Source organism: Shewanella surugensis (assembly GCF_023284005.1).
GTDB classification, from domain to species: domain Bacteria; phylum Pseudomonadota; class Gammaproteobacteria; order Enterobacterales; family Shewanellaceae; genus Shewanella; species Shewanella surugensis.
On the sequence record NZ_JAKIKS010000025.1, the window covers coordinates 1 to 55,151 of the forward strand.

Annotated in this window: 51 protein-coding genes and 1 pseudogene; 25 read left to right on the forward strand and 27 right to left on the reverse strand. The window is 40.4% G+C overall.

Annotated features, from left to right (window positions below; genetic code table 11):
* Positions 1–552 precede the first annotated feature (552 nt).
* Complete coding sequence (aroG, locus tag L2764_RS08365) at positions 553–1,605, forward strand: 3-deoxy-7-phosphoheptulonate synthase AroG (protein ID WP_248939768.1); 1,053 nt, start codon at positions 553–555, stop codon at positions 1,603–1,605.
* Between the two features lie 66 nt (positions 1,606–1,671).
* Here the strand turns inward: aroG and L2764_RS08370 are convergent, their stop codons facing one another.
* Positions 1,672–1,845: a hypothetical protein gene (locus L2764_RS08370; protein ID WP_248939769.1), complete on the reverse strand. Its 174-nt coding sequence runs from the start codon at positions 1,843–1,845 to the stop codon at positions 1,672–1,674.
* 441 nt (positions 1,846–2,286) lie between these two features.
* Between L2764_RS08370 and L2764_RS08375 the strand changes: the two genes are divergently transcribed.
* The 4 genes from L2764_RS08375 (at position 2,287) to L2764_RS08390 (ending at position 5,201) form a co-directional block, all read left to right on the forward strand.
* Positions 2,287–2,550: a hypothetical protein gene (locus tag L2764_RS08375; protein ID WP_248939770.1), complete on the forward strand. Its 264-nt coding sequence runs from the start codon at positions 2,287–2,289 to the stop codon at positions 2,548–2,550.
* A 116-nt stretch (positions 2,551–2,666) separates the two neighbouring features.
* A complete protein-coding gene (locus L2764_RS08380) occupies positions 2,667–2,939 on the forward strand; it encodes a hypothetical protein (protein ID WP_248939771.1) in 273 nt (90 codons plus the stop codon).
* Positions 2,940–3,413: 474 nt separating this feature from the next.
* A complete protein-coding gene (locus tag L2764_RS08385) occupies positions 3,414–4,163 on the forward strand; it encodes a ferredoxin--NADP reductase (RefSeq protein WP_248939772.1) in 750 nt (249 codons plus the stop codon).
* 105 nt (positions 4,164–4,268) lie between these two features.
* Positions 4,269–5,201, forward strand: a complete 933-nt coding sequence (locus L2764_RS08390; RefSeq protein WP_248939773.1) for a Dyp-type peroxidase — start codon at positions 4,269–4,271, stop codon at positions 5,199–5,201.
* A 54-nt stretch (positions 5,202–5,255) separates the two neighbouring features.
* Here L2764_RS08390 and L2764_RS08395 read toward each other — a convergent pair whose 3' ends face one another.
* The 3 genes from L2764_RS08395 to argR all read right to left on the reverse strand — a co-directional run bounded on the left by L2764_RS08395 (position 5,256) and on the right by argR (position 6,654).
* Complete coding sequence (locus L2764_RS08395) at positions 5,256–5,462, reverse strand: hypothetical protein (protein WP_248939774.1); 207 nt, start codon at positions 5,460–5,462, stop codon at positions 5,256–5,258.
* 174 nt (positions 5,463–5,636) lie between these two features.
* Positions 5,637–5,765 (reverse strand): hypothetical protein, encoded by a 129-nt coding sequence (locus tag L2764_RS27715; protein WP_283106955.1) that lies wholly within the window; start codon positions 5,763–5,765, stop codon positions 5,637–5,639.
* A 418-nt stretch (positions 5,766–6,183) separates the two neighbouring features.
* The gene (gene argR / locus L2764_RS08400) at positions 6,184–6,654 is read right to left on the reverse strand and encodes a transcriptional regulator ArgR (RefSeq protein WP_248939775.1); all 471 of its coding nucleotides are present in this window, start codon (positions 6,652–6,654) and stop codon (positions 6,184–6,186) included.
* A 290-nt stretch (positions 6,655–6,944) separates the two neighbouring features.
* Between argR and mdh the strand changes: the two genes are divergently transcribed.
* A complete protein-coding gene (gene mdh / locus L2764_RS08405; RefSeq protein ID WP_248939776.1) occupies positions 6,945–7,880 on the forward strand; it encodes a malate dehydrogenase in 936 nt (311 codons plus the stop codon).
* A 110-nt stretch (positions 7,881–7,990) separates the two neighbouring features.
* Here the strand turns inward: mdh and ispB are convergent, their stop codons facing one another.
* Entirely contained in the window at positions 7,991–8,962 is a 972-nt protein-coding gene (gene ispB, locus L2764_RS08410; RefSeq protein ID WP_248939777.1) for an octaprenyl diphosphate synthase, read from the reverse strand.
* Positions 8,963–9,242: 280 nt separating this feature from the next.
* Between ispB and rplU the strand changes: the two genes are divergently transcribed.
* From rplU to L2764_RS08430, 4 genes are all read left to right on the forward strand, one after another.
* Complete coding sequence (gene rplU, locus L2764_RS08415) at positions 9,243–9,554, forward strand: 50S ribosomal protein L21 (RefSeq protein WP_248939778.1); 312 nt, start codon at positions 9,243–9,245, stop codon at positions 9,552–9,554.
* 15 nt (positions 9,555–9,569) lie between these two features.
* Complete coding sequence (rpmA, locus tag L2764_RS08420; RefSeq protein ID WP_012141302.1) at positions 9,570–9,824, forward strand: 50S ribosomal protein L27; 255 nt, start codon at positions 9,570–9,572, stop codon at positions 9,822–9,824.
* Between the two features lie 140 nt (positions 9,825–9,964).
* Positions 9,965–11,128, forward strand: coding sequence for an Obg family GTPase CgtA (gene cgtA / locus L2764_RS08425; RefSeq protein ID WP_248939779.1), 1,164 nt, complete (start codon positions 9,965–9,967; stop codon positions 11,126–11,128).
* Between the two features lie 146 nt (positions 11,129–11,274).
* Positions 11,275–12,150: an AraC family transcriptional regulator gene (locus L2764_RS08430; protein ID WP_248939780.1), complete on the forward strand. Its 876-nt coding sequence runs from the start codon at positions 11,275–11,277 to the stop codon at positions 12,148–12,150.
* Here the strand turns inward: L2764_RS08430 and L2764_RS08435 are convergent.
* Together L2764_RS08435 and L2764_RS08440 are read right to left on the reverse strand one after the other, a co-directional pair.
* Positions 12,147–12,725, reverse strand: a complete 579-nt coding sequence (locus tag L2764_RS08435; protein ID WP_248939781.1) for a TetR/AcrR family transcriptional regulator — start codon at positions 12,723–12,725, stop codon at positions 12,147–12,149. The two genes, L2764_RS08430 and L2764_RS08435, sit on opposite strands and share 4 nt — an antisense overlap.
* Before the next feature lie 10 nt (positions 12,726–12,735).
* On the reverse strand, positions 12,736–14,160 hold the full coding sequence (locus L2764_RS08440) for a coniferyl aldehyde dehydrogenase (protein WP_248939782.1): 1,425 nt from the start codon (positions 14,158–14,160) through the stop codon (positions 12,736–12,738).
* Positions 14,161–14,429: 269 nt separating this feature from the next.
* Between L2764_RS08440 and L2764_RS08445 the strand changes: the two genes are divergently transcribed.
* Positions 14,430–14,885, forward strand: a complete 456-nt coding sequence (locus tag L2764_RS08445) for a universal stress protein (RefSeq protein ID WP_248939783.1) — start codon at positions 14,430–14,432, stop codon at positions 14,883–14,885.
* A gap of 124 nt (positions 14,886–15,009) precedes the next feature.
* On the opposite strand, the gene L2764_RS08450 is transcribed toward L2764_RS08445, so the two are convergent.
* On the reverse strand, positions 15,010–15,327 hold the full coding sequence (locus L2764_RS08450) for a DUF2956 domain-containing protein (RefSeq protein ID WP_248939784.1): 318 nt from the start codon (positions 15,325–15,327) through the stop codon (positions 15,010–15,012).
* A gap of 366 nt (positions 15,328–15,693) precedes the next feature.
* Between L2764_RS08450 and L2764_RS08455 the strand changes: the two genes are divergently transcribed.
* Together L2764_RS08455 and L2764_RS08460 are read left to right on the forward strand one after the other, a co-directional pair.
* Positions 15,694–16,134 (forward strand): hypothetical protein, encoded by a 441-nt coding sequence (locus L2764_RS08455; protein ID WP_248939785.1) that lies wholly within the window; start codon positions 15,694–15,696, stop codon positions 16,132–16,134.
* Between the two features lie 11 nt (positions 16,135–16,145).
* The gene (locus L2764_RS08460) at positions 16,146–17,003 is read left to right on the forward strand and encodes a hypothetical protein (RefSeq protein ID WP_248939786.1); all 858 of its coding nucleotides are present in this window, start codon (positions 16,146–16,148) and stop codon (positions 17,001–17,003) included.
* Positions 17,004–17,132: 129 nt separating this feature from the next.
* Here the strand turns inward: L2764_RS08460 and L2764_RS08465 are convergent, their stop codons facing one another.
* From L2764_RS08465 to L2764_RS08475, 3 genes are all read right to left on the reverse strand, one after another.
* The gene (locus L2764_RS08465; protein WP_248939814.1) at positions 17,133–18,731 is read right to left on the reverse strand and encodes an AMP-binding protein; all 1,599 of its coding nucleotides are present in this window, start codon (positions 18,729–18,731) and stop codon (positions 17,133–17,135) included.
* Between the two features lie 185 nt (positions 18,732–18,916).
* A complete protein-coding gene (gene ccoG, locus L2764_RS08470; protein WP_248939815.1) occupies positions 18,917–20,293 on the reverse strand; it encodes a cytochrome c oxidase accessory protein CcoG in 1,377 nt (458 codons plus the stop codon).
* 255 nt (positions 20,294–20,548) lie between these two features.
* On the reverse strand, positions 20,549–21,997 hold the full coding sequence (locus tag L2764_RS08475; protein WP_248939787.1) for a sigma-54 interaction domain-containing protein: 1,449 nt from the start codon (positions 21,995–21,997) through the stop codon (positions 20,549–20,551).
* Positions 21,998–22,310: 313 nt separating this feature from the next.
* On the opposite strand from L2764_RS08475, the gene L2764_RS08480 reads away from it, so the two are divergent.
* The 3 genes from L2764_RS08480 (at position 22,311) to ung (ending at position 26,491) form a co-directional block, all read left to right on the forward strand.
* Entirely contained in the window at positions 22,311–24,959 is a 2,649-nt protein-coding gene (locus L2764_RS08480) for a TonB-dependent receptor plug domain-containing protein (protein ID WP_248939788.1), read from the forward strand.
* A 196-nt stretch (positions 24,960–25,155) separates the two neighbouring features.
* A complete protein-coding gene (locus tag L2764_RS08485) occupies positions 25,156–25,770 on the forward strand; it encodes a LysE family translocator (RefSeq protein WP_248939789.1) in 615 nt (204 codons plus the stop codon).
* A 55-nt stretch (positions 25,771–25,825) separates the two neighbouring features.
* Complete coding sequence (gene ung / locus L2764_RS08490; protein ID WP_248939790.1) at positions 25,826–26,491, forward strand: uracil-DNA glycosylase; 666 nt, start codon at positions 25,826–25,828, stop codon at positions 26,489–26,491.
* 12 nt (positions 26,492–26,503) lie between these two features.
* Here the strand turns inward: ung and pcaF are convergent, their stop codons facing one another.
* From pcaF to L2764_RS08515, 5 genes are all read right to left on the reverse strand, one after another.
* Positions 26,504–27,718: a 3-oxoadipyl-CoA thiolase gene (gene pcaF, locus L2764_RS08495; RefSeq protein WP_248939791.1), complete on the reverse strand. Its 1,215-nt coding sequence runs from the start codon at positions 27,716–27,718 to the stop codon at positions 26,504–26,506.
* A gap of 17 nt (positions 27,719–27,735) precedes the next feature.
* Positions 27,736–29,061, reverse strand: coding sequence for an aspartate aminotransferase family protein (locus tag L2764_RS08500; protein WP_248939792.1), 1,326 nt, complete (start codon positions 29,059–29,061; stop codon positions 27,736–27,738).
* Positions 29,061–29,816, reverse strand: coding sequence for a 3-oxoacid CoA-transferase subunit B (locus L2764_RS08505; protein WP_446539678.1), 756 nt, complete (start codon positions 29,814–29,816; stop codon positions 29,061–29,063). Before L2764_RS08505 ends, L2764_RS08500 begins: the two co-directional genes overlap by 1 nt.
* Positions 29,813–30,523: a 3-oxoacid CoA-transferase subunit A gene (locus L2764_RS08510; RefSeq protein ID WP_248939793.1), complete on the reverse strand. Its 711-nt coding sequence runs from the start codon at positions 30,521–30,523 to the stop codon at positions 29,813–29,815. The genes L2764_RS08505 and L2764_RS08510 overlap by 4 nt, the downstream gene beginning before the upstream one ends.
* 83 nt (positions 30,524–30,606) lie before the next feature.
* Positions 30,607–32,235, reverse strand: a complete 1,629-nt coding sequence (locus L2764_RS08515) for a hypothetical protein (protein WP_248939794.1) — start codon at positions 32,233–32,235, stop codon at positions 30,607–30,609.
* Positions 32,236–32,414: 179 nt separating this feature from the next.
* Between L2764_RS08515 and L2764_RS08520 the strand changes: the two genes are divergently transcribed.
* The 3 genes from L2764_RS08520 (at position 32,415) to L2764_RS08530 (ending at position 36,171) form a co-directional block, all read left to right on the forward strand.
* Positions 32,415–33,254, forward strand: coding sequence for a LysR family transcriptional regulator (locus L2764_RS08520; RefSeq protein ID WP_248939795.1), 840 nt, complete (start codon positions 32,415–32,417; stop codon positions 33,252–33,254).
* Positions 33,255–33,579: 325 nt separating this feature from the next.
* Positions 33,580–35,532 carry a methyl-accepting chemotaxis protein gene (locus L2764_RS08525; protein ID WP_248939796.1) on the forward strand — a complete coding sequence of 651 codons (1,953 nt, stop codon included), beginning with the start codon at positions 33,580–33,582 and terminating at the stop codon, positions 35,530–35,532.
* A 171-nt stretch (positions 35,533–35,703) separates the two neighbouring features.
* A complete protein-coding gene (locus L2764_RS08530) occupies positions 35,704–36,171 on the forward strand; it encodes an MEKHLA domain-containing protein (protein ID WP_248939797.1) in 468 nt (155 codons plus the stop codon).
* A 43-nt stretch (positions 36,172–36,214) separates the two neighbouring features.
* Here the strand turns inward: L2764_RS08530 and L2764_RS08535 are convergent, their stop codons facing one another.
* The 3 genes from L2764_RS08535 to norR all read right to left on the reverse strand — a co-directional run bounded on the left by L2764_RS08535 (position 36,215) and on the right by norR (position 39,905).
* Positions 36,215–36,880, reverse strand: coding sequence for a Rossmann-fold NAD(P)-binding domain-containing protein (locus tag L2764_RS08535; RefSeq protein WP_248939798.1), 666 nt, complete (start codon positions 36,878–36,880; stop codon positions 36,215–36,217).
* A gap of 124 nt (positions 36,881–37,004) precedes the next feature.
* A complete protein-coding gene (locus L2764_RS08540) occupies positions 37,005–38,096 on the reverse strand; it encodes a fatty acid desaturase family protein (protein WP_248939799.1) in 1,092 nt (363 codons plus the stop codon).
* Between the two features lie 201 nt (positions 38,097–38,297).
* The gene (gene norR / locus L2764_RS08545) at positions 38,298–39,905 is read right to left on the reverse strand and encodes a nitric oxide reductase transcriptional regulator NorR (RefSeq protein ID WP_248939800.1); all 1,608 of its coding nucleotides are present in this window, start codon (positions 39,903–39,905) and stop codon (positions 38,298–38,300) included.
* A 249-nt stretch (positions 39,906–40,154) separates the two neighbouring features.
* Between norR and L2764_RS08550 the strand changes: the two genes are divergently transcribed.
* The 4 genes from L2764_RS08550 (at position 40,155) to L2764_RS08565 (ending at position 44,966) form a co-directional block, all read left to right on the forward strand.
* Positions 40,155–41,399 carry an NnrS family protein gene (locus L2764_RS08550; protein WP_248939801.1) on the forward strand — a complete coding sequence of 415 codons (1,245 nt, stop codon included), beginning with the start codon at positions 40,155–40,157 and terminating at the stop codon, positions 41,397–41,399.
* 56 nt (positions 41,400–41,455) lie between these two features.
* Complete coding sequence (gene hmpA / locus L2764_RS08555; protein WP_248939802.1) at positions 41,456–42,658, forward strand: NO-inducible flavohemoprotein; 1,203 nt, start codon at positions 41,456–41,458, stop codon at positions 42,656–42,658.
* Positions 42,659–42,798: 140 nt separating this feature from the next.
* Positions 42,799–43,392, forward strand: coding sequence for a GNAT family N-acetyltransferase (locus tag L2764_RS08560; RefSeq protein WP_248939803.1), 594 nt, complete (start codon positions 42,799–42,801; stop codon positions 43,390–43,392).
* A 104-nt stretch (positions 43,393–43,496) separates the two neighbouring features.
* Positions 43,497–44,966: an alanine/glycine:cation symporter family protein gene (locus L2764_RS08565; RefSeq protein ID WP_248939804.1), complete on the forward strand. Its 1,470-nt coding sequence runs from the start codon at positions 43,497–43,499 to the stop codon at positions 44,964–44,966.
* Positions 44,967–45,006: 40 nt separating this feature from the next.
* Here the strand turns inward: L2764_RS08565 and L2764_RS08570 are convergent, their stop codons facing one another.
* The 8 genes and pseudogenes from L2764_RS08570 to L2764_RS27985 form a co-directional block, all read right to left on the reverse strand.
* Positions 45,007–45,582 carry a hypothetical protein gene (locus L2764_RS08570; protein ID WP_248939805.1) on the reverse strand — a complete coding sequence of 192 codons (576 nt, stop codon included), beginning with the start codon at positions 45,580–45,582 and terminating at the stop codon, positions 45,007–45,009.
* Entirely contained in the window at positions 45,576–47,171 is a 1,596-nt protein-coding gene (locus L2764_RS08575; protein ID WP_248939806.1) for an FAD-binding oxidoreductase, read from the reverse strand. Before L2764_RS08575 ends, L2764_RS08570 begins: the two co-directional genes overlap by 7 nt.
* Positions 47,172–47,403: 232 nt before the next feature.
* Positions 47,404–48,168, reverse strand: coding sequence for a heme ABC transporter ATP-binding protein (locus L2764_RS08580; RefSeq protein WP_248939807.1), 765 nt, complete (start codon positions 48,166–48,168; stop codon positions 47,404–47,406).
* An 18-nt stretch (positions 48,169–48,186) separates the two neighbouring features.
* Positions 48,187–49,199 (reverse strand): annotated as a pseudogene (locus tag L2764_RS08585) (FecCD family ABC transporter permease).
* 13 nt (positions 49,200–49,212) lie between these two features.
* The gene (locus L2764_RS08590) at positions 49,213–50,163 is read right to left on the reverse strand and encodes a heme/hemin ABC transporter substrate-binding protein (protein ID WP_248939808.1); all 951 of its coding nucleotides are present in this window, start codon (positions 50,161–50,163) and stop codon (positions 49,213–49,215) included.
* A 124-nt stretch (positions 50,164–50,287) separates the two neighbouring features.
* Complete coding sequence (locus tag L2764_RS08595; RefSeq protein ID WP_248939809.1) at positions 50,288–50,719, reverse strand: ExbD/TolR family protein; 432 nt, start codon at positions 50,717–50,719, stop codon at positions 50,288–50,290.
* Positions 50,716–51,483 carry a MotA/TolQ/ExbB proton channel family protein gene (locus L2764_RS08600; protein WP_248939810.1) on the reverse strand — a complete coding sequence of 256 codons (768 nt, stop codon included), beginning with the start codon at positions 51,481–51,483 and terminating at the stop codon, positions 50,716–50,718. The genes L2764_RS08595 and L2764_RS08600 overlap by 4 nt, the downstream gene beginning before the upstream one ends.
* 89 nt (positions 51,484–51,572) lie before the next feature.
* Complete coding sequence (locus tag L2764_RS27985; protein WP_248939811.1) at positions 51,573–52,358, reverse strand: energy transducer TonB; 786 nt, start codon at positions 52,356–52,358, stop codon at positions 51,573–51,575.
* A 246-nt stretch (positions 52,359–52,604) separates the two neighbouring features.
* Between L2764_RS27985 and L2764_RS08610 the strand changes: the two genes are divergently transcribed.
* Both L2764_RS08610 and hutX read left to right on the forward strand, forming a co-directional pair.
* Positions 52,605–54,641, forward strand: a complete 2,037-nt coding sequence (locus L2764_RS08610; RefSeq protein WP_248939812.1) for a TonB-dependent hemoglobin/transferrin/lactoferrin family receptor — start codon at positions 52,605–52,607, stop codon at positions 54,639–54,641.
* Positions 54,642–54,658: 17 nt separating this feature from the next.
* Positions 54,659–55,048, forward strand: coding sequence for a heme utilization cystosolic carrier protein HutX (gene hutX / locus L2764_RS08615; RefSeq protein ID WP_248939813.1), 390 nt, complete (start codon positions 54,659–54,661; stop codon positions 55,046–55,048).
* Positions 55,049–55,151 lie beyond the last annotated feature (103 nt).

A 55,151-nucleotide genomic window follows, 5' to 3' on the forward strand; every position in this document is an offset into this window, starting at 1 on the left:
ACAACGGTAAGGTGTTCGATCAGGGTCATTGGGTTACCTCTCAGAAAGTGAGGTGCGATTAGATCACAGTAATTCAGCAGATTCAATCTTTGTTAACAAAGTGCGATCCCGTCCTGCGCTTCGCGTAGCGAAGTTGAGCCAAAGGCGAGATAGCTTGCTGCGGGGATTTTTATTTAATCCAATGAAATAACTATTTATCAATATGTGATAATACCTATTGATTTCTAGGGGTAATAAGCTGCGAAAGTTTGGATTTAAGAAGATCCCTGTAAATTAAGAATATATTGTAAATAACAAGATCCATTTGTTTTTTATTTGATTCTTTTTGGTGTTTTTATGTGTTTTTATGTATTCATTTGGTTTTAATGTAAATTCACCAACTTGCATTAACATTAATTACACAAATTATTTTGTATTTAACTAATTGATTTTTATATATTTATAGAAAAATAAACTAAGCTTATTGCAATGGGGAAGGATACTCGATAGTTTATACTCGCTATATTATTAAGAGACCCTAATTAATAGGTTAACCGGAGTTAATTACTTACTATGTATTACCAAAATGATGATGTTCGTATCAATAAGATTAAAGAATTGTTGCCACCAATTGCTATTTTAGAACGATTTCCGGCGACACAGAACGCATCAGCTACTGTATTTAATGCTCGTGAAAATATCCATAATCTATTATCAAAAAAAGATGATCGTTTATTGGTGGTTATCGGTCCTTGCTCTATTCATGATACTGAAGCTGCTATTGAATATGGCCAACGTTTAGTTAAATTACGTCAGCAATATAAAGATCAACTTGAGATTGTCATGCGGGTTTATTTTGAGAAGCCTAGAACAACAGTCGGGTGGAAAGGATTAATCAATGATCCCTATATGAATAACAGCTTTAAAATTAATGATGGCTTACGTACAGCTCGTAAATTGTTATTAGAGTTAAATGACATGGGGATGCCAACGGCAGGCGAGTTTTTGGATATGATAACGCCTCAATATGTCGCAGATTTAATGTGTTGGGGAGCCATTGGAGCGAGAACGACGGAATCTCAAGTTCATAGAGAATTGGCGTCGGGTCTTTCCAGTCCAGTGGGGTTTAAAAATGGCACTGATGGCACGATTAAAGTTGCCATTGATGCTATTGGCGCAGCCAGTGCACCTCATCATTTTTTATCAGTCACTAAATTTGGACATTCGGCCATTGTTGAAACAAAGGGCAATCCTGATTGTCATATCATTTTACGGGGGGGTAAAGAGCCCAATTACAGTGCTGAACATGTTGCCCAGATAGGAGAGCAGCTTGATAAAGCGGGTCTAGAAAAGAATGTAATGATTGATTTTAGTCATGCTAACAGCAGTAAGCAGTTTCAACGTCAGATGTTAGTGGCTGAAAATGTGGCAGGGCAAATATCTCAAGGCGAGCAAACTATTTTTGGTGTTATGGTTGAAAGTAATCTCGTTGAAGGGCGTCAAGATCCAATCGCGGGTCAGTCTCTTTGCTATGGACAGAGCATTACTGATGCATGTATTGGTTGGGGCGACACTGAGCAACTATTAAAAACACTGAGCGATAGTATTATTGAGCGTAGAAGGTAAAATGAGTCATGGAGGCAGACATTGCCTCCATTTTATTTTTAGTTCTTTTAATTATGAAGACTTTATTTAGGCTCGTTGGGTGAGTAAATAGTCATTGGCTTTAGCTAAGCTACCAAAGGACGCAATTAAATTATTTTGACCTTTTTCTTGGATCTCAGGGTTACCTGATTGGGTCATCATCCATATCCAAGTTTGAATGAGTGGTAATGGTGGGTATTGTAAATTTGATGAATCCAACATTGTTGCCCCTTGCATGAATCTGAGTGAGAATACTTTATTTACTCATCTCAATAATATGAGTGTTCGATATTGTTGTAGATAAAGCCGTAGACTATAGCCTTAATTTTTACAAAGGTTAACAATAATAGAGATAATGTTAAATCTTTTTTTGAAAATAAAACGAACATTTTTAATGAGCCAATATTGTTCTTATATGAAAACAGTCATTTTGAATGTGATCATTAGTAATGAAACGTAGGAATACATTTTAAAATATCGATGGAAGAAACAGTGAGGTGAATTTATTGTTTTTATGCGGAATTATGTTTCGCTTTAAAGTTTTTTAGAGTAAAGATGCAAATTTTTTAACTAAAAAATCAAAAAAAAGAGTGCATATTGTGTTCATATGAATTAATTTAGATACAGTGTTATTAATAATTTGTGCTAATTGGGTGGTGGTTTATGAAAAATATTCCTTTACAGGTCAATATTGAAGGTCAGGGTTGCAAAGTTAATACTGATTGGTTAGCGATAATGGCGACGCTTAAGAAAAGAGGTTTATCTCAGTTAGAGTTAGAGTCCGTCTATTTTGAAGTGAATGCGGGAATGTTAGTCACAACCCGCGGATTGACCTTAGCGAGATGGGTACCCTCAGAATCATTAAACGGTATTATTAAAGAAGTGACCTTATCTTCACAAGAAAGTCCTAGTTTGGTCACTGCTTAATATAAGTTATTGATAACGTAACTAGGTTAAATATAAATAAATGGTAGATATCACTAGGTTATTTAATATAGATTAATTATATGCTATAGATAAAACACCCAGAGGAGATAATACTAATGAAAAATATTCCCCTACGCGTTAATATTGAAAGTCAGACCAGTAAAGTTAACACCGATTGGTTAGCGATTATGGCGACGTTAAAAAAGCGTGGTTTAGAACAGGATGAGCTTGCCAGTGTCTATTTTGACTTAAATGCAGGAATGAGAGTGACCACTCGCGGTTTGAGCCTCGCTAAGATTACCATGACGGAAAATTTGGAAGGGATAATTAAGGAGCCTACAGTATCAACTACTGATTTTGCTGCAATGGCAAATGAGCTAGTGGGTTAATTTCCCTAGTTTCCAATGATGACAAAGTAAATTAGACGCTAAAGAAGGAGGTGATTGTGTCAAGGATAGGATTCTTCCTTCTTTGTAACAAATCGCTTCCCCTTCAATGGTGGTCATTCGATCACAACTCTTGCAGCTCATGAATAAAGGTTGTTTTTTTGAGGATGAATCTTTCATAGTACGGATCTTCTATTGAATAATACCATCATTCTATTCTGCTATTTAAGCACTTTTTATGGGGAATATAAAGTTCTCTTTATTTGGTGTTAATCACTGATTGTTCTTTCCATGGTAGCATAATTAACTGATTGGTTGTTTTGTGTGAGTTGTTTTAAGATTTTTATTCTAGTGTGGATTCATGTGCTGGGTGGTTATTTCCATGGGTTTTAGATTAAATAAGCTTCAAATAACTTTCTCATTAGAATGTTAACGGCTATTCTAGGCGTTATTATTTTTTCATAAAATGGGATAAATATGTGGACCACAGGTCAAGTCGTTGAGCGCATTGATTGGAATGATAGATTGTTTACATTAAAGATAAAAGCTGAGCTTGCTCCTTTTATTGCAGGTCAATTTATAAAATTAAGTCAACAGATTGATGGTAGACGGGTCGCCAGAGCCTATTCTTTAGTGAATGCACCGAATAGTGACTATCTTGAAGTCTTAGCTGTTGTGGTTGAAAATGGTCAATTGTCTCCATATTTACATGATCTAACGGCTGGAGACTCTATCCAGATCACCGCCGCCGCAGCGGGTTTTATGACCTTGAATGAACTTCCTCAAAGTGATGATAAGCAATCTGATTTATGGTTTTTAGCGACAGGTACAGCAGTGGGCCCTTTCATTTCAATAATGGAGACTCAAGAGCCTTGGCAGCGATTTAAAAAAGTGATTTTGGTTTATGGCGTGAGGGAGAAGAAAGATTTGGCTTACTTAGATAAATTACAGGCCTTGGCTTTAGCTTATCCTAAGCAATTCACGTTGATTTTATCGGTCACTCGAGAAACGGTGGATGGTGCATTAGATGAGAGGATCCCTGATGCGTTAGTCAATGGGCACATAGAAGAAAAAGCAGGCGCTAAATTAACGCCTGAGCACTCACAAGTCATGTTATGTGGTAACCCTGGGATGATATCTGAAGCGGTGATCGCATTGAAGGCCAAAGGAATGGTTAAGAATTTACGCCGAGCACCGGGGCAAATTACCATGGAGAAATATTGGTGATCAATTATTGTGGCTTAATCGGGGTTTTGACGTTGAATGTATAATTCAATAGTAAAGTTATGGATAATATGAGTAATAATGAATTAGTGCTAAAGGTGATCAAATATGGGTAATCAGGCTACGTCTCGTGAGCAGTTAGGAATTTGTGCTGAAGGGAATTTACACAGTATTTATTTGATGTTGAATGCGAATGAAGGCGTTGAAGCCCAAGTTCGTCCTTGTGTTGCGAATGTCGCTCAATACTTATATGAATTAGCAGATAAATATGCTGATAGTGCTTTTAATGGTTTTATTGCTATTGGGGCAAATTATTGGGATAACCTCTATTGCGACGCGCGTCCGACTCAACTGAAACCTTTTCCAGCCATACATGAAGGAAGTCGAGAAGCCCCTGCTTTAGAATATGATTTATTTGTGCAGATCCGTAGCGATAGATTTGATATTTTACATTTAGTGGCCAATGAAGTGTGCCAAATGTTTGAAGGTTTGGTTGAATTAGTGGATGAAGAGAGAGGCTTTCGATTTATGGATAGCCGAGATCTGACTGGCTTTGTCGATGGAACTGAAAATCCTAAGGGTAGGCAGAGACAAGAAGTGGCTTTGCTCGGTGAGCAAGATCCCCTCTTTCATGGAGGGAGCTATGTTCATGTGCAAAAATTTGTGCATGATTTAAGCAAATGGCATCGATTACCTCAGAAGAAGCAAGAAGATGTTATTGGTAGAACTAAGCTTGATAATATAGAATATGAGTCGAAAGATAAGCCTCTTTATAGCCATATCAAGCGGGTTAACTTGAAAGATGAACAAGGAAATTCAAGAGAAATTTTACGCCAAAGCATGCCTTTTGGTTCGGTGAAAGAGCAAGGGTTAATGTTCATTTCTGTATGCGAAAATTCAATCAATTTTGAAAAAATGCTAGAAAGTATGATGGTTGGAGATAAGGATGGAAATCATGATCACCTCATGCATTTCACTCAAGCAATAACGGGCTCTGCCTTTTTCGCACCATCACTCGATTTTATGATTGATCAAGGCTAAAGTAGAGGGCTTTAATAAGCAGAAATAACTCATTAAAGCGGTTATTTCTGCTTATTATGTTAGTTTAGAAGTTAGCAACATAGCCAGTGATGGTTTTTTGGTTGGCAATATTTTTATTTTTACGCCATTTAAACTGACTGTGACGTTATCAATACCTTGCTTTGCAATCTCAACATTAAATTTTTCAATCGCATTAGTGATAGTCTTTTTTAATTGGTTTTGAAGTAGCTTATCTGCATTGGTGCTGTGCAATACTCCCATACCTTCATTTTCACGTTCAATTTCATTGAAAATTTCGTTGTATAGAACAGCGTTACCTTGAGCATCATTTAAACTCAGTTGTAATGAGACATGTCTTTTACTGGTGACTGTGACAAAGCCTGTTTCATTTTTAAATTCGAAATTGATGATTTTTCCTTTAAGTTCGTAATCAAATTAGGCTTTATCTTGAAATTTAAAGGTATCGGCAGAAACGGATTTTAATTCATTAACAAAAATATCTTGTAAAATGAAAGAAACACTTTGATAGTCAGTACCTTGGCAACTTACGCCTAACTTCCACATACCTTGCTGAGCAATAAAAGAGTGTGATTTCTTATCTGTTGCATCTATCCAAGCTCGTAGGTCTTCAAATTCATGGACGGCAACTTTTTTATTTTCTCAGATGTTATTACTTAAACTGATCCCTGTTGATTGATAGTTCGCATCCATGGTTCGTGTACAAGAAGATAGGAAGATTAACGACAAGATAATAAACAAATATTTAAACATTTTATCCTTACATTCATAACAAATTAAGAGGCCGAGAATGATATGGATGACCGATACTTGTGTTAATATATCGTTGGGTTTCATGTTGATAAATTGAAGTTCTTTTTTGAATTAGCAGCATCAAAAATCAGAGGGTACTTGAGGATAACGGCTTGAAATACCCATTGGAGCCACTTGCTGAAGAGGGTATTTCAAGATTGAGATTCAATGATTAGTCGCTATAATTAAAAAGCGATTTAACGGTTTGTGAGGTGTTACTAATATTTTGAATGTTTGATGGGGTGATGAAAATAGTATCATCTCCCGCAATCGTTCCTAAAATGCCTTCAGGTTTACCGATAGAATCTAAGAGGCGTGCAATCAATTGTGCGGCCCCAGGACTCGTTCTGACAACTATCATGGCCTGGTTATGATCCACATCTAATACTAAATTTTTTAGTGGGCTTGTCGCTGTTGGTACACCGAGTTCAGCAGGGAGGCAATACACCATTTGTTGTTTGGCATTTCGAGTCCGAACGGCGCCAAATTTACTGAGCATACGTGATACTTTAGATTGGTTAATATTACTAAAGCCTTCCGCTTGTAATGCGATGACAATTTCACTTTGTGAGCCAAAACGCTCTTCTTTTAAAATGGCTTTAAAAGTTTTAACGAGATCATCCTGATTTCTAATTACTTGCATAATATTATTATTCTTTATTCAACAAAACCACCTTATTGTGAGTAGTACTGTTCTATTTGTCAACAAATACTCGATTTTAATGAATAATAATGCAGTTAAGGCTTGCGAAAAATGTACAATGGGTAGAATGTAAGGTTGCGGAGTGTAAGCTAAGCGTGTCATCGAAGTTAAAGTGGATTCTAAATGAACACTGACCCAGAATAATTGAATTCTAGCCGCTAATCCAGTAGGGTGACGGCATCAAAACCCGTTCTAGCTTATAAACTATCAGAGAATAAATGGAGAAAACTATGAAAGTTGCCGTTCTTGGTGCAGCAGGTGGCATTGGACAAGCATTAGCATTATTACTGAAGACGCAATTACCCGCAGGTTCGGCGTTGTCATTGTATGATATTGCGCCAGTGACTCCAGGTGTTGCAGTAGATTTAAGCCATATTCCAACAGATGTTGATGTGAAAGGTTTTGCTGGAGAAGATTCTTCGGCGGCATTAGTGGATGCGGATATTGTGTTAATTTCAGCAGGTGTTGCACGTAAACCAGGCATGGATCGTTCTGACTTGTTCAACATTAATGCTGGCATTGTGAAAAATCTTGTTCAGAAATGTGCTGATAATTGCCCAAAAGCGTTAATTGGTATTATTACTAACCCTGTTAATACAACGGTTGCTATTGCCGCTGAAGTATTAAAAAAAGCAGGTGTTTACGATAAAAACCGCTTATTTGGTATTACGACGTTAGATGTGATCCGCTCCGAGACCTTTATCGCTGCAGCGAAAGGTTTGAATGTGGCCGATGTTAAAGTGAATGTCATTGGTGGTCATAGTGGTGTCACTATTTTACCTTTACTTTCTCAAGTTGAAGGTGTGACTTTCACTGATGAAGAAGTGGCAGCATTGACAACACGTATCCAAAACGCGGGTACGGAAGTTGTTGAAGCCAAAGCAGGCGGCGGAAGTGCAACCTTGTCTATGGGGCAAGCTGCTTGTCGTTTTGGTTTATCTTTGGTGCGAGGCTTACAAGGTGAAGCCAACGTGATTGAATGTGCTTATGTTGATGGTGGTAGTGAGCATGCCGAATTCTTTGCTCAACCTGTGCTGTTAGGGAAGCAAGGCGCAGAAAAAGTGTTCGAATACGGTGATGTGAGCGCATTTGAAGCTGATGCTCGTGACAGCATGTTAGTCACATTGAAAGGTGATATCGAATTAGGTATCAACTTTGTGAAATAAGACGTTACGCAAGTAAACTCATATAAAAATGGCGCTGATATAATAGCGCCATTTTTATAGCATAAATTGCATTACAATGAGATGAGAGTAATATGCCCCATTGAGCTAATTTAATATTTTCGATCAATAGCAATTTTAGCTAAAGAAATAAGTGCCGTTTTATATTCAGATTCGGGTATATCTTTTAATGCGCTAATGGCTTTGTCTGATTCTTCTTGTGCTCTTCTCTCTGTGTATTCTAAGGCCCCACAGCGTGTTAGCGTTGCTAAAATAGTATCAATGTGATCAGTACCATCACCTTTTTCAATGGCCTCTTTTATCAAGGCGACTTCATGCTGACTACCGTGCTTGATGGCATAAATCAGTGGAAGAGTTGGCTTACCCTCAGCGAGATCATCGCCAATATTTTTACCTAACTCTACTGTATCGGCGGTGTAATCGAGTAAATCATCGGTCAATTGAAAAGCAGTGCCTAAAAATTTACCGTATTCGGCCAGTGCCTGTAAGGAAGAAGAGGGACTCTTTGCTATAATGCCAGCAAGTTGTGTAGCCGCTTCAAATAACTTAGCCGTTTTACAATAAATAACCCGCATATAATCCTCTTCACTCGTATTCGGATCATTACAGTTCATCAATTGTAATACTTCGCCTTCGGCTAAAATATTGGTCGTATCAGCGAGGATCTCTAACACTTTGAGACTCCCTAATTCCGTCATCATTTGAAATGAGCGTGTGTATAGGAAATCACCGACTAGTACACTGGCACTATTGCCGAACAAGGCATTGGCTGTTTCTCTACCTCGGCGAAGCAAGGATTCATCTACGACATCGTCGTGTAGTAAAGAAGCGGTATGAATAAATTCAATAATGGCGGCAAGTTTCAAATGATCCTCACCTTGGTACCCCATTGCACGAGAGGCAAGAATACACAGTAACGGGCGCATACGCTTTCCGCCACCATTAATAATATACACCCCTAATTGATTAATAAGGGCGACATCAGATTTAAGCTGCTTATAAATCAGATGGTTAACATCTTGCATGTCATCATCTGCAAGTTGTCGAATGGCGTTTAAATCCATAAATAGGCTCTGGTTCGATTGGCTGCAAATGTGGAGGAAGCAACGCAATTCTAGATTCAAATATAATAGATAGTAAGATTCTACCTAAATTTAACGTACAAGACAGCATGTGAATGAGAAAGAACAAAGAATAATGCTCTTTTTTTATTCTTTGGGAATTAACTCTTGTCAGGTAAGTCTTCTTAGCGTAAACTCCGCGACCATTGTCATTAAAGCTTTTGTAGCACCCCAACCTCAACATTATTGAGTGGCGTGCTAGAAATTTTGGAGTAAAATAGCTATGTACGCTGTTTTTCAAAGTGGTGGTAAGCAGCACCGTGTTGCTGAAGGCCATACAGTTCGTCTAGAAAAATTAGAAGTCGCTACTGGTGAAACTATCGAATTCGATCAAGTTCTTTTGGTTGCAGATGGTGAAACAGTTCACGTTGGTGCACCTTTAGTTCAAGGTGGTAAGGTTGTTGCTGAAGTTGTTAGCCACGGCCGTGATGAGAAAGTAACAATCGTTAAGTTCCGTCGCCGTAAGCACCACGACAAAAAAATGGGCCATCGTCAATGGTTCACCGAAGTTAAAATTACAGCTATCAACGCTTAATTAGGAGTCTAACTCATGGCACATAAAAAAGCTGGCGGTTCTACTCGTAACGGCCGCGATTCAGAAAGTAAACGTCTTGGTGTAAAGCGTTTTGGCGGTGAATCCGTTCTTGCTGGTAACATCATTGTTCGTCAACGTGGTACTAAATTCCACGCTGGCGTTAATGTTGGCATCGGTCGTGACCATACTTTATTCGCTTTAACTGATGGTAAAGTGAAATTTGAAGTTAAAGGTCCTAAGAACCGTAAGTTCATTAGCATCGAAGGTTAATCTGCAGCTTAAGCTCAGATTAATGTTAGAGCCCCGCCATTGGTGGGGCTTTTGTTTTTGTAATGAACAATAAATTGTTATTTGGTCACAGAGTGAGTAAAGCAGTATAATTCTTATATTCTGTTGTGCCAGGAGTTGATATGAAGTTTGTCGATGAAGCCGTGATCAGAGTTGAAGCAGGCGACGGCGGTAGTGGTTGTGTGAGTTTTAGGCGCGAAAAATATGTGCCTGATGGTGGTCCTGATGGGGGTGATGGGGGGGATGGTGGTAATGTCTACCTTCAAGCCGATGAAAATTTAAACACCTTGATTGACTATCGTTTTGAACGTTTTCATCGCGCAGATCGCGGTAAAAATGGACGAGGTCGTGATTGTACCGGTCACGGTGGTGATGATCTCGTATTAAAGGTGCCTGTTGGAACACGTGCTCTCGACGAAGAAACCGAAGAATCTTTAGGGGATCTGACTCAGCATAATCAAAAAATGCTTGTCGCTAAAGGGGGCTTTCACGGTTTAGGTAATACCCGCTTTAAAAGCAGTACCAATCGTGCCCCGAGACAGAAAACCTTAGGTACGCAGGGTGAAGTACGTAGCTTAAGATTAGAGCTACTGTTACTGGCTGACGTTGGTCTATTAGGTATGCCTAATGCGGGTAAATCAACCTTTATTCGCTCAGTCTCCAAAGCGACACCTAAAGTAGCTGATTATCCCTTTACGACCTTAGTGCCTAACTTAGGTGTGGTCAACCCAAGGCATGGGCAAAGTTTTGTTATTGCTGATATTCCTGGCTTAATTGAAGGCGCTGCCGATGGGGCAGGATTGGGTATTCGCTTCTTGAAACACTTAGAGCGCTGCCGAGTGTTGTTGCATATTTTAGATGTCGAGCCTATTGATGGGAGTGATCCCGTCGAATCCGCTCGTGCTATCGTTGGTGAGCTTGAGAAGCATTCTCCAAAACTGGCGAGCAAACCCCGTTGGTTAGTGATCAATAAAGCAGATTTAATGCTTGAAGATGAACTACAAGAGCGGATTAATCGTATTGTTTCTGAACTTGAATGGGAAGGTGAAGTTTATACTATTTCAGCTTATAACCGTGAAGGTACTGAAGCGTTAAGCCTCAAGCTGGTTGATTTTATCGATGCTTTACCCCCAGAAGAAGAGGTGGATGTTGAAGCGGAAGTTGAGTTCAAATGGGATAACTACCATCAAGATAGTAATGAATTAGCCAATGCTGATTTTGAAGGTGATGATGATGATGATTTTGACGACGATGATTACGACGTCGAAGTGATCTATCAAAGATAGATGGATTTTGATTAGGCTTGACGACTTTCGAAAAAACTGCTGATAATCTCAGCGGTTTTTTTTTGTAAAAAATTCGGTTTAATCATTTTTAATTAAGACAGCAAGAATGGTCAAGAATATTAGCGTTCAATTCACTAAGATGGATTTTGTCAGTCAATAATGAGATTGAATTAATGGTTAATCAAGAGAGAATAAGAAAGGCGACGGACTATATTGACACGCATTTTGATGAGGAAATATCACTTGAACAATTAAGTCAGCTTGTGCACTTATCTCAATACCATTTTCATCGTTTGTTTACGGCCATTAACGGCTTACCTTTACATCAATATGTGCGGTGGTTGAAGTTAAAAAGAGCCGCTAATCAATTATTGTTTGATAAGGATAAGTCCATTTTAGAAATTGCTCTATTTGCAGGTTTTGAATCTCATGAAGCATTTACTCGAGCCTTTAAAGTGGTTTGCCTTCAAACGCCAAGTCAGTTTAGAAGAGCATCGCAGTGGCTGCATTGGGAGCGGATCCCGTATTTAAGCATTGAAAAGGATAATACTATGATAGAACCTAACATTACCTTATTTGAGGGGGCACGTTTAGCGGTCATTGAACATAGAGGCTCCCCAAGTCACTTCCCTCAATCCATTGCAAAGTTGGTTAACTGGGCCAAAGAGAACCAACTTGGTCAGCCAAAAGCCAGCGAGGTGTTTACCATTGCCTATGGCGATCCAAAAACAACGCAACCTGCGTTGTTTCGCTGTGATATTGGCAGAGTCATCACTGAAGATCGCGTATTAGGTATGGGGATGATAGAGAAAAGACTTCCCAGTGGACGGGTGGCCATAGCGAGGCATCTAGGCTCCCATGATAATATTGAGCAGACAGTGTATGGTATGTATCAAAACTGGCTGCCATCAACAAAGGAAGAGTTGCTCGATTATCCTTGTGTCTTTTGTTATCAAAACTATGTAACGGAGGTCCCTGAGTCCGCTTTAAAGACCGATATTTATTTCTTTTTAAAAGATTAAGCAACGGAGGCAATCGATCGCCAAAAGAGAGAAAAACTGGCTTGTCTGTAAACAGTATCATGCCATTTTTCTGGGTTATCTAAAAAAAAGCGGGTACTGGCTAAATATTGCCCATGACAACTCTCTTGCATTAATGTTATTGGATGCTTAGCCAGTAAACCTGCTTGTTGTCCTAGTGCAATGAAATCGCCAATAAACTTCAAAATACTGTTCATGGCATGGCTTTTTATTTCGTTCGGAATCACGGTAGATAAAGAGTATTGTTGAAAAAAAGCTTGCTTAAGAGGATGATCCAATGCCCATTGAATACTGCTATTCCACAGGTGCTCAACCTCTTGTTTGAGATCACTGTTTTCTTGTCGATTGAGCAATATCGTATCGGCAAAATCTTGTTTAATAGATAAAAATAATTGCTGCATAAGTTCATCTTTTGAATGAAAATGATGAAATAAGGTTCCCGTTGCGACACCTGCCTGCTTTGCAATAAGCGCAGTCGACGTGCCATAAAAGCCTTGATGAACAAACAAGGCGAGTGCGGTATCGAGTATGATTTGTTTTTTAGTTACTTTGAGCATGATAGATTCATTAACGTAAAAATGTTTTTAAGGCTAATGCCCCTATTTTACCACCATAAGGGGGATGAATAAATTTTCCTGTATTGAGTTTTCCACGGCTTAGTACCGTTTTGGCATGACTAAAGGTTAAGAAGCCTTCCTTACCATGATAATGCCCCATACCAGAAGGTCCAATGCCACCAAAAGGGGCATCATCAGCCGCAACGTGAAACACCGTTTCATTAATACACATACCACCAGAGTGGGTCTGTGTTAACACTTGTTGCTGAATAGTCTTGTTTAAACTCATTAAATATAAGGCTAAAGGGCGGGGGCGAGCATTAATGTACTCAATGGCTTCGTTGAGTTGTCGATAAGGAATAATAGGCAGCAAGGGCCCAAAAATCTCATCTTTTACAATGAGCATATCATCGGTGATATCGGTGATTAGCTGAGTCGGCATTTTTCGACTATCGGTATCAATGGCTTCGTCATTGGCACTTTCAATATGGGCACCTTTATTTTTAGCATCGATGAGCATCTGTTGAAGTCGCTCAAATTGACGAGTATTGATGATACTGGTGTAGTCTTTGTTATGTTGAATATCACCATACATCCGGTTAAATTGTTGCTTATAGACTTTGATAAAGGTGTCCTGTTTATGCTCGGGCACGAGTATGTAGTCTGGAGCAACACAAATTTGCCCCGCATTCAGGCATTTTCCATAAATGAGCCGTTCAACAGCCATGTCTATCGATATGTCGTCTGCAATAATAACGGGGGATTTTCCGCCTAGCTCTAAGGTCACTGGGGTGAGGTTTTTAGCTGCAGCTTGCATAACATGTTGGCCAACGGTTGTAGAGCCAGTAAAAATCAAATGATCAAAAGGCAGTGCGGAAAACGCAGCGGCGACATCGGTTTCTCCTTGAATACATGTGACGTAGCTTGGATCAAATATATCGCTTAATAGGGTCGTTAGCTGCCGATTGGTTGCGGGTGTAAATTCCGATAATTTAATCATGGCGCGATTACCCGCAGCGATGGCGGTTATTAAGGGACCAATGGAAAGCATGATCGGAAAATTCCAAGGTGCAATAATACCAATGACTCCAAGTGGCTGATAATGAACTTTCACTTTGGCAGGCGACAATAACATTCCCGCATGACGATGACTTGGTTTCATCCATTTTTTTAGGTTTTTGAGAGTGTAATTAATATTATTAACGCAAGGCATGATATCGGATATTAAACTGTCATCGAGAGAGCGGTGACCAAAATCTTCACTTAATGCTTGTTGTAATGAGCTTTGATGGGTCATTAATGCGGATTTTAAGGCTTTGAGCTGTTCCATTCGATGACTCAAAGAGGGCATGGAACAAAGTTGATAACTGGTACGTTGTTTAAGTAATATTTGCTCTAGCGTGGTTGCCGTATTCTCATTAATTGCCATATTCATCTTTGTTTCCTTTCGTTTAAAGGGGGCTCAGCCCACTTCATTATTTTGTCCTGTATTACTACGAACCAGACTGATTAGTCAGTTTATAGTAATGGGAAAAAGTTTTTTTATCCATGTTTTATCGATATAAAAAATAAGAGCAGATAAGCTTGTTTTAATAAGGAAGTGAATTTAAGGTGAAGGAGGCATTAGTCATACTTTATGACTAATATCATTGATATAGTAATGAGTTTCAAGTCACTTTTGGGAAATGGATAGGAGAAATAATCATGCGTACTCGTCAAATTTTATGTCCAACGGATTTTTCAGAAACAGCAGCGAATGCATTAGACTATGCGATAGAGCTGGCTAATTTTTATCATGTGGATATTCGTTTACTTCATGTAAAGAGTAGTCCATATGGAAAGCACAATTACGGGATTATCGTGGAGACACCTGATGAATTAGAACATCATTTGGAAGCTTATTCTCTTGAAAAAATGAACATCCTATTAGCGAGCATTGAAGATAAACTAGAGGCAGGTTTAACCGTTAAAACGATTATTAGAAGTGGTGGAACGGTGTCTCAAATATTAGAAGAGGCGGGCGAGCAAGATGTGGGAATGATCGTCCTTGCCAGTCACCATGGGGCGGGTACCTTACATTTCCTGCATGCTAATTTGGCCGAAGAACTGGTTCATAAGGCTAAGTGCCCGGTGTTAGTTGTTAAAGATATGAATAAATAATTATCCATTTTTACTCCTATGACATTCAAATGTCTTGCTAAGTTACTTGTTTATAGGACTGAGTAAGCAGTGTAATATCCCCAAGTTAGTTGAAAATGCAGGATCCAGCTGGCTTGGGGGTGTATTAAAAGTAATAAATATAAACGATGAAACTCATCCAACTTAAGACTAATAAACTCCAAGGTAAATAGGGAGCCGGAGTCGGTTTCATGGGGGATATTTCTTCAGGTTGATTGTCGGATGATTTTATTTTTAATGACTGTTTACGTTGTTTATCCCGAGTGCGTGCTTTGGTTTTTTGTTGTTTTTTATATTCACTGATCCCTTTTTCAATCCCTTGAGCGATGAGTTTAGTGTGTTCTTTTGTTTGGCCTGGTTTTTGAGTGGCCTTAGCCATTTGCAGTGCTTGGTGTTTTTTTTCATTTGATATGGGAGATGTCATAAGGAGTATTCATAAATAAACTTAGCGTTATTATATCTGCTATAAACCTGAAAATATACCAGAGAGGGTAGAAGTTTCGAATGACGGAACTCTTTCAATAATATAAACAATTCCAATTATTAAGATATTGATTACTAATTGTGACTTAAGTGTTTTATGGCAGGGAGAGTAAATATTCTACATATTTGCTTGCAACATTAACGGTGATTTTGTATTAGCAATAAACTATATTTCGTAGCCTTACTCGTGCTAAATACTCTGAATGGGTTGATAGCAGTTTTAATTAATGATTATTTTATATTCTTTTTGTCTGGCTAGGTATTAATGCTTGCAAAGTGTCAATATAAAACAAAAGCTGAGAAATTTATGTTTATATTTTCATTATTACCTCATTTATTAGACCGTTCTTTAAAGGCCAAGTGTGTGGCAGCTGAAACGAAAAATAACTATATCAATAACATTAGTTTAAGAAGATGTGTGGGAATGATAGCTATCGTTTTCACTCTCATTTCATTTAGCAGTATGGCACAGACTTGGAGTCATCTCATCGAGGGGACTTATGGTGGTAAGCTATTAAAAAATAGTCAAGGAGACATGTTGTTAACAGGAGAGGCGCGTTATCCTATTATGTCTGAAATGGCGATAAATCAAGTGGAGCATCCTGTTTATGATTATGTTTATCAGCTCACGGCAAAGCCAGATATTCTCTGGGGGACATCATTTAGTGATGAAAATGAGGCGTTAACGGGGTTGGTCTCTGGTCATTTTATTATTAAAAAAACGATGGCGAGTATGCCTTATTTTTAGATGGTCATCATGTGAGTGAGCAAACGGTAGCATTTTTTACTCATAGTGGTGATCTTCTTGCTTGGCATTCTCTTGCGGGTGAGTATCAATTCAATCAAGGGATCGGTACGCATGATGGCGGGATGCTTATGGTTGGTGCGACTCAGGCGGGACAAGGCTTAGTCGTTAAAATGGATCACAAAGGCATGGTTGAATGGCAGCATGTTATGAGTCAAGATGTGACCGTTTTGACTCATGTGGTGCAATTAAAGAGTGGTGATTTCATGATGATAGGACAAAGCCTACGTGATTCGGATCAAACAATAGCAACGCTTATTAGGCTGAGTCGTTTAGGAGAGGAGCATTGGGTTGTGCATTTATCTAGCGATGAAGCCGAGCATACACAGTTATCTGGGCTGGTATTAACGCACAATGAAGATGTGATTATTGCAGGGACAAGGAGTGATGCTGTTTACTCAAGTCTTTCACAAGGCTGGATCGCTCGCTTTAAGATCGGTAAAAAGAGTAAGCAGGTGAAGCTGGTATGGGAAACGTTGGCTGGGAAAGCCGATGCTCGGAATCAAATAAATGATATTGTTGTTACATCAAATGCCATTGTAGCTGTTGGCGCAAGTAACCAAAAAAGTAATCAATATTATATGGATTATTGGGTGTTAGGTGTGACCTTAAAAGGTAATACAGAATGGGAACATCATTATGGCGGTATTATAGGAAATGATGAAGCGTTCTCGGTGATTGAAATGAATGAAGCCCAATTGGTGGTGTCGGGTTATTCATCGGGTTTTTCTTCTATCTCGGGCACTTGGCTATTATCATTAAATGCAGCGGGAGAAATTGACGATTTCACTCCGACGGCATTACAGCACTAATGTGGTAATAAGCAGTGTTTATTTGAAAAGCTAATGTGAGTAGCGTTGCTTTAAATGTATTAGCTTCAAGAAATGAGCTCAGACTGACAATATTCAGCTGAGCTTTTTCATTGGTATTATAGGCCTAAGTTATCTGAGTGCTCGTCGGAGGATCTTACCGACACTCGATTTCGGCAATGCATCAACAAATTCAAATAGTTTAGGGATTTTGTAAGGTGTCAGGTTTTCAGTACAATGTTGTTTTATCTCTTGTAAGATGGAATGATTTTGCTGTGCTGAGGGCGTTAATACAATAAAGGCTTTTACTGTTTCGTCAGAATGCTTACCACTGACTCCGATAACCGCGGATTCTAGCACGGCTCCATGTAGTGATAATACATTTTCTATTTCATTGGGATAGACATTAAAACCAGAGACAATCACGATATCCTTTTTACGGTCGACAATTTGATGAAACCCGTCTGTGAGTGCGATAGCAATGTCACCCGTTTTAAAAAAGCCATTTTTTGTCATGACTTTTTTTGTTTCACACTCTTGTTGCCAATACCCTGACATGACTTGAGGCCCAGAAACGGCCAACTCCCCAGCTTGACCTGAAGCAACTTCACTTTCATTATCATCGATAATACAGATGTGGGTACCCAATAAGGGTTTACCTATGGTACCGATTTTTTCACGCCCAGGCGTATTTAATGACACGACGGGGGATGTTTCTGATAAACCGTAACCTTCTGATATCGTACAGCCTGTGGTTTGATACCAAAGATCGGCAGCAAATTGCGTGAGGGCGGTACCGCCTGAAATAGTGACTTTGAGTGCGCTAAAATCTAAGGCTCGAAACATGTCTTGCTGGCAAAGCCCAACAAATAAGGTATTAAGACCTGCAAAGCCAGTGAAACGGTATTTTGTTAGCGTTTGAATAAAGCTGGGTATGTCTTTTGGGTTAGGAATGAATACTGAGCAAGCGCCTCTTTCAAAATACAGGATGAGGTTTACCATAAAGGCGTAAATATGATAGATAGGTAAAGGTGCGACAAAAATCTCCTCTCCCTCATTGATGTGAGATGAGAGTCTAGCTGCTAATTGGGCTGCATTAGCAATTAAATTGCCATGACTCAGCATAGCCCCTTTAGATAATCCCGTAGTGCCTCCTGTGTACTGTAACGCGGCTAAGTGATGGTTCGACACCGTAACAGTTTGTAGTAAATGTTTTCCCCCGGCCTTTAATACATCCATAAATCTAAAATGATTGAATTCACTCTTAGCTTGGGGTTGAGGAGTGATTAAATCTAAGGGATGAGTGGCTATCACAACGCTAATCGAAGTGTTATTAACGATGTGATTGAGTTTGGGTATATTGTCCGAAAGGGTGACTAAAAGTTTAGCGCCTGAATCATTAAATTGATGCAGCATTTCTCTGTCTGTGTACATTGGGTTGGTGTTCACCAATACAAACCCTGCTCTAATGGCACCATAAGCGGCAATGACAAATTGAGTGATATTGGGCAGTTGGATGGCGACTCTGTCACCGACTTTTAATTCAGTGTATTGTTGCAAGTAGGCTGCAAATTGCCGAGAGTACTGTTCTATTTCATTAAAGCTGATGTCATGACCTAAACAAACATAAGCAGTCTTGCTACCAAAGCGGGCACAGGTATCTTCAATTAAATGAATTAATGATGGATAAGGCGCCAGATCACGTTGGGGAGCAGCATCAAAAGGGTGCATCACTATTTATCCCTATTTAGTATTTGACATATTTACAACATGTAGATTAAAGTCAAAATAGTGATTAAGTCAATGATAAATTTAGTGTTGGTCTTTTTAAGTAAGCAGAGTATCACGGGTATAGACATGATGAAGATGAGAAAGTACGCAGGTTTAAATCCAAATAAGCTGCGTACTATTATTGACTAGAGAGGGCTGAAAAAGTTGGATGCTTGTGATACCCAATTATCTTTTGTCTCTAAAGTAGAGACTTCTCTAATGGTAAAATTAACGGGGCTTCGACTGGAGATTAATCGATCCAGTTTGGCTAGAACGGTCACAGGGTAATCGAGTTGTTCGCCGGGTAAAATCACCATTTGAGTATCTCCGACTAATTGATAAATATGTTGATTATCAATCGATATTTGGTAATGGCGACGCTCCTGTGTTTTATTTCTTATCTTGAGGGTGTAGCTATTTTCTATTTTGCTGTCTAAGGTCTCACGATAGAGATTTTGTCTATCACGGATCACATTCAGCTGAATATCGTCCCTACTGGCAATATCCATCATGATAACGGCTAGCATGATTAAGCTTGCGACGCCGTAACCGATGAATTTTAATGAAGTAAAAATAGGTTTTGTTTCATTTTGTAAGCTATTTTCACTAATGTAGCTGATTAAATTGGGCGCATAATCAAACTTTTCCATGGCTTGATTGCAAGCGTCAATACACGCCCCGCAATTAATACATTCATATTGCAATCCATTTCTAATATCGATGCCTGTTGGGCAAACATCTACGCATAAGTGGCAATCAACGCAATCACCGAGGTCGGTGGCTTGTTTTCGTTTTCGAGGACCACGAGATTCACCCCTGCTTGTATCGTAAGTCACGGTTTTGGTGTTAGCATCGAACATAACAGATTGAAAACGAGAGTATGGACAACAATGTAAACACATTTGCTCTCTCATCCAGCCTGCATTGAGATAGGTACAAAGCGCAAAAAACCAAACCCAAGTGTTGCTCCAGACATTGGCGCTGAAAGTGAAGATCTCCGGATAAAGTGTTCGGGCTGGAATAAAATAAGCAATAAAGCTACAACCTGTTAATAAGGCTATGATCCCCCAAAGTAAATGCTTTCCTGCACGTTTATAAAACTTACTGAAAGACCAAGGGGCTTTATCTAAGGTTATTCTTTGATTACGACTACCTTCTAAACGTGTCTCGACCCAAACAAACATAAATGTCCAGGCCGTTTGGGGGCAAAGAAAACCACACCATACTCTTCCCCAAAATACCGTGGCAAAAAAGAGAATAAAGGCCGCAGCAATAAAAATCCAAGCGAGAATGGTGAAATCTTGAGGCCATAATGTGGTGCCAAAAAAGATAAATTGTTGCTCACTGATATTAAATAGTATTGCTTGGCGTCCTTGGTAGGAGATAAAGGGAGTGAACAGAAATAGCAATACTAATAGGCTATTCATGGTTGTTCGAATACGTTGAAAGTAGCCTTTTTGTTCCCTGATATGAATTTTACTGGAAGGAGACGAAATTTGCGTTATTGTAATGCGCTCCCCCATGGGTTGGGCTTTTTTTATTGTATTATTATTTGACATCATACTTCTCTTTGGCAATTGCTCTGCACAGTGTTTTTACTGTAATAGCAAGCATTAGGCCAAAATAACTATGTTTATAATGCATTGTTTTAAAACAATAAATATTTAATCAACGGTGTCAAGTGTCACGATATTTCGCCACTTGGTGATATATCGTGATCACACGCAGTAATACTGCGTGTGATCACATAAATGGGATGAGATATAGATCACAAAAGATTAATTTGGCCTGGTGATCCCCAGTTTTTTCATGCGTGATCGTAATGTACTTGGCGCAAGGTCGAGTAATGTAGCGGCGCCAGTATTACCGGAGATCCGCCAGTTGACTTGTTGCAGCACTTGGGTGACATATTGCTTCTCCATTTGGGCAAGGGTAAGAGATGAGGCTTGTAATGCATTGTTCGTATTAATGGTCGTAATGGGCGCAATTTGAAGGACGTCACCTTGAGATAAAATAATTTCTCTTTCAAGCACATTCTGTAATTCACGAACATTACCTGGCCAATTATGCAGCATTAAATGTTGTAAGCCTTTTTTACTGACGCCTTTTATTTTCTTCCCTAATTTTCTATTTAAATCATGTATTAGATGGTTAACTAGTTCAGGAATATCTTCTAATCTGTCCCTAAGAGCGGGGACCATAATAGGGAAAACATTGAGTCGATAATAAAGATCCATTCGGAAGAGGCCTTGCTGTACACGTTTAAGGAGATCATGGTGACTGGCCGTCATTAGGCGAATGTCGACTTTTATGCTTTCACTGCTTCCTACGCGTTCAAACTCTTGTTCTTGTATGACCCGTAAAAGTTTCGATTGTGCTTCTAGAGAGAGCTCTGCGACTTCATCGAGAAAGAGTGTGCCGTGATCGGCTAATTCAAAACGGCCTTTTCTTCGATTGGTTGCGCCCGTAAAGGCCCCTTTCTCGTGACCAAATAATTCACTTTCGAGTAATGTTGCTGAAAAGGCAGCGCAATTTACGCTGATTAGGGGTTTATCGGCTCGATGACTTAATTGGTGTAGGTTACGGGCGACCAGTTCTTTACCTGTGCCATTTTCACCACTAATGAGGACGGTGCTATCAGTATTCGCTACGAGTTTAATCTGCTGTATTAACTCTTTTATCTTTTCACTATGACCGGATATTCCGACATCACCGGTTTTATCGGCTAATTCAAGTTGTAGGTATTGGTTTTCTGATGAGAGTTTCTCTGAAAGTGCTTGCACTTGTTTTAAGGCATGTCTTAAAGAGTGTTCTGTTTGTTTCTGTATACTAATATCACGAAATATCGTGACTACGCCGATCAGTTTATTGTCTTTATAAACCGGTGTTGAGTTATAAAGAACAGGAAAGCAAGTGCCATCTTTGCGCCAAAAGACTTCGTGAGTAATTTCTCTGGGTATACCATCTTGTAATGTATTATAGATAGGACATTCTTCTTTTGGGTAGTGACGACCATCACTGTGGCTATGATGATGGCAATCATGGATATTTTTGCCCAGTAACTCATCCGTTTTCCATCCGGTCATTTTTTCTGCCGCAGGGTTGATAAAAACAGCATTGCCATCCAGATCAAAACCATAAATTCCTTCACTGACTGCATTTAAAATTAATTGATTTTCAGGTAAAAATTCGGTGCCAGATTCATTTTTTAATGTGGAAGAAGCCATAAAGTCAACCCTGTCTAGATTAGCGTAATGGGTGATTATAAAGCGACTCGTTGAAAACACGAAATATCGTGTATGTGCATCCCTACTAAAACACCGATCTCTGATATGAATCGTTTATCTGATATAGGCTCATTTTCAGAGTATTTACGCATCTCTTGTGCATTGTTATTGTTTTTTGTTAGATTAATGTTTCGCTTATGTGCTTGCTGTTGGGTGTTTCTTTACATTCTTGGCTCATTTGGGTTCAGTTCACTGCTTGTTTAGCGCTAATGCTTCGGCAGGATCATAACAATAAAAATGAGAATTTGATGAAATGCATATAACTAATAAATTTAAGCAAAAAACCCTCAGTATTGCGATATCGATTGCCATTTCAGGTAGTTTAATGAGTCACATAGCCTTAGCAGAAGATGTGCCCGTGCCCGTTGATGAAAAAGTGGAGCGTATTGCGGTGGTGGGTTCACGCGCCGCGCCGCGATCCATTGCCGATTCGCCTGTGCCGATTGATATTATTGGCAGTGATGAAATAGCTCGCTCAGGCAGTACCGATATGCTTGAGATTTTAAAAGGATCGGTGCCATCACTGAATGTGCACGCTAACCCCATTAGTGATACTGCAAGTTTAGTACGGCCAGCTAACTTAAGAGGCTTATCGGCTGACAGTACTTTAATTTTAGTCAATGGCAAGCGAAGACATCGATCATCAGTGATTACTTTTCAAGGTGGTGGCATTAATGATGGTGCCCATGGCCCTGATATTTCAGTTTTTCCGAGTATCGCCCTCAAACAAGTGGAAGTATTGCGCGATGGGGCAGCAGCGCAATATGGCTCAGATGCCATTGCGGGAGTGATTAACTTTGTATTAAAAGACGATGCTGAAGGGGGCTCTTTAGAAGCGAAAGTAGGCGAATATTATGAAGGCGATGGCACCACCACCCAAATATTAGGCAACATTGGTATGCCATTAACTCAAGATGGCTTTGCTAATTTAAGTTTTTCTTATAAAAATGCCGATCCAACCAGCCGAAGTGTGCAACGGCCCGATGCTGCCGCTTTTGGCTTAGCGGGGGTTGATGTTGATGACCCCGCTCAAGTCTGGGGCTCGCCTGAGATCAGTGATGATATCAGCATATTTGCTAACTTAGGGCTAGATTTAGATGAGTTTTCGCAGGCTTATATGTTTGGCAACTATTCCCAACGAGATGTGAAAGGCGGATTTTATTATCGAAACCCTAATACTCGTGGGGGAGTGTATTCAAATCCGAAAAAAGTACTAGATGAAAACGGTAATGAAACTATTGTAAATTATCTTTTAGTTGGCGATTTAACACCGGGTGATGTTGGGCAAGTGAATAATGGCTTAGCGGATGGTGATGGTATAGGTTGCTCGAATATTGAGATCACCTCGAATAATATTGCCACGCAGCAAAATTATATCGATGGGGTAGCCAACAATCCTAATTGTTTCGCGTTTACTGAAATGCTACCCGGTGGTTTTACGCCTAATTTTGGTGGCCATATCGAAGATACCTCCATTGTCGCGGGCACACGAGGGGAGTTTCAAATTCCTTGGATACAAGGTATAGATTATGATTTTAGTGGCAGTTATGGTAGCAATGAATCCCGTTATGAGATTTATAATACGGTTAATGCCTCACTGGGCGCTGATACCCCCAGAGATTTTAGCCCCGGAAAATATATTCAATCCGAATGGAACTTCAATGCCGATCTCGTTAAATATATCGATTTTGGTATGGCCGATGATGTTAATTTTGCCTTTGGCGCAGAATGGCATGATGAAACGTTTGAAATTTTAGCAGGCGATGTCGCATCCTATGAAGCAGGGCCACTAAGTACACAAGGTTTTAGTGTGGGATCGAATGGCTTTCCCGGTTTTACGCCAGCGCAAGCGGGTGAGTATACTCGGACTAACTATGCTGGGTACGTTGATGTGGGCATGCCCTTTACCGATAACTGGTTGTTAGAGGCGGCAGTGCGTTATGAAGATTATGAAACCTTTGGCTCGACCACGAACTATAAAGTGGCAACCAATGTGCGAGTGACTGATGATATTGCATTGCGTGCATCTTACAATACGGGCTTTAGAGCACCGACAGTTGGGCAAGCTAATGTCAGCACTGTACAAACCAGTTTTGAATCGGGTGTGTTAGTCGATGCAGCGTTATTATCCCCAACTAATCCGATTGCTCTGCAATTGGGCAGCGAAGAGTTAAGCCCTGAAAAGTCAAGTAGCTATACCTTAGGGGTGGTTTATACCTTAGGTGAGGTATATATGACGCTGGATTATTACAATATTAAGGTAGATGACAGGATTAGTCAGTCAGCTAAAATTGATTTATCCGATGCGGATAAAGCGATATTAATTGCGGATGGTATACCTAATGTGGAAGGTTTATCTCAAGTCAGTTATTTTACCAATGATTTTGATACAACGACTCAAGGCGTCGATTTTGTCGCGAACTACAGTACTGATCTCCTTTGGGGAGATTCCAGTTTTGCCTTAGTGTATAACTGGAATGAAACCACGGTCGATAGTTATACCGATGTCACTGGGGATTTTAAGGTTTCACGATTAGAAAATGATTTACCCAAACACAGAGCGACGTTTACTTGGAATCAAGCTTGGGAGTACTTGGGTTTATTTACTCGAGTGAATTACTATGGTGAATATCAGGGCGTGCACGTCGATTATGATGCTACAGCAAAAACGGCATCCGATGCTGTGACAGTGGATATGGAGCTGAGTTATTATATTAATGAAGCCTTTACGGTTGCAGTGGGCGCTCAAAATATTTTCGATAAAAAAGCAGAGCGTATCGATTATGATGATCCGTCTACGCCTGGAGATGATAGCAATGCTTGGGGCGGGGTCTATTATGAAACCTCTCCTTATGGATTTAATGGCGGTTATTATTACCTGAAAGGCATCTATCGCTTTTAGTCTGAGTAAAATGAAGCAGTCTATTTTTCCATGAGTAAAAAGCCTTGTTTTTAGACAAGGCTTTTTTATCATTAATGATAGAATAGGCCGTTATAGTAGAGTCTGGACGCAACTGAAAAAGTTCGGTACCGTTTTTAGTTTCATTAGGGCTGAAGATTTTTAATAAAGATAAAATGTTAAAACAGGATGAAAAAATATGACCTTAACATCGTGGCTCAGTTTATTAGCCATTAGTTTTTTAGGCGCCATGTCCCCAGGGCCGAGTTTAGCCATGGTGGTGCGCCACACATTAGGCGGGGGAAGGGCTAAAGGCATCGTTTGCGCTTGGGCACATTCTATTGGTATTGGTATTTATGCATTATTGACATTATTGGGATTGGCCGCCTTATTAAAACATGCCCCCTTAGTGTTTAATGGTATTGCACTAGTGGGTGGCTTGTATTTAGCCTGGATAGGTGTCCAAGCATTACGCTCCAAAGGGGGGATGGCCGATAAATTAGCGGCAGGAAAGAATACTTCTGCGCGCGTAGCAGCAAGAGATGGCATTGCAATTTCACTGTTTAACCCAAAAATCATCTTATTCTTTGTGGCACTTTTTAGTCAATTTGTTATGGATGCCAGTACGACAGCAGGTCAGTCCCTCATCGTATTCACGCCATTAGTCGTCGATGGACTTTGGTATACCTTTATTGCATTAGTCTTGTCTCATGGCGCGGTTTTACCGAAATTAAGAGCCAAAGCTGGACTTATCGATAAAATTTCGGGGGTTGTGCTGATTTTACTGGCTATCCGCGTTTGGTTTACGATCTAACGTACTTTTTACCTTGTTATATTTTTTACTTTATTGATCTTGAGTTCGGATGGTTATGAAACATTTAGATTGGCAGCATTTTTTAGTTGAGCAACAGTCGCAAGCTTATTATCAGTCTATTACCGATTTTGTAACGGTAGAGCGGGTAACAGGAAAAGAGATTTATCCTCCTGAAAGTGATGTTTTAAAAGCGTTTACACTCACACCTTTAAATCAAGTTAGGGTCGTTTTGATTGGTCAAGATCCTTATCATGGCCCAGATCAAGCTCACGGTTTATGCTTTTCGGTGAAAGAAGGCATTAAAGTCCCGCCTTCACTGGTGAATATGTATAAAGAATTAGCCACGGATATTAAAGGGTTTACCATTCCATCTCATGGCTGCTTAACCCCTTGGGCACAGCAAGGAGTACTCATGCTCAATACGGTATTAACCGTTGAGCGAGGATCAGCCCATTCACATGCAAAAATCGGTTGGGAAACCTTTACCAATAACGTATTGAATTTGCTTAGTGAGCAGACTGAGCCCATTATATTTGTCCTTTGGGGCGGGCATGCAATTAAAAAAGGTAAACTTATTAATACGAGTCAGCATGTTATTTTATCGGGCCCGCATCCTTCACCTTTATCAGCCTATCGTGGCTTTTTTGGTTGTGGTCATTTTTCTGATATAAATAAGCGTTTGATGGAACGTGGCCAAACTCCCATTGATTGGCAAGTTTAGACGTCTTTGCTCTCAATCTTTATCAACGTTTTCAATGATCATGGCAATGCCTTGACCGACGCCGATACACATGGTGCACAAGGCATAGCGTTGTTGATTGCGGATAAGTTGATGCATGGCTGACATGACAATGCGAGTGCCACTCATGCCTAAAGGGTGACCCAATGCAATTGCGCCGCCTTGGGGGTTAATGCGAGGATCATCCTCTTTTAATCCCAAAGCTTGGATACATGCCAGTGCTTGAGCTGCAAAAGCTTCATTGAGCTCGATGATATCCATATCTTCCAATGTTAATCCGAGACGGCTCAGTAATTTCTGGCTGGCAGGGACGGGACCTATGCCCATCAAACTTGGAGTGACGCCAACTACTGACATACCTAATATTTTGGCTTTAGGGGTAAGATTTTGAGCTCGAAGTGCACTTTCTGAGGCTAAAATCATTGCTGCGGCCCCATCGTTGATCCCCGATGCATTCGCTGCGGTAATACTGCCTTGTGGATGGACAATTGGCGAGAGTTTAGCCATCTTTTCAAGGCTGGTTAAGCGTAAATGCTCATCAGTATCAAATATTATGCTGGGGGCTTTTTTTTGCAACACATGTACAGGGGTGATCTCCTCGCTAAAATACCCCGCTTTTTGGGCGCTGGCGGCGTTGGATTGGCTTAAAAAAGCAAATCTATCTTGTTGGGCGCGGCTAATATCAAATTTGGCGGCAAGGTTTTCAGCGGTCTGTGGCATGGTCTCGGTGCCGTAACGTGCATCTAACTTAGCATTGATAAATCGCCATCCCATGGTGGTATCAAACATGTCTTGATGACGATCAAAAGCCGTTTGTGCTTTTCCCATGACATAGGGCGCGCGAGTCATGTGCTCGACACCGCCTGCTATCATCAATTCATTTTCACCTGCTTTAATTGCCTGCATAGCATAACCAATCGCGTTTAAGCCTGAGCCGCATAATCGGTTAAGGGTGACGCCAGCCAAGGTTTCAGGTAGTCCTGCTAATAATAAAGCCATACGGGCAATATTACGATTATCTTCACCCGCTTGATTGGCGCAGCCTAGCACGACATCATCAATTTGATGAACATCCAACATTGGGTGTCGGTTTTTAAGAGCTTGCAGAGGAATGGCGGCTAAGTCATCTGCGCGAATAGTTGAAAGAGAGCCTGAATAGCGACCAATAGGTGTTCTTATTGCATCGCAAATATACACATCTTTGAGCATGTTATGTCCTCGCTATGTTAAACCTTGAGTGCTGGGAATTGATCTTTAACAAGAGTTAGGCCCGAAGTGACTTGTTCAACCAAATAATTAATTTCTTTTTTCCCCATGGGTGTCGATAACATGGCGGAGCCCGTGTTGATCATCATGATCCCATTATCAAATAAATAATTAAGTAAGTATTTTGTGGCTTGAGTTTGTAGCGTATTGGTGTAAGCGTGTCGATAATGCTGCGGAGCTTGCGCTTTAAAATGCAGCCTAAACATGGAGCCTGCACCGGTGACACAAGCCTTGATCCCAACTTTTTTAATCGTATCAGTGAGCTGAACTCTGGCAAAGTCACCCAGTTGATTGAGTTTGTCAACCGTAGGTTGATCAAATAACCTCATTGCGGTTAAGCCTGCTACCATAGTGACAGGATTAGCTGAAAAGGTCCCTGAATGCGGTAAGAGAAGCGGTGATTGACTCGGATCGAGGACTTGCATGACATCGCTGCGCCCAGCAAAAGCACCAACGGGGAACCCACCACCGATCATTTTTCCGATGGCGGTTAGATCGGGTTTAACGTTATATTTTGCTTGTGCGCCAGCAAGGCTGGTTCTAAAGGTGATCACTTCATCAAATAATAACAAAGCTTGATTATCACGACTCCATTGATATAAAGCATCAATAAATTCAGGTGTTGCAGGGATCATCCCTACTCGGTGAGAAATGGGATCGATTAGAATACCCGCTAAGGTTTCTTTATGTTGATTTAAAATGTGTAAGGCTTTATCAACATCATTATAGGGAATAACGATGACATCATTTAACGCATTATCGGGTGTTCCTCGTGCGACTGCCACACTGTGTGGCTGGTGTTCATCGCCCCAAGTAGCAGGTGATGCTGTTTGACTGACTTCTGCATAGTCATAACTGCCATGATAGGCCCCTTCGACTTTAGCAATTTTACTTTTTTGGGTAAATGCACGAGCGGTTTTTATCATTGCCATGACCGCTTCAGTCCCTGAATTGACAAAGCGAATTTTCTCAAAGCTGGGTACCCGTTGACACAGCAACTCGGCAAATTCGATTTCCAATTCAGTTGCCAGCGTGAACGCGGTACCTTTTTGAACTTGTTCAATAATCGCTTGGGTCACATTTGGCTGTGCATGGCCATGAATAAGTGAAGCCATATTATTGGCAAAATCAATCCGTTTAACGCCATTAATGTCAGTGACGTAACAACCCTTACCATGACTGACATAGGTGGGGTGAGGAGATTTAAAAATGGTATTTCGACTCACACCACCAGGCAGTACGGCTTGTGCTCGTTCAAATAACTGTGCGCTTCGATTTAAATCCATTATGATTGACTCCCCGTATGATGTAACGGATCAGAATGACATGTGGTTAGTGGCAGTGTTTGAGTGCGGCTGTCAATGAGTTCGGCCTCTGTGTGGGCTGCGACATAGTCAAAGTCAACATTTGGTGCAAGTTCAATGAGTTCAAAGCCGTTCTCGGTCACTTCGATGACACATAGGTTGGTATAAATACGATTAACGACTTTGGGGCCCGTTAAGGGATAATGGCATTTCTTTAAGAGTTTAGCCTGTCCTTCCTTAGTAGTGTGCTGGGTCATGACAAAAATAGTTTTGACTCCAGCGACTAAGTCCATCGCCCCTCCAACGGCTGGAATCGCACCTTCAGCACCTGTAGACCAGTTGGCTAAATCCCCTGTTTCGGACACTTGCATTGCGCCTAAGACACATATATCAATATGTCGGCCGCGGATCATGGCAAAACTGTCAGCATGATGAAAATAAGCGGCGCCAGGGATGGCAGTTACAGGCTTTTTACCGGCATTGATTAAATCAAGGGAGATATGATCTTTATCTGGGGAAGGCCCCATGCCGAGTAATCCATTTTCGGTGTGATAGATAAACTCACGCCCTTTGGGGACATAGCGAGCAACTTTCTCTGGCATGCCAATGCCTAAATTAACATAAGCACCATCGGGAATATCTTGAGCGGCTCGTTCAGCCATTTGCTCTCTATCCCAACCTGTTGCTTTTTTATCGATCATATCTTTATCCGCTATTTTTTCATCGTTGATTGTCATGGGTAAGTCCTTCCTTGCGCGACAAGTACCGACTCTTGTTGCGGCAACGAGACGGTGACGATATGATCAACAAAAATACCGGGAGTGATCACCGACTCGGGATTGATGTCTCCCGCTTCAACAGGATGTTGGGCCTGTACCAGTGTTTTGTTGGCCGCCATGGCCATGATCGGGGCGAAATTACGTGCGGTTTCATGGTAGGTTAAGTTGCCATAGCGATCAGCTGAATGTGCTTTGATAAGCGCAAAATCAGCGATTAAACCTCGCTCCATCACATAGTCTGTTTGCTCAAAGGTACGAATTTCTTTGCCGTTAGCCAGTGGTGTACCGACTGAGGTGGCAGTGTAAAAAGCGGGGATCCCAGCACCACCGGCTCGAATTCTTTCGGCAAGCGTGCCTTGGGGAACCAGTTCTAATGCGATTTTTTTGGCGCGATATAATTCAGGAAAAACTGTTGAGTTGGCGGTACGTGGAAAGGAGCAGATCATTTTGCTCACCTGTCCATTAGCAATTAATGCCGCCAGTCCTACTTGGCCACTGCCGGTGTTGTTATTAATGATGGTCAGGTTTTTAGCGCCATGATCGATGAGCGCATGAATAAGCTCAATCGGACTGCCAGCTTCCCCAAAACCACCTATCATCACGGTGGCACCATCAAAAATGGTCGCGATGATCTCTTTGATTGAGGTTGAAAATTTATTTATCATAAGTTTTTTGTGAGTGAGTTAATATTTCTTGTGAATGAGTATTTAGTGAGCATCAAACATGGTGTTGCTCACTGTTTTTTGGATTAATGATTTAATCTAGTTTGTAAGGCTTGGGCTAATTGAGTCTCAATTTGCTTTAATTCTGCTTCAAAGAAATATTCATCAGTGTCAAAGGGGACGAGACAGTCGATTTTATTTTCAGTTTCATTGTACTTAGCGTGAAAGACACGGTTCATCCATTGCATATTGCGCGCTTCGGTAAATTGCAGGGCAAAGCATTTTTCACCATTAATAATAGAGGTGCCTAAAATGGCCAGTTTACCTGCCGAAATCGTCATTGAAATATGCCGCGAAGGGCGATTAATGGAGGCCAGTGAGCGATAGATGGAATTAAATATTTGCTCAATTTTAGCTAAAGGTGCCGTGTAGTAATGATGCTCACCGGTTGGACGGGCGCAATACATGGAGTGAAAGCCAATACTCATCATGCCGAGAATTTCAGCTAAGTCTATCCAGTTTTGAGCCGATTTAGCCACATCGACATCCCCTTTGTCATCGGTGAATAAACTAATATGGTGCATGATTGGACTTTGAGATCGAATATTGACCCCATGATTTTGAAGGCGGCGAATGGCGGCTATAGTGCTGGGATTAAGGAGTTCTCTTGGGGTAGAGAAATGTGCCATCCAAGCAAGCTGAATGCCATTATCTCTAAGTATGTCAAATAGCTCTAACATGTCAGAATATTTATCACTTAAAATCATTTCAGGTTGAAAGGTGAGAGAGCGGGTTGCTAAACGTACATTTTTAACATGTAATAAACGGGGATCTTGGATTAATGGCATTACATATTGCTTTAAACGACTGGCGGGCATATATCCCCCATCGCCACCGGTGATGAGTAAATCAGTAATTTCTTTGTGCTGGCGAACATAGTCATGAATTTGCTGGATATCTTTTTGTATAAACATGTCTTCGTCGCCCCGCACTTGCGCATGACGGAAACAGTAAGTGCAGAAGGAGAAACAATTTTGAGTGGTTTTATCAAAGATCAGCTGGCACTGGGGATATTTGTGTTGCGAACCGTCGAGAAACTCGATGTCACCAGCTTCATTTTCAAACCAAGGTTTATTCAGTTGCTGATTACCATCATGAGGATTGGTTCTTTCCATGTATTCAATGGCTATTTGGGTACGGGCTTTAGGATCGCTGGCTTCGATATAGCGTCTCGTTGCTTCAGGTTCTATCATCCCCGGTTGAGCGAAGACAAGTTGAAAGACGGAGTCTTGATGATAGTTATCCCAGTTAATACTGTTCAAGGAGTGGCGAGTGGCTAAAAAGCGGTAAACTTCGACAAAAAATTCCCGAGCAGGGATATGGCCTATTTCAATGCCATTGGTAGCTAAAATGCTGCAGACTTCTCTAAAGCCGGATAAACCGGTGTAATGATCTTTTCCATGAAACAAAAACCGTTTATTTTCTATAAAACCGGAATGCTCTGGATAAGAAGCCTGTAAGCGGCTGACTAACCCTATGGGTAAGAGCTTCTCTTGATGAATAATGCGACGTGTGGTTTGATTGTATTCATAGCGTTGCATCGCCTGTTCTAGCATGGCATCCGACACCACGAGATGTTCGGTGCTTGTAGTAACATCGCTATCATTATCAATACTCTTGATGTCAAGGAGTTCAGAGGGCATCGATGATTTCATTTTCTTTCCATGAGATGAATGAATGGATAAAAGACCATAATTAATATATGGTCTTTTGAATAATATTATTTTTTTATGCCTCTTATAGCCGTGTCCTATAGCGTGATCATTATTGAAAGATTACCTATATGACTTGCAGTATGTTGAAGGGGATAGAACCGGAAAAGTGATGAAGTGTTATGGAATTACGTTCATTAAAGTATTTTCAAGCCGTATACGATCAAGGCAGTATTAGTGCGGCAGCAAAAGTCTGTTTTGTGTCCCAGCCATCGATTACCGCCGCTATTCAACAATTGGAGGCACTGCTGTCGATTACGCTGTTTATCCGCCATGCTCGTGGCGTGCTACCGACTAGCGCGGCAGATAAACTTTATCCTTTAGCAAAAGACATATCCGAGCACACCCATTCTATTTACCATCTTTTCTCTGATGCGCCTAAGCCCGTTAGTTTACGTTTGGGGATAATGCGTTCACTCGGCGCGAAACGAATGAGTTTTTTCATTAAACAGATCGCCGAAAAAATAAAGGATCTAGAATTAACTTTAGTGGATCCTGAAGAGCCCTGTGATATTCGGGTGGTGTTAGCACACTCCGTGACAAACCAAGAAAGATTTGTCCCTATTTGGCAAGATGATTATCAACTGGCTATTCCAATGAGTTGGCCAATGGCAGATCAAAAAGTGGTAAAGGTAGTAGAACTCGATGCGATGCCATTTATTCATCGTGTGCCTTGCGATGCGTTAAATAAGCTTAAGGAAGCGATGGCTAATCATGCTGTTCATTTTCAACATCGGGCTAATATCAGAACAATTGAATATGCCTGGCAATTGGTGAGTACTGGGATCGGTGCTGCATTGTTACCTAACTGGCAGGAAATTAAGGAAACTGAAGGGATGACTTTATTACCCATAGAAGACCTTAACCTTGTGAAGCACATTGGGCTGGCTTATAAAGCCAATAAAGAGAACACGCCACTGATTGTAGCGGTAAAAGAGGTTTGTGAAAATCGAGTATATTGAAATAACAGCAATGATATGTAAATTATTGGCAGTAAGGTATCCATAAATCATTCAAGCATGATTAAAGCTGAGCTTTACTTGTGTCGCTTATTGAATGCATCAAACAATCGAGTTTTCTTATTTGACCTCAGTATTAATGTCTATACAATGCTCGCCCTTGCTTGTTAACTAATTGATAATAAAATATAAAGTGAACAAATAATCACCGTGTTCTATTTCTTTTACATCAGTCATCACAGACTGATGCTGTTTTAGTTGAGTTTTGGGCTTTGAGTGTTGATCTTAGGCCCCAATTAAAAAATAAAAACGTGTTAGGGATGAAAGTATGAATATTAAAAAATGGATAGCCTCCTTCTCTATACGCAGAGGTTTAGTGGGATTGACGAGTATTGCTTTATTAACGTCAATCATGTTTGCCACTTTTTCTTCTAATTATGTTTTTCGCTCCATTGTTGAAAGTCGAGTGCAAAGCGAAGAGTTACCGAATCGATTGGAAAAAATTAGAAATAAAATTTCCAGCGAACTCCAGATCCCTATTTCGCTTTCTAAAGGTATTGCTCAAAATCAGTTTTTAATTGATTGGGATTTAGCGGGCGAAAAAGAAACTGAGACAGCCCCCGTTTTACGCTATTTATCACGCCTAAAGACAGAAAATGGTGCCAGTACGGTTTATTGGATTTCAGTGATAGAAAACAAATATTATAAAGACTCGGGCTTTTCTGAAATATTATCAAAGAGTGATCCGAGTCATCAGTGGTTTTTTGATCGTTTAAACAATCCCGATTTGGTTTCTTTGGATTTAGATATTGATATGGTTTCGAAACGAATGACCGCTTTTGTCAATGTCCTTGTTCGCGAGAATGGGAGAGTGATTGCGATTGCAGGAATGGGCTACGAGCTAGGTCATATCATTGATATTGTAACCAGTAATAAAATTGGTCAATCAGGTTTTGTCTTTACGACTAATAATAATGGATTGATCACTGTGCATCCTCAGCTGGAGAGAGTGGATCGTGATTCAGTCCAAATGCTTGAAGGTTATCAGGGCATAGCGAAGAGTTTATATCAAGATACCGATCAGGTTGTGGTTGAAGAAACCACTAAAAATGGACAAACTTACTATTTAGCCAGTGTGTCAATTCCTGAATTAAGCTGGCAGTTATTTGCAGAACTGCCTGTTAATGATCTGATGAGTGAGCTGGATGAAATAACGACTTATAGTGTTATTGCGAACTTAGTGATTGGTGGGATCTTTGTATTGATCATGCTGTGGGTGACCTATTTCTTAACGAGGCCGATTAATGATGTTGCTCAGGCATTAATCAATATGGCTGATAACAGGGGAGATTTAACGCAAAGGTTAGATGAAAGTCGTAATGATGAATTAGGTTTATTAGCGAAGGGATTTAATGCGTTCATCGAAAAATTACATACTGATATTAAACAAATTGATGACGATCAAAAGACATTGGCGAAAGTGATCGTAGATTTATCGGTCACATCGGAAGAAACCATTAAGACGACGCAAGAGCAAAGGATCAATTCAGAACAAGTGGCTACTGCGATTAATGAAATGGGGGCAACGGTTCATGAAATATCTCGTTTGGCGATGTCAACATCACAGAAAACTGAAGCGACTAGGCAAGATACTGAAGAATCGAATAAAATTGTTAAGGATACCAGTGCGGTTATTAATGAGTTAGCGTCAGAGATACAATTAACAGAATCTAAAATTACCGATCTGGCTAAGCATGCAGAATCCATCAGTACAGTCATTGATGTGATTAGTGGTATTTCTGATCAAACTAACTTATTAGCATTGAATGCGGCCATTGAAGCGGCAAGAGCAGGGGAGCAAGGTCGAGGTTTTGCGGTTGTAGCTGATGAAGTCAGGCAGCTGGCCCAGAAAACTCAAGCGTCGACAGAAGAAATTCGTAAGGTGATTGGACAATTTCAATACGGCACACAAGCGGCGGTTGATGCGATGAGTGTGGGGATTCTATCAAGTCGACAAGGTGTCGACAAATCAACGGAAGCGAGTCAATCTTTACAGATGGTGACGGAAGTGATCCAGCAAATTGCTGATATGAATTGCCAAGTGGCGACGGCAACAGAAGAGCAAAGTAGCGTGGTTAATTCACTGAATGAAAATGTGACAACCATTGCCGACTTATCCTCGCATATTCACACCTTGGCGGATAAAAATGATCGTGGCATTACCGAATTAGCTAAACTTTCAGAAGAGTTATCTGCTTTAGTCAGTCAGTTTAAAATATAAGCGATTGGTATTAACCCGTTGAGATGTGAGTTTTTTTGCATCTCAATGTTATGTTGTTTTAATAACAATGCTCCATCATTCACTCTGATGAAATGGATATTTGGGCGGGGCTTGAAATAGTGTTATCTTTCATTTCATCTGTTAGCGGTTATTGTTCCTATGAGAGATGTTATGAATGATTCTTGTCCATTAGAAGATGCGTTTTATGTGGCTCATGGAGAGCGACTACTTGAGAGTTTTAAACGATTAATGGATTTTGACTTATTGATCGGGAATTTGTCAATATCTGCTATTTCGGCATTAGATCAAGCGCCTGTTGCTATTTTGTCTCACGGTATAGAGGCTGAGCCTATTTTTAATTTTGGTAACCAGTTTGCTTTAACGCTGTTTGAATGTGAATGGAGAGATTTTATTAAGATGCCATCGCGTTATTCAGCTGAAGTGATCTCTCAAGAAGAAAGAGCAGGATTACTTGCGAAAGTCAGCCGCCAAGGCTTCATTGTTCATTATCATGGTGTTCGGGTTTCTGCTACGGGGAAGCGCTTTATGATCAATAATGCCATTGTTTGGAACATTATTGATCATCAAGGTCAATACCATGGGCAAGCCGCGATGTTTAAGGACTACTCTTTTCTGTAATGGATAATTATTCTCTTTAATTAAGCCTTTATCTCTTTTAAATTTAAAGTGCTAAGATGCTGTCATTTTCAAACGTTATTGATTTATCATAAGATTGAAGGGATGTTAAATAAAGCGCCTTAGCCACTTGGGTGGTGCTGATTGCACGGTATTTCTTGAGTCGTCCTTGTAAGATGGGAGACAGTAAAGTCAGTAATATAAACCCAAAAAATTCATTAAATCGAAATTGACTGCGTTTGCCATGGAGTATTGAAGGTCTAAAAATCCGAATAGAAGGAAGGTTTAATTGTTGAACTTGTAACTCAACCTCTCCTTTAGTTTGAGTGTAATATTGTGATGATGCTGCATTCGCTCCTATCGCACTGACCAATGAAAAGGTGCTGGCTGATAAACGTTCAGCAAGCTTAGCAACACTCAGAACATAATCCTTATCGATGCGTTTAAAGGCTTCCAGAGATCCAGCTTGTTTTAGCGTCGTCCCCAAGCAACAAAATACATTTGCATGGGCTAACTCTGGATTTTTTTCGGTGAGATTAAGTGTGCCGAGTTCATCGAAGTTGATTTCATGAGTGACTAATTTGGGATGCGAGAAGGTCAGTTTGCGGCGGACAAGGCAATGAACTCGCTCATATTCTGATGAGTCTAATAACAAGCTTAATAACTCAGAGCCTATGGCTCCAGTTGATCCGGCAATGATAGCTGTTTTCATATTTTCTCATATTACTGTCCATTTTCTTGTGATTATAACCATAAATTATTCGCTATTGAAAGTTAGGGTATGCACCTTGAAGTATCACGGGTATACACCCAACTGATTATAAAAAATAAAATAATTAAGGTGAAAAAGGCCCAGAGATACGACGCATCTTCTGTCTTCCTATGGCAACATTAACCATTTTTATTAAACGTACCCAGACACTTTCTTGTATATAGGGGACATTATACTTTTGACAGACAGATTGGATTTGCGGTTGGATTAATCGATATTGACGCATCGGTAAATTGGGGAATAAATGGTGCTCGATTTGATAATTTAAGTACATATGAAGGAAATCAATCCATTCAGCGCCATTGTGATAATTGGCTGAACCTAATATTTGTCTAATGTAATACTCTGAATTTCGATGTTTATATTGATTTACATTATCAAAACGATATAAGTCAGCTCCTGAGTGATTGGGAACGATGACAATAAACATTTGTATATTATGAAATAATTCAGCAAGGATCCGAGCATAAAGCACACTCCATCCAAATCCCGTTGCGATCCACTCACACAAAAAGGGTAGCGCAATAAAATGAAATCCAATATAAGGTAGAAAAAGCTCCAGCCACATATGACGAGGTGCTTTTTGTTTGATATTGAGAAAATTATAAATATGAATTTTTTGATAACCTTTTAAATAACTCAGTGTGCGAGGGCTGTAGTAAGTAAATTTCCAGCTTGCTGCAGCAATAATGAGAATAAGCCATTTTATTAAAATAGGTTGCTTCATGCTGGCTAGCCAGTCTAGGTTATTTTCAACTAAGTCAGGATCTTTATTTTCTCCTGTAAAAGTATGGTGTAAGTAATTATGCTCATAATTCCAAGCGTCAGCTCGTATCCAGTCAAACCAATCTAGATAGCGACGGTAACCTTGTGCATAGTGAGAAGAATGAAAACGCCTAGGAATATTTTTTATTCGATTATAGCCACCGTGACCAATGTGATGCATTAAAAGCCATTTAACCAGTAAATGCTGGGATAACAATATCCCGCCCATAATCCAGTGGTTAAAGAAGCAGAAACTCAACCCAAGCCAAAAAAGAACGGTTCCGAAGAAGCTGATATAACGCATGTGAAGGTAGTCTTTATAACTTACAGAGGTTTGTGCATGCATCCCTATTTTTTTTATTTCTTTAACAAATTCATCAATATTTTCCATTTACTATCCTTATTTTGGATTTGAATTTTTCTCTTAAGCTGCGAAAAATTATAGGTGTTGAAAATGTCCAGAACAGGTGACTTACTAAGCATCGCAGATCAGCAAGGTTTATATATACCCAAGTGAAACGAAGATGAATGTTTTACTTGGGTATAGCTTAGCGTAAAGCCCTTTTTTTACTAGGCGCAATGCGAGTGTTTCTTAAATGGATTTAGTGATGCTGAGTCCTAATCGTTTGGCTAGGCGCACGAGGTTAGCCCTATCGGTTTCAAGGACTCTTGCTGCCGCTGCCCAATTGTAATCATGCGCTTTTAGCGTTTGTTTGATGAGCTGAGTTTGGAATGCATTAGTGGCTGATTTCAAAGACTGTTCCGGTAGCGAATAGAAAGGAAAATGTTTGTCGTCTTGTGGAACCGATAGCGTGGTGTTGTTTTGAGAGTGGATTGTCGAATTGAGGCGATCGTGTTTCGGGAAGGTGATATCACAATACTCAGGTAAAATATGAATGATGCTTTTATTCCATTGATCTTGTTTTGCTTTTAATGCTGCTCGACTAATTATATGTTCAAGTTCTCTGACATTACCGGGCCAACGGTAAGCCGATAGTAATGATAACGCCGCGGGGGTTAAAGTGAGCTGACTGATCCCTAACTTACGTGCGGTGTTTTCGACAAAGTAACCCGCTAACAAATGAATATCGTTGCCTCTTTCCCGTAGAGGTGGGACTTCGATGGGATAAACACTGAGCCGATGATATAAGTCGGCCCGAAAGCGCCCAGCAGTCACTTCATTTTTTAAATTTCGATTAGTGGCCGCGATAACGCGAACATCAACGATTTTGACTTTGTCTTCACCGACGGCTTGTATTTCTCCGCTCTGCAAGGCGCGAAGTAATTTACTTTGTAAGTTTAAGGGTAACTCTCCAATTTCATCGAGAAATAATGTCCCCCCATCCGCTAGCTGAAACTTGCCTTCACGGCTTTTTTCCGCGCCAGTAAAGGCGCCTTTACAGTGGCCAAAAAATTCACTTTCAGCAAGGTGTTCGGGTAATGAAGCACAATTTAGCTGGATCATCGGCTTTTTATGTCGATGGGAATGCTGATGAATGCTCCCCGCGACTAATTCTTTACCTACACCCGTTTCACCTAAAATAAGCACACTATAATGAGACGCTGCAACCAGTTTTATTTCATTTTTGAGTGCTTGAATACAGGGACTGAGTCCAATTATTTCGCCGCCATCTCGCATTATTGCAGCTTGTGTTAATTCTTGAACTAAGGCGTTTGAGTGTTTTGCTGAATGCTCTAACTGTTCCAATTTTATGGCTGTTTTCATTGTTGCTGCACTAATTTCGGTGATGATCTCCAGCATTTGGGGATTAATGTGATCAAAGCTATTCGGGGTTAAACTGTCTAGCGTCACAATACCGAGTAAATGCCCATTATTATAAAGCGGCAGTCCCATACAAGCATGAATAGGCACACCTCCCTCTTGGTTTTGCAGTAAACCATCATAGGGATCGGGTAAATCACAATTTTGACTAAAGGTGACAGGTTTTGTTGATTGGCTAATGATCTTCAGTCTAGGGTGAGAATGGATATCAAAACGCCTGCCGAGTGTATCAATCGATAAGCCTTCTATTGCCATCGGCTTGAGTGTGGCATTTTTGTGTTGCAATAATGCAATAGCATCACACTTTATGGTTTTTCGTATGGTTGATAGTAGCCGAGTGAATCGGTCTTGATTGCTCACACTATTGGCGAGATCGAGTGCTAATGCCAAAATGGCAGAGACTTCAGCTGGATTCATGTCTTTTTGACTCGATTAGTACTTTTTGATTATTAATTGTATGTCTAAATGACGTAGTCCACAAGTATTAACCCTCTTGTAAGTGATTAATTTACTGTTTTTAAAGAGTATTAATTATTTGGCACGAAAAGTGCTCTAGCCGTGTAGAGAGTGATAACGATAGTATAAAAATAACCCTGCCACTTTATTAGTGCTTGAGCTGAAATAGTGAGCATGTATGAGTCATCAAATGTTGTGAGGTAATCATTTATGAGGCCGATTAATTTAACGGAACCCATGCCAACAGAAAAAACGGGGTATCAACCTCAGCGAGCGGCTGTTTGGATGTTGGCTTTTAGACCCTTTTTTTTAGGTGGCAGTATTCTTGCGTTGTTGAGTATTAGCTATTGGAGTTTATTGCTCGGCGGTCAGGTTTCTTGGCCACTAAACATCCCCGCGATGGTATGGCATGCCCATGAAATGATGTTTGGTTTTGCCTCTGTAATTGCGATGGGGTTTTTATTAACGGCGGCGCAAACATGGACGGGCGTTCCGAGCATTTCAAAGGGGTCATTAATGATGTTAACCAGTTTATGGTTAATCGCACGCGTCATGTTTTTTGTTAAATTGCCCATGATTAGTCCTATCGGGGCGGATTTAAACTTATATTTAGTGATTTTATTTCAGGGAGCTTGGTGGGGTGGGGGGATTTTGACGCTGAGCAGAATGTTAGTGAAGGCCAGAAATAAGCAAAACTATCCCTTTATTGGGATCCTGACGATTCTTTTTGGTTTTAATATGCTGTTTTTATATTTAGTGAGCGAGCAGCAGAGCGTTCTAGCACTTAAGGTTTGCGATGCGAGTGTATTCGCTTTTACTTTGCTTATAGGGATTGTCGCAGGTCGTGTGATCCCTTTTTTTACCGCAAGAGGGCTATTACTTTCTGAGCAAGTGAAATGCCCACGATTAGATCGATTGATATGGATTGTTACCCTTGTTGTCATTATCAGCTTTATTGGAAAAAGCCTATTTTCAATCGATACCCTTCCAGGTGGGATCATTGCGATATTGGCCTTTTTACATTTACTTCGCAGCGTTTTTTGGTGGCGAAAAGAAATTATTAACGTGCCTTTACTCTGGTCATTGCAATTGGCTTATTTTGCTTTAGGTGTCGGTTTAGCTTTTATCGCATTGAGTTTTTTCAATACACATATCTTTTTTAAAGATGCGTTACATCTTATTACTATTGGATCAATAGGCATGATGATTATGTCTATGATGGCTAGAGTCTCATTAGGACATACAGGGCGGCCATTAAAGACGCCATATTTTGTAAATTTAGCGTTTGTTTTAATCTTTTGTTCTGCGGTTTCCCGAAGTTTATTGCCGTTATTCATTAACGTCAGTCATGCTTGGCTGTTAAGTGGAGTGTTATGGAGTTTAGGCTTTATTCTCTTCTTGTTTCATTATTTTCCTATTCTCATCAATAAGCGCATTGATGGGCGGCTGGGTTAGCCACCTCAGCTTAAGTTAGGTTATTAATCTTTATTTACTGATATTTGGAATAAAATATGTTGTCTGAAAATACGATTAAAATTGTTAAAAGCACGGTACCATTATTGGTCAATGCGGGAACGGGAGTAACGGAATACTTTTATAATAGAATGTTTACCCATAACCCAGAGCTTAAAGATATTTTTAATATGGGGAATCAAGAAACAGGCAAACAACCTTTTGCATTATTTAATGCGTTGGCGGCTTTTGCGCAACATATTGATAATTTAGACGTATTAAAATCAGCCTTGAGTCGTATTTCTCATAAGCATACCAGTTTAAATATTTTACCTGAACATTACCCTATAGTGGGTTTGCATCTTATTGAAACCTTAAGGGAGCTGCTACCCGATGCGTTTACGCCTGAAGTTGAACAGGCTTGGACAGAAGCTTATGCTCTATTAGCGGATCTTTGTATCACCCAAGAGCATGGACTGTACCAACAAAATGCGGAAAAACAAGGCGGCTGGTTAGGAGCGAGAGGCTTTATTATTAGTCAAAAGCAACCTGAATCTGAGCAGGTGACGAGTTTTACGTTAACGCCTAAAGATGGGGGCCAAGTGGCTGAACATATACCAGGCCAATACTTAGGCATTAAAGTCAAACCTACCGATGCGGAATATATGGAAATACGTCAGTATTCTATTTCGGACAAAGTCCAGACGGATAGTTATCGCATTAGTATTAAAAAAGAATGCAATGAGCCACAGGGTATTGTGTCCAATTATTTACATTCATTATCCGAGGGGAGCGAAGTGGATATTTTTCCTCCTGCTGGAGATTTTTACTTACAGTTTAACGATAAACCCGTTGTATTGATCAGCGCTGGAGTCGGGCTGACGCCGATGATGTCAATGTTAGAAACCTTAGTAGAAGCACCGTTATTACATTCTGTGCACTATCTTCATGCATGTGAAAATAATCAGCAACATTCTTTTGCAAAGCGCGTAAATGCATTATGTGCTACCCATGATAAGGTGGATGCGTACACTTGGTATAATAAAGAAGTAATAGAGACAGGCATTGTAGATGATCGGACAATGTTTACTGGGTTAATGGAGCTTTCTCATATTAAAGCTCAACTTCCTATCGAAGAGGGAGATTATTATGTGTGTGGCCCGAATGCTTTTATGAGCTTTATTAAGAAACAATTATTGTTATTAGGCGTTGATCATTCACGTATTCATTACGAGGTATTTGGACCACACGAAGCACTTTGATGTTGTTAGCATGAGGTCGTATTAAAGCCCACATTGGTGGGCTTTTTGTTGGGAATGCTAATATTTTGTTTTTCAAATCAACGTCCATCATTGAAATAGTCTAATCTTACATAATAAATTCCGTTTAAGTGAATAAATTTATGTGGATTAAGGACGATATTTTTCAAGGTGAAGTTGTTAGTTTAGAGTCCTTAAAACTTGCACATACTGATGATTTAAGGAAGGTTGCTGAAGATGGAGATGCATGGCAGTTGTGGTTTACGACGCTACCTAAACCCGATGAAATTGAAGGATATGTCAAAACGGCATTGAAAAATAAGGATAGAGGGGAGCTTACTTATGTGGTGCGATCTAAATTTAATTATCAAGTTATTGGCACAACCCGTTATTATAATGTTGATGAAATGAATCGACGGGTGACTATTGGCTTTACTTGGTACGGAAGCTCCGTAAGAAGGACACCAGTTAACACTGAATGTAAGTGGCTTCTATTAAGTAATATGTTTGAAAACTATCAGGCAATTGCCGTTGAGTTTAAAACGCATTATTTTAATCCAGATTCTCGCAAAGCGATTGAACGTTTAGGCGCTAAACAAGATAGTATTTTGCGTAGTCATAAAATTATGCCCGACGGTTCATTACGCGATACCGTGGTTTATTCTATTATTGCCAGTGAATGGCCTGCGGTTAAATGTAATTTGCGCAGTAAAATGCATCTGCCGCATCCTAGTTGATATTTCGATGATTGAAAGTATTAATATCTTGATCTTTTTGGAGTTAACAATCGATTCAATCAGCTCTTCAATAAGGGCCCATAAAGAATAAGTAAAGGTTGGCTATGCAGATATTAGACACAATATTGCAAATGTTATTAACGCTGGTTTGGGATTATTTTCTTATTTATATCTTACTGATTATTGGTGTATATTTTACCATCAAGATCAGGTTTTCACAATTTACCCATTTAAAACACATGCTTTCTTTACTCATGGAGCATACTGGCACAAAAGAAGAAAGCAAAAAACGTATTTCTTCTTTTGGTGCTTTTGCGGTGACATCGGCATCGAGAGTGGGATCGGGAAATATTGCTGGAGTAGGAGTGGCCATTTATTTAGGCGGCCCCGGTGCGGTTTTTTGGATGTGGATTATTGCCCTCATCGGTACGGCTTCATGTTTAATCGAAAATACGCTGGCACAAGCTTATAAAAATAATACGCAGGAAGGGAGTTTTAGAGGTGGACCTGCTTTTTACATTGCTCAAGGATTGAAATCTAAAAAATTAGCGCTGCTTTTTTCGGTGTTAATGATCATCTCTTATGGGCTAGTGTTTAATTCGGTGCAGGCGAATACGATTGCACATGCCATGAACACGGCTTTTTCTGTTTCTAATCTTAATATTGCCATCGATTTAGCGATATTTACCTTGTTAATTATTTTTGGTGGATTAAAAAGAGTGGTGAAAGCCTCTGAAGTGTTATTTCCACTTATGGCTATTTTATATCTTTTGACCGCGTTGATTATTGTTGTGATGAATATCTCAGAGGTTATTCCTGTTTTCAGCTTAATTATTGGGGAGGCACTCGGATTGAAAGAAGCAACGACAGGTGCCTTTGGTGTGATGGTGATGCAAGGGATTAAGCGAGGGTTATTCTCTAATGAAGCGGGGATGGGCTCGACACCCAATGCAGGGGCTGCGGCTTATGTTTCTCATCCCGTAAAACAAGGATATATTCAATCTTTGGGTGTGTTAGTTGATACACTGTTGATCTCCAGTGCGACGGCCTTTATTATTTTATTGCCGCAGATTAATTTACCTGCATCAGGAACAACGGGCGTTGCGTCAGTGCATTTATCGATGAATATGGTTTTTGGTGAATTTGGTGGTTATTGTCTGGCTATTTTAGTGATGATTTTTTCTTATAGCTCTATTTTAGGTAATTATTTTTACGGTGAAATGAATATCAAGTACATGACGGATTCTAAGTGGATTTTAAATGGATTCAGATGCGCTGTTATTGTAATGTTACTTTATGGTTCCTTGGCTGCGATTGGCTTTGTCTGGGATTTAGCCGATCTTTTTATGGGCTTATTGGCACTTGTTAATATTTCAGCAATTTTTTTATTAAGACATGTCGCATTGGCATTAGTTAAAGATTACATGCAACAATTGGCCAAAGGTAAAGACCCCATTTTTCATCGAAACAGTATTCCTGAATTGGAGGACGTTGAATGTTGGGGAGATGCTGAATATCGAGTGTTCCAAAGAGAGTTGAAATGCCGAGAAAACAACAAAAAATTAGATACTTAACACTTAGGGAATATGAACATTATCCCCTAAGTGTTATTCATTATGCGGTAGATTTTGCTTTGAAAGTGCGAACGGCATTTTTGAGTGGATCAATAATCCAATATTTATTCATGATCAAGAGTGCTTGTATTGGAATGTAGTAACGTTTGGCATAAAAAATACAAACATAATCGGCATTTTTTATTGGACCTTCATATAATTTATTTGGGAATATAATCGATTGTAATTTAGCGACCTTAGGATGTTTAGCCCCACTGACAATAAAGCGTTTTTTGCTTTTTATCATGTCCCAAAGCGAGTAGAGAAAAACGACCCCTCGATAAAAATGGCTGACTTCATTTTTAACCCATAAACCTCCGGTTTCAATGACATCATCTGCTTGGGAGACAAAAGCGGGTTGATCGTCTGTTTTTGGCACATCTTCAAAATAACGAATAGGATGCCGAGTATTGAGGGTATAACCCGCTAACATTTCGCCTTGCTTATTCTTAAAAACCCGCACAATAGAAATACGTTTGAAGTGTTCCACAGAGGTATGATTACCTGATGCATTGGCATAATGATGCGCATAAGTTTCAAATTCTTCATCTTGGGAGAGCAGGTTTGTTTTTAACATGGGGTAGCACCAGGTTGTGATATTGCTTGATAACGGCCGGGATTAATGAGGTTGTATGGGTCAAGTGTTTGTTTAATTAGGTGCTTTAGTTCTAGTGCATCTTTATTATGCTCCTCAGCTAAGGGAAAAGGCATTTCATCAACCGCACGTCGGTAGCATTGCCAGTTATTTTGTTTATAAAGTTGACGAAGTTGACGGATCAATGCCTTAGCTCTTTGTTGTTCATTAGCATTATCAATATCATAATAAAGACTGATGATGGCTTGGCACATATGAGCGGTGACAGAGGTTAATGTCACGCCAAATTCAAAGCCAAATTCTTGAAATAACTGCTCGCTTTGTTGCATGCAGCTATTGATTTCATCGCTTAGCATTGGCAGTGCAGGGGCAATCCAATAAAAGCCACATTGGCTTTCGATAGGATCATTACTCTCTTCGTATGCTTGGGATTGATTACGCCAATAACAGCCTTTTAAAGCCATCGGGTCGGGGTTTCCTTCGAACATGATCATTGCTCGAGTAAATTGACTAATTTGTTGTTGAAAATGGTTCAATCTTGGTGAAAACTTAAGCAGAGTAGTAGCTTGTTGTAAGTAATGATTCACTTTCTTCAGGGTGCTAAGAGAAACGATTTTCACATCGGCAATGGCGTTTAATGCCACTTTAATTCTTTTGGCTTTTGCTTTGGCGACTTGAGGGGCTCCCGATACGATAAAGGCGGCAGTCCATGGCATAATTTGGTGCTGCTTTTCAAGCTGAGTTAACTCACTGTTAAGTGGACCTTGCTGAGGATCCCACTTTGAAAAATCAAACTGGCTAACCATTGACAGCATGCGGTAATTGTTACCAATGTGAGGCAGAGTATCGAGGGTATTCTCTGCTTTTAGTTGGCGCATGATATTGATATAAGCACCAATATCACCCACTTTTTTGAGTCTGACTAAACAGCGAAGGCTTTGTTTTTGCTTGAGTGATAATTCAAAACGAATTTTCGTTACCACAGCAAGATTATTTTGAGTGAAAATTTCTGTGAGGCCCGCGCTGTGTCCGGCTCGCCCCACATAACGAGGTGTGGTATCCAATGATTTTTTTTCACCGTTAGCCAAAATGTATTCGGTTATAGTGAAATGACGACTGCGGTAACCTTGTGCACCATGGCCAAATCCTCTTTCGAGTACATTACCGATAATGCTGGTGGCAGGCCCAGCCCCTGTGCAGTCAATCATCCAAGGGGTATTTTCTAAAAAGCGAGCGAGTTGTCCTTGAGTGACACCAGGCCCGACTTCTACGACCCCAAGTTCAGCATCATAATGATGGATTTCCTTCATCTGACTGAGATCGATGATAAGGTTGTCATCACCAATGGGAGTAGCCTTACCATAACCCCAATTTTTGCCTGTACTAATGGCATAAAAAGCTTGGCGATTTCGGTGGCATTCTTTAATTTTTGTGATTAAATCATCAGAGTTTGTTGGTTTATAGACGCCCGTAATATGCTTGTTATGGTCAACTAAACCACTTGTTTGATAATTAATATTGATATTTTGTTCGAATGTAATCTGAAGAGGATCTAATGTATCAAGAGACATACTGCTGTCCGCACTTAAATTTTGAGCAATTTTATCTTGTTTTTTGACCATCAAACAGTATTTTATGTTAAATTTATGTGATCTTGATCGTATTTGTAATAAGATTAATACAAATGTATCATTTGGTGTTCATTGAGAAGTCATAAATTCAGAGGCGTGTGGTAGGAGAAGAGAGGTTGAAGCGCATACCCAATAGGGTTGGATATGTCGCTAGGGATAAGTGAATGACAGATTAAATAATAACGGGAATGGAGTCTACATCTACGGTGATGATCTGAGGGTTATAATCCCATATCTCATTAATGGTTTGGTTTGTAAGGCAATGTGTCGGTGATCCTACTTTCTTTATTTGACCCTTTTTCATAATAATGAGTTCATCTGCATATCTTGCGGCTAAATTGAGATCATGTAATACAGTGATAACAGAGTATTGGCGGTGTGATACCAAGTGCTGAATTAAGGCTAATACTTTGTGTTGTTGGGCAAGATCTAATGCGGAAGTCGGTTCATCCAGTAATAACAGCGGTGGCTTTCTGGCTTGACTTAATTGTGTGAGTACGCGTGCGAGTTGTACTCTTTGCTTTTCTCCACCAGACAGGCTCGGATAGGGTCTTTCTTTTAAGTGCATGATGGATAAGTTGTCTAAATAACCTTCAATGATATCTTGGCCTTGTTTTTGATTAAGACTCAGTGGATAAAGTCCCATTGCGACGACATCAAAAACTTTAAAAGGAAAATGAAGACTCGATTCTTGGGGTAGCACCCCTAACAAGGTGGCTAATTCTTGTTTAGGCCATTGCTTTAAGGCGCGATGATAAAAATGGACTTCCCCACGACTTGCTGTTACATCTTGGCTAATGGTTTTTAATAAACTGGACTTTCCAGCCCCATTGGGTCCAAGGATCGCAGTGACTTTACCTGGAGTAATATTGAGGTTGATATTATTCAGCACCATCAGATTATCGGTGTGTAAGTCGAGATTGTTGATTTGTAGCATTGTTCAACCATTTTAAGTTTAAATTTTATTTCTCTGATTGATCAGTAGAAAAATAAAGAAAGGGGCACCCAGTAAAGCCGTGATCAAGCCAACAGGCAGTTCTGATGGGGATAAAATAAAGCGTGCACCACTATCGGCAAGCATGAGCATAATCGCACCCAATAGTGCACTTAATGGCAATAATTTCTGATGATCGGGACCAATAAGCATACGAATTAAATGGGGTACGATGAGTCCAATGAAGCCAATGATTCCAGTGGCCGCTACACTAATGCCCACGCCTAATGCACAGAGAAAAATCAATTTTAGCTTGAGTTGATTAATGTCTATACCTAAGTGTCTAGCTTCAGCTTCTCCGAGTAGTAATGCATTGAGTGCTTTTGATGACCGACTAAATTGCCAGCTAAGCAGGACTAATGTCAATAAAGAGAGAATGACATAATGCCATTGAGCACCGGCTATGGATCCCATTTGCCATAAGGTGAGATCTCTTAAGGCCATATCATTGGCAAAGTACGTTAATAAGCCAATAGCGGCCCCGGCTAATGCGGCAATGGCAACCCCGGATAATAATAATAATATGACGGAAGTGCCTTTGGTGGTATGGGCGAGTCGATAAACTACTAAGGTGGTGATAAGTCCACTGATGAAGGCACTGATAGCGATCCCCAGCTCACCACTGCTGGGTATAAAATGATGCACAGTGCAGCGCCTAATGCGGTACCGGAAGAAACGCCTATAATCCCCGGATCAGCCAAAGGATTTCGAAATAAGCCCTGCATGACGGCACCACATTGTGCCAAAATCCCGCCCACGCACAAGGCTAATAAGGTTCTGGGGAGACGCACATTATCAATGATGAGCTGTTCATGCGGGGCTAATGTCAGTATTTGCCATTGTGTGGCCGAAGCGATCACGGCGCTAAAACTGTGACTCATGCTGATTGTAATGGGACCGGTGCCAATGGAGATGAGGCTTGCCAGAAATAGCAAACTGAGTAACATGGGCCAAATATAACGTGACGTTTTCATTCAAATGATTCTTTTATTGGTGAGTTGAAACTGAGATTAATTGCTGACTCAGCGTTTCGGCTTCATTAATGGCACTCAGTCCCAGTCCTCCGATTAAGGCATGCGCTGGGATAGTGAAGATACTTTGTTGTTGGTAAGCTTTGGTGCTAGCGATAAGCGGCATATTGGCTAATAGAGGGAAAAGAGTCTTATCGGTGTTTTCAAGATCTTGTCGAGATGAGAGGAGGATAACATCGGGTTGTAACGATAAAATACCTTCTTGTGATAAGATTTTATAGCCTGAAAAAGGCGCACTGTTTTCTCCTCCCGCTAACTGGATGATGGTATCCGCAGCGGTGCCTTTTCCGCCCACTTTAGCGGGCCTTCCGGCTTGTAATAGCATAAATAACACCTTGATTGGCTGCTTACTTTGTTCAAGTTTTATGTGGTTACTTTTAATGTGAGTGAGCTGCTTAGTGATGTTGCTTTTAAGCTTTTCAGCCTGCTGTTGGCTGCCCAGTAATTGGCTAATGATATCGATGTTGTTAAATAACCCTGCTTGGTTGGTTGCGGATGGGAGACTGACGACGTGAACATTGGCGCTGCGAAGTAGGGCTAACGTTTTTTCAGGCCCCATGACATCGCTGCCCAATAACACATCAGGGTGAAGGGATAACAAACCTTCTGCTGATAACATTCTGTGGTAACCGACTTGTGTGACTTGGGCTAGTTGAGCTGGTATTTGGCTGCTTGAATCTGTTCCAATTAAGTTTTTCTCGCCGCCGAGTGCTAAGACAAGTTCAGTGATGCCCGCTCCTGCACTAATAAGGCGGGTTGATGCCTCCTCACTGCTGTTTTTATTGTTTTGTTGGCCATGCGCCATGTCAATATTTTGTGCATGAAGCAAGTGAATTGGCGTTAGCAACACTAACAGTAACAGTAGTCCAAAAGGGCGGTAAATATTTGAATAAATTGTGTTAAACATGATTGTCTCAGGCTCCACATCCATTAAATAGAAAGGTTTTTGATATTATGTGCTTATATTACAGTGGTTTAGGTCTATTTTGTCATAAAATGTTTCGATTAAGCATGATGCGTTAAGGGCTATTTTATTCACTGTTATCCATTAAAATTTGCGTGTTACTGATCTCATGTTGTTGTAATAGGGCGAGAAGCTTCATGAGAGGCTGAATGGGAGCCGATTTGTCGGCAGCAATGATAATGTTTGCATGAGGTTGTCGATTAATTTCGATATTGAAAGCCGTTTTAAATTCAGACCAATGATCATAAGCGTGTCCATCGATTGCCCATTGAGGCGTTAATGTCATCACATTAAGGGTAATTTTATTTTTTACCACAACGGGGTTTAGACTGGCATTGGGCGCAGTAGGGACATCGATCGTTAAACTCAGCAGTGGTGCATTGGCAGTGAGTAATAGAAAGACCAATACAATGAAAATGATATCAATGAGTGGCGTGAGATCGACGCCTAATTCATCTTTTTGTACTTGAGAGGAGAAGGATCCTTTGGCATTGATCATACTTTTACACTCTGCTGTCTCTTTGAATGATCGTGACTGAACAGAGGGCTGTCTGTAAGTGTATTTTGGGAGCTATGATTTTTTGATGGTTTTCGCTCAGTGAGCTGAGTTTGCATATCAAGGTGCATAATATTAGGCACACCATTAAGCCATAAATTGATTTGATTTAATGTATACGCCGTTTTGTCACAACTTTTTTCCGCCCACAAGTTAAAGAGGTGAGCTGAAATGATAGCGGGTAAAGCGATAATGAGTCCGGCTGCTGTGGTATTCATGGCTAAACCGAGTCCTGCTGACAGTTGCGATGGTGTAATAGGACCTTGGCTTTGAGCAAGCTGCCCAAACATATCGATAAGGCCGAGCACCGTACCGAGTAGCCCCATTAATGGCGCAATGGCCGCGATTAATTGTAATAATTTAAGTCCGGCTTTTCGTTGGTTTTGTTGCTGGCTTAGCCATAAGCTAACAATGTTTTCTCGTGTTGCTTGTTCTTCATGTCTATATGTGAGTAATAAGCGGGCGCCCTTAGCCCCTAAACTTTGACTCAGCTTGAGCTTATCGATGGATTGTAGAATATAGGCTTCGGTTGCCACTTCGAAGCTGAATGTTAATTGGGTTAGTGCTTTATTATTTTTAGAGAGTTCATAAATCAATAATGCGAGCCTTTCTAAGATAATCATAAAGGTGATGAATGCACAGATCCCTAAAGGCCAAGTTAAGCTTCCTAAGGCTTGATTGAGTGACTGGTACAGGCTGTCGTTCATTGGAATACTTCCTACTATAATGAAATCAATACGAATAATCGTAAGTTAAGGTTTATGCCGAGTGAAATAAAATACAGATCTTGCTCAGCTTAATTAAGTACAAAGCGAACCGGTACCCGTACTTTATAGGCATAAGCTATTTGCTCATCGGGGGCTGAAAAATGCCACTGCTTAACGGCATCAAGCGCTGCTTTATCTAATAAATTGAATCCTGAACTGGAGATTAAGGTGAGTGATAATTGTTCACCTGCTTGATTAAACAGAACCTCGAGTGTTGCAATCCCTTCGAGTCCTTTCTTTCTTGCCAATCTTGGATAGCGAGGTTGAGCGGGCGGAGAAGTAAAGCTTGGGTGAGTGATTTCCATGCTGTGCAATATACTTTGTTGCTCATCTGGTGTTTTTTTTATCTGTGCACTCATCGTTTCTAATACATTATTCTCAGCATTCTCAGCATTCTCAGCACTTTTTTTATTATTATTGCTGCTCTTGGGCTGCTTTACGTTTATCTCTTGAGTGAGGGCGATGTTCTTCTTTGGTTGTGTGGTTTCGAGAGGACGTTGTCGTTTCGTCTGTTGATGTTTTACAGGCTCGGATTTCGTGCTGGCTTGATGGGGTGAAGCTTTCACTATTACCGATTTAATGGGGATAGCCTTTTTGATTGGAGCAGCGCTGATCGAACTCTCTTTGATGATGTCATTGATTTGATGTTGACGGTTTTTGACTTGGCTCGCCATAGTAAGACTCATATGCGAAGTGTGTGCTTGCCCCGAGGAAGGCGAGAAGCTTAAAGGTATTTGAGTGTTCTTCTGGCTCAATACACTGCCGAGCAGCAATAGATTCAGGCTGGCAAAAAGCGCATATCGTTGGCTCGTCACACTGAAAGCCCATTGAGTACGTTATTCCTAGTATGAGAGGATTTCATTATCTTCTGCATGACCCTGTTTAAGCATATAGATTCAATTTATCTTATGTAATTTACACGCCATTAGATCTTAGTGCAAATAGGAATAGTTATCAGTTGTGTTTTTGTTTTCTCTCGGGTAGAGTGCCGTTAATGTAGGGTAAAGGTGCATCACTGCTACCTTTGCGACTATTTCAATTATTCATTAAGGTTTACAAAGATGTTCACTAAGCCGTTGGCTATTTTCATGGCCGTTTCACAAACAACTCTCGCTTTCGCTGATGGTTCACAACCTTATACAGAGTTTGATGAAGTCTTGGTTTCAGCCACGCGTATTAATGAAAAAGCATCTGATACCAGTCAAAGTATTGCAGTTGTGAATGAAGAGCAATTACAGGAACTCCAGCCAAATTCGGTTGCTGGCGCGTTAAAGAATGAAGCCAATATCAGCAGCACAAATGGCCCGAGATCCAGCTCTCAGGGAGTCGAAATTAGAGGGCTAAGTGGGCAGCAGGTATTGCAAGTGATTGATGGAGTAAGACAAAATGCAAATTCTGGACATAGAGGTACTTACTTTATGGATCCTGAATTATTACAATCCATTGAAGTGATCCGCGGCCCAGCAAGTAGTGTTTGGGGCAGTGGTGCGATTGGTGGTGTGGTAGCCCAAAACACTAAATCGGCCAAGGATTTATTAGAAGGTGATGCAGGTCTTGGAGGCTATATTAAACAAGGCTATGAAACCAATGGCGATCGTACCACGACCAGTGGGGCGATGTACGGTAAAAGTGAGAGTGTTGATTGGTTGATCAATGGCAGTACCTTTGATAACAATGATATTCAAACAGGTGACGGTGATAGCATCGAAAACAGTGCTTCTGACGGTAATAGTGGTTTGATTAAATTAGGTTGGGAGCCATCAATAGGTGAGCGTTTACAATTATCGACGCGTTTGAGTCAAATTGATGAGTTAGTGCCGAGTAATCCCAGTACTGATGTCAGTAGCTCAGTTCCTTTGGTGCGCCGCAATACTACCGATAAAAATGTGACGCTCAGTTACGATGTCAATCCAAATGACAATCCGTTGCTTAATTTGCATACGTTATTTTATTGGAATAGCACACGTTATGATGAAGATAGGGTTACTCAATATCAACGGGATAATACGGATTATAACACTGTTGGACTCAGTATTAATAATGAAAGCAAGTTAGGAACTTGGTCATTACTCTATGGTGTTGATGCCTATCGTGATACTTTTACGACTGTGCGTGATGATAACGGTCAAGAGGGAGAAAGGCCCGATAATATCGATGCGGATGCGACGGTGATGGGCGCGTTTACACAAGCTAATGTTGATTTAACACAATCGATAAAATTAACCACAGCCTTGCGTTATGATCATTATCAAAATGACAGTAACAGTTTAGGTCTGTCTTCGGCTGACAGTGCGTTATCGCCAACGGTTGGCCTAATGTGGAATGTTTCATCTTGGCTGAGTTTAAGTGCTCGATACGATCAAGCATTCCGCGCACCGAGTATGGAAGAAATGTATTCAACGGGGACGCATTATTGTATTCCGGCGATTACCGATTTTTTACCGGATGGATTATGTAATACCTTTGAAATAAATCCTGATCTCAAATCTGAAACGGCTAAAAATAAAGAAGTGCAGGCGGATTTAAGGTTTGAGCATTTACTGGGTAATGACGAACTTGCATTGACCTTAAATGTGTTCCGTAATGATGTTGATGATTATATTGAGCAGTCTGTGTCGAATGCTTATATGGGCATTTCAGGATTAGAGCAAACGACCTCTTGGAATAATGTTGCTGAGGCCCGGTTAACGGGGTTTGAGCTCAGCGGTCGTTATCGATATGAGCAGACACGCTTTATTGTGAATTATGGGCAGACCGAAGGTAAAGATACGAGTACCAATGAATATTTATCTGACGTCCCAGCCAATAAGGTCACAGCAGACTTGTCACAAGGCATAATGCAAGGTGATGTTAAATTAGGCACACGCTTTACTCATGTGAATGCGCAAGATCAACTGCCTGAGGACAATACTCAGGTGTATGATAGCTATTCGTTATGGGATCTTTATGTGTCTTGGGAGCCCTCAATCGGTCATCTCGAAGGCTTCAGGTTTGATGTGTCGGTGGATAACATCGGTGATGAACAATACCGTCAGGCGTGGCAAACTCTCTATGAGCCGGGGAGAAACATTAAGTTATCGGGCCGCTACCTTTTTTAAGTGATTGGAACTAAAGTATGCAACCCACTGAAAGTAAATTGATAAAACAATATTTAACGAGTAACCCGAGCGTGATGCCGAGTCAAGTGGCCGATGCGTTAGGGGTATCAGAATTAGCCGTTGTCAAAGCATTACCTGAAGATGAATGGGCATCAATACCCTTAACGCATATTGATGCGTTATTTTCAAGTTTACCCGAGTGGGGCAATGTCACGACGATTATTACGGTATCGGGCAATATTTTTGAGTTTAAAGGGCCTTTTCCAAAGGGAAAATATGCCCGCGGTTATTACAACTTGATCCCTAAAGATAACGGTTTCCATGGGCATTTAAAGCTGGATGATGTCACACACATCGTTTTTATTAGTAAAGCGTTTCGTGGCAAAGAAAGTTATTCCATTAATTAACAAACGGTAAACCCCCGGCTCTGCCGGGGTGACTCGCATAGGTTTCACCTATACCGCGGTATAGGTAGGCTCAAGTCTCGACCAAAAGACAGGAGAGCAACCT

Bases quoted from the DNA above. Each gene is read 5' to 3' on its own strand.
- L2764_RS08440 (WP_248939782.1), bottom strand. From the start codon at position 14,160: ATGAATATGGCAATTAATGAGAATACGGCAACCACGCTAGAGCAAATA.
- L2764_RS08370 (WP_248939769.1), bottom strand. From the start codon at position 1,845: ATGTTGGATTCATCAAATTTACAATACCCACCATTACCACTCATTCAA.
- L2764_RS08445 (WP_248939783.1), top strand. From the start codon at position 14,430: ATGCGTACTCGTCAAATTTTATGTCCAACGGATTTTTCAGAAACAGCA.
- argR (WP_248939775.1), bottom strand. From the start codon at position 6,654: ATGCAAGTAATTAGAAATCAGGATGATCTCGTTAAAACTTTTAAAGCC.
- L2764_RS08570 (WP_248939805.1), bottom strand. From the start codon at position 45,582: ATGTTAAAAACAAACCTGCTCTCCCAAGATGAAGAATTTGAAACTTAT.
- rpmA (WP_012141302.1), top strand. From the start codon at position 9,570: ATGGCACATAAAAAAGCTGGCGGTTCTACTCGTAACGGCCGCGATTCA.
- L2764_RS08590 (WP_248939808.1), bottom strand. From the start codon at position 50,163: ATGTTTAACACAATTTATTCAAATATTTACCGCCCTTTTGGACTACTG.
- L2764_RS08525 (WP_248939796.1), top strand. From the start codon at position 33,580: ATGAATATTAAAAAATGGATAGCCTCCTTCTCTATACGCAGAGGTTTA.
- L2764_RS08500 (WP_248939792.1), bottom strand. From the start codon at position 29,061: ATGGATTTAAATCGAAGCGCACAGTTATTTGAACGAGCACAAGCCGTA.
- L2764_RS08380 (WP_248939771.1), top strand. From the start codon at position 2,667: ATGAAAAATATTCCCCTACGCGTTAATATTGAAAGTCAGACCAGTAAA.
- L2764_RS08475 (WP_248939787.1), bottom strand. From the start codon at position 21,997: ATGGCTTCTTCCACATTAAAAAATGAATCTGGCACCGAATTTTTACCT.
- L2764_RS08450 (WP_248939784.1), bottom strand. From the start codon at position 15,327: ATGACATCTCCCATATCAAATGAAAAAAAACACCAAGCACTGCAAATG.
- L2764_RS08465 (WP_248939814.1), bottom strand. From the start codon at position 18,731: ATGCACCCTTTTGATGCTGCTCCCCAACGTGATCTGGCGCCTTATCCA.
- ccoG (WP_248939815.1), bottom strand. From the start codon at position 20,293: ATGGGGGAGCGCATTACAATAACGCAAATTTCGTCTCCTTCCAGTAAA.
- norR (WP_248939800.1), bottom strand. From the start codon at position 39,905: ATGAATCCAGCTGAAGTCTCTGCCATTTTGGCATTAGCACTCGATCTC.
- L2764_RS27715 (WP_283106955.1), bottom strand. From the start codon at position 5,765: ATGTGGAAGTTAGGCGTAAGTTGCCAAGGTACTGACTATCAAAGTGTT.
- rplU (WP_248939778.1), top strand. From the start codon at position 9,243: ATGTACGCTGTTTTTCAAAGTGGTGGTAAGCAGCACCGTGTTGCTGAA.
- L2764_RS08610 (WP_248939812.1), top strand. From the start codon at position 52,605: ATGTTCACTAAGCCGTTGGCTATTTTCATGGCCGTTTCACAAACAACT.
- L2764_RS08595 (WP_248939809.1), bottom strand. From the start codon at position 50,719: ATGATCAATGCCAAAGGATCCTTCTCCTCTCAAGTACAAAAAGATGAA.
- L2764_RS08530 (WP_248939797.1), top strand. From the start codon at position 35,704: ATGAATGATTCTTGTCCATTAGAAGATGCGTTTTATGTGGCTCATGGA.
- ispB (WP_248939777.1), bottom strand. From the start codon at position 8,962: ATGGATTTAAACGCCATTCGACAACTTGCAGATGATGACATGCAAGAT.
- L2764_RS08505 (WP_446539678.1), bottom strand. From the start codon at position 29,816: ATGACAATCAACGATGAAAAAATAGCGGATAAAGATATGATCGATAAA.
- L2764_RS08535 (WP_248939798.1), bottom strand. From the start codon at position 36,880: ATGAAAACAGCTATCATTGCCGGATCAACTGGAGCCATAGGCTCTGAG.
- L2764_RS08565 (WP_248939804.1), top strand. From the start codon at position 43,497: ATGCAGATATTAGACACAATATTGCAAATGTTATTAACGCTGGTTTGG.
- L2764_RS08600 (WP_248939810.1), bottom strand. From the start codon at position 51,483: ATGAACGACAGCCTGTACCAGTCACTCAATCAAGCCTTAGGAAGCTTA.
- L2764_RS08575 (WP_248939806.1), bottom strand. From the start codon at position 47,171: ATGTCTCTTGATACATTAGATCCTCTTCAGATTACATTCGAACAAAAT.
- aroG (WP_248939768.1), top strand. From the start codon at position 553: ATGTATTACCAAAATGATGATGTTCGTATCAATAAGATTAAAGAATTG.
- cgtA (WP_248939779.1), top strand. From the start codon at position 9,965: ATGAAGTTTGTCGATGAAGCCGTGATCAGAGTTGAAGCAGGCGACGGC.
- L2764_RS08395 (WP_248939774.1), bottom strand. From the start codon at position 5,462: ATGGGAGTATTGCACAGCACCAATGCAGATAAGCTACTTCAAAACCAA.
- ung (WP_248939790.1), top strand. From the start codon at position 25,826: ATGAAACATTTAGATTGGCAGCATTTTTTAGTTGAGCAACAGTCGCAA.
- hmpA (WP_248939802.1), top strand. From the start codon at position 41,456: ATGTTGTCTGAAAATACGATTAAAATTGTTAAAAGCACGGTACCATTA.
- L2764_RS08550 (WP_248939801.1), top strand. From the start codon at position 40,155: ATGAGGCCGATTAATTTAACGGAACCCATGCCAACAGAAAAAACGGGG.
- L2764_RS08560 (WP_248939803.1), top strand. From the start codon at position 42,799: ATGTGGATTAAGGACGATATTTTTCAAGGTGAAGTTGTTAGTTTAGAG.
- mdh (WP_248939776.1), top strand. From the start codon at position 6,945: ATGAAAGTTGCCGTTCTTGGTGCAGCAGGTGGCATTGGACAAGCATTA.
- L2764_RS08435 (WP_248939781.1), bottom strand. From the start codon at position 12,725: ATGCTCAAAGTAACTAAAAAACAAATCATACTCGATACCGCACTCGCC.
- L2764_RS08385 (WP_248939772.1), top strand. From the start codon at position 3,414: ATGTGGACCACAGGTCAAGTCGTTGAGCGCATTGATTGGAATGATAGA.
- L2764_RS08480 (WP_248939788.1), top strand. From the start codon at position 22,311: ATGCATATAACTAATAAATTTAAGCAAAAAACCCTCAGTATTGCGATA.
- L2764_RS08580 (WP_248939807.1), bottom strand. From the start codon at position 48,168: ATGCTACAAATCAACAATCTCGACTTACACACCGATAATCTGATGGTG.
- L2764_RS08510 (WP_248939793.1), bottom strand. From the start codon at position 30,523: ATGATAAATAAATTTTCAACCTCAATCAAAGAGATCATCGCGACCATT.
- hutX (WP_248939813.1), top strand. From the start codon at position 54,659: ATGCAACCCACTGAAAGTAAATTGATAAAACAATATTTAACGAGTAAC.
- L2764_RS08390 (WP_248939773.1), top strand. From the start codon at position 4,269: ATGGGTAATCAGGCTACGTCTCGTGAGCAGTTAGGAATTTGTGCTGAA.
- L2764_RS08455 (WP_248939785.1), top strand. From the start codon at position 15,694: ATGTTTATATTTTCATTATTACCTCATTTATTAGACCGTTCTTTAAAG.
- L2764_RS08375 (WP_248939770.1), top strand. From the start codon at position 2,287: ATGAAAAATATTCCTTTACAGGTCAATATTGAAGGTCAGGGTTGCAAA.
- L2764_RS08485 (WP_248939789.1), top strand. From the start codon at position 25,156: ATGACCTTAACATCGTGGCTCAGTTTATTAGCCATTAGTTTTTTAGGC.
- pcaF (WP_248939791.1), bottom strand. From the start codon at position 27,718: ATGCTCAAAGATGTGTATATTTGCGATGCAATAAGAACACCTATTGGT.
- L2764_RS08540 (WP_248939799.1), bottom strand. From the start codon at position 38,096: ATGGAAAATATTGATGAATTTGTTAAAGAAATAAAAAAAATAGGGATG.
- L2764_RS08520 (WP_248939795.1), top strand. From the start codon at position 32,415: ATGGAATTACGTTCATTAAAGTATTTTCAAGCCGTATACGATCAAGGC.
- L2764_RS08515 (WP_248939794.1), bottom strand. From the start codon at position 32,235: ATGAAATCATCGATGCCCTCTGAACTCCTTGACATCAAGAGTATTGAT.